Here is a 57,470-nt window from a genome sequence, read left to right on the forward strand (position 1 = left end):
CTTGATCTTGATTTTGATCTGGGGCGCCCCATTAACCACGATGGCCGAACGCAGGCATTGCGCAGTGGGCATCCCGGCATGGATGCCGGGATAGCCGCGCTGGGCCATGGATGGCCCTTCGCGGCGGGCCCACGGAGCAATGCCGGAGTGAGGGCACACCGAGCCTAGGCGAGGTGCCAAGTGGTGGGGCAAAAGCGTTTTGGTTACTTTTGCGCTCTTCAAAAGTGACCCGCCGTAAGGGCGGAACCATAAGCCGCCGTGACCTAAATAACGGATATACACACCGAATCAGGAATTCCCAGCGACCGGCTCAGAAGCACCCAACCCCGGCCCGGCCGAATAACGAATCACACTAAGAACCGCCAACGTAGCAACCACCAACCCAGGCGAGGTCGCCAGCAATACAGCAGTGGTCCCACCCCCGGCCGCCAGGATCTGCCCAGCGGCCAGAGGCCCGGCCACCGACCCCAGGCGCCCGATGGCCACCGCAGCACCCACCCCCGTCGCACGCACCGCCGTAGGATAGGAGGGCGGTGCCAACGCATAGAGCACCAACTGCGCAGCCATGACAAACAACCCGGCGGCGAACCCGGCAATGGCCATGGGCACGATACCAACGGACAACCCGACCCCGCCCAGGGCGCTCAGCAGCCCGGCATAGACGTACAGCACCACCTTGATGCCATTGCAGCGGTCCAGCAACAGGCCACCGAGCAACGAGCCAAGCGCTCCGCCGATGTTGAACAGCATCTGCACCAGGCCGGCCTGGGGTTTGCTGAACCCCTGTTCCAGCAGCAACGACGGCAGCCAGTTGAGCAACATGTACATCACCGTCAGGGTGAAGAAATAACTCAGCCACAGCGCCAAGGTGGTACGGCCGCGACCTTCACCAAACAATGCCTGGGCGGTGGAGCCGCGCGATGAGCCGTCATCCCGGGCCCGGCGAAAGGCGCTGGACTCGGGGAGCCACAGGAGCATCAGCGGGACCACCAGCAAGGGTGCCAACCCACCGATGAAAAACGTCATCTGCCAGTGCTCGCCAAACAACATCGCGACCACTGCCGCCAACGCACCACCCAACGGCACGCCGGCATACATCACGCTGATGGCCGTGCCCCGGCGCTGCTCGCCCACGGCTTCGGCGCACAGGGCAATGAGGTTGGGCAGGGCGGCGCCCAAGCCCAGGCCAGTCATGAAACGCACCAGCAAAAGGCTTGAGAAGTGTTCGACATAAGCGGTGCTGAGGGAAAACACGCCAAACAGCAAGACGGCGATGACGAGGATTTTCTTGCGACCGATGCGATCAGCGATCCAGCCACCGAAGAACGCACCTGGCAACAGCCCGATGATCCCGGCGCTGAATACCCAACCCATCATTTTCGGGTCCAGGGCAAACGTCTGTCGCAGCCCTGCGGCTGCGGTACCGGCTGACTGAAGGTCGAAACCCTCGATCAACGCGACGATGAAACACAAGGCGATGGTCAGCGTCGCACGACGCGCCGGAAGGTTCATGGCAAATCCTCTTATTGTTTTTGTGAGGGACACCGGCTCGGAGGATAACCGGCCGGTGGATTTAAGATTAACAAAGCTAACTAAAAAATGAACGGCGCCAAGAGGAACACCATAACGGGCGAGATCATTATGAAAATCAGCGGCTTGGAAAGAATCCAAGAGTAAATTGATAAATTAGTTAATGATATTAATGTTCGATTATCGGTCGCTGTTGATTGACGAAGCGCCCGTACCGTTTCCATTCTTGGTGCGCACGGCCCCCATCACCAAGGCTGGGCCGATCAAAACAACAACAATAACTGGATATCGAACATGCCAAACCTTGCTCGGGACACGCTGTCGGCGCGCCCTGTTTCATCCTTCGTCCCCCTGCTGGCCTGTCTCGGGCTGAGCCTCGGTTCTCCCGTGTGGGCGGAAGGATTCATCGACGACAGCCACGGTACGTTGACCTTGCGCAATTACTACATGGACCGCGACTACAAGGACGATGGCGCCAAGACCGCAGCCCGGGAATGGGCTCAGGGTGTGTTCATGAACATGGAGTCGGGGTTCACCCCGGGCGCGGTTGGGTTCGGCCTCGACGTGAGGGGGTTGCTGGGCATCAAGCTCGACTCGTCGCCGGACCGAAGCGGCACCGAACTGTTGCCGGTGTCGAGCAGCGACAAGCGCGCAGCTGATGAGTATTCGCGCCTGGGCGTGACCGGCAAGCTGCGTTTCGCGCAAACCACGGTGAAGACCGGCGATGTGTCGATCTTCCTGCCGTTTGCCTTTGCCAGCCCATCGCGGCTGCTGCCGCAGACCTTTCGCGGGACGACCCTCAGTTCCAAGGACATCGACGGCTTGACGTTGAACACCGGTTATATCGATCGAATCGCCCGGCGCGATTCCACCGACTACCAACCGATGAGCATCGCCTCGCCCAACCGTCGTTTCAACGGTGCGGCGACTTCTTCCCATATGGCGTACGTGGGCGGCGACTACCAGGTCAACAAAGACCTCAGCCTGCGGGCCTACCACGCCGAAGTGGCAGACTTGTACCAGCAGAACACTCTGGCGCTGTTGCATAACCTGCCCTTGGGCGATGGCGTCCTGACCACCGACCTGCGCAGTTTTTTCAGCGACGAAGACGGCGCGGCCAAAGCCGGAAAGGTGGATAACCGCAATGTCTCGGCGCTGGTCGGCTATCGCCTGGGCGGGCATCGCTTGAGTCTGGGCTACATGCACGCCAGTGGCGATACGGCCACGCCTTATGTGTCTGGCACCGAGCTGATGGGCTTGAGTGAAATGACCATGAGCTCGGACTTCCTCAATGCCAAGGAACGCACCTGGCAGGCGATCCATGACTATGATTTCGCCGCCGTGGGCGTGCCGGGCCTGCGGAGTCGGCTGCGGTATGTGCGTGGCGATCACATCGAACTGGCGGCCCTCAATGCCGAGGATCGCAAGGAGCGCGAGTTCCAGATGGAGCTGGGGTACGTGATCCAGAGCGGTCCGCTGAAAAACGTCGGGCTGCTGGCACGCAAATCGATCTATCGCAACGACTTCCCGGGTACGGCGGCGTTTCGCGACGAGAACCAGACCCGGTTCCTGGTGACGTACAGCGTGCCGATCTGGTGATGCCTTGACGAGGATGCCGTGCTTTTGTGGCGAGGGAGCTTGCTCCGCTGGGCTGCGAAGCAGCCCTAAGCTATTGATTGCGGTGCTTCAGACAAACCTGGTCGACTGTCTTGGGGTCGCTGCGCAACCCAGCGGGAGCAAGCTCCCTCGCCACAGGGGAGCGGTGTCCTTTATTGGTAAACCTTCTTCAACAACCGCAACAATTCCTCACGTTCAGCCCCCGAAAGGGTCGCCGTGGAGTCAAGGTCGCTCTGTGCGGCGATTTGCTTGAGTTCCTTGAGCAGGGTTTCGCCGGTCTTGCTCAGGAAAATCCCGTAGGAGCGCTTGTCCGGCTTGCACCGCACGCGCACGGCCAGGGCCCGGCTTTCCAACTTGTTCAGCAGCGGCACCACTTGTGGTGGCTCGATCGCCAGGGCCTTGGCCAGGTCGGCCTGCATCAGGCCGGGATTCTGGTCGATGATCGCCAGGGCCGAGAACTGGGCAGGGCGCAGGTCGTGGACGGCGAGCCGGCCAATCAGGTTCTGGAACAGTTTCAACTGGGCGCGGCGCAGGGCGTAACCGATCAGGTCGTCCAGCGCAGAGTCCAGCGGCGCTTGCGCGTCGGTACCGGCGGCCAGGGGCTCGGCGGGTTCGGCAAGCTTGGAAGACTTGGCCATCGAAGTGAACTTCCTCAAGGTAAGTGATTAACAAGGCTATCCAGTTTGCCGGGGTTGCGGCGCCCTGGCTATGGGCTTGCGCATATTCGAGATTTGTAACCTTCGGTCAAGGCCCGGAAAAATACAGATAAATCGATTAATAGTTAATTGACATAACTAATTTTCCAGTTTAGTTTTTGATCATCTTCAGCCAAGAACAAGAGAGCACGCATCATGAGCAACTACGAAGGTCGCTGGAAAACGGTCAAGGTCGATATCGAGGAGGGCATCGCCTGGGTCACCCTCAATCGTCCGGAAAAGCGCAACGCCATGAGCCCGACCCTCAACCGCGAGATGATCGACGTGCTCGAGACGCTGGAGCAGGATCCGGCCGCTGGTGTATTGGTGTTGACCGGCGCCGGTGATGCCTGGACCGCCGGCATGGACCTCAAGGAGTATTTCCGCGAAGTGGATGCCGGGCCGGAAATCCTTCAGGAAAAAATCCGTCGTGAGGCGTCGCAATGGCAATGGAAGCTGCTGCGCATGTACGCCAAGCCAACCATCGCCATGGTCAACGGCTGGTGCTTTGGTGGCGGTTTCAGTCCGCTGGTGGCGTGCGACCTGGCGATCTGCGCCGACGAAGCGACCTTCGGTCTCTCGGAAATCAACTGGGGCATCCCGCCGGGCAACCTCGTCAGCAAGGCCATGGCCGATACCGTGGGCCATCGCCAATCGCTGTACTACATCATGACCGGCAAGACGTTCGGTGGGCAGAAAGCCGCCGAAATGGGCCTGGTCAATGAAAGCGTGCCCCTGGCGCAGCTGCGTGAAGTCACGGTGGAGCTGGCGCGCAACCTGCTAGAGAAGAACCCAGTGGTGCTGCGAGCCGCCAAGCATGGTTTCAAGCGCTGCCGCGAACTGACCTGGGAGCAGAACGAGGATTACCTGTACGCCAAGCTCGACCAGTCGCGCCTGCTCGACACCGAAGGTGGCCGCGAGCAGGGCATGAAGCAGTTCCTGGACGACAAGAGCATCAAGCCCGGCTTGCAAACCTATAAGCGCTGAATGGACCGGCGAATGGCGGGCCGCATCCCGCTGTTCGCTGCGTCGCCCTGGCGCTACTGTTACACCGCTGCGATGCATTCCCGATAAAGACAATAAAGAGGAATCACCATGCTGGACGTGCCCCTGTTGATTGGCGGCCAGTCGTGCCCGGCCCGTGACGGCCGGACCTTCGAACGCTGCAACCCGGTGACGGGTGAGGTGGTGTCTCGCGTGGCCGCCGCCACCCTTGAAGATGCCGACGCCGCGGTAGCCGCGGCCCAAGCGGCGTTCCCCGCCTGGGCCGCGTTGGCGCCCAACGAACGCCGCACGCGGTTGTTGCGAGCGGCCGAGCAGTTGCAGGCCCGCAGCAGTGAATTCGTCGCTGCTGCCGGCGAGACCGGCGCCATGGCCAATTGGTACGGTTTCAACGTGCACCTGGCGGCGAACATGCTGCGCGAAGCCGCTTCCATGACGACCCAGATCAATGGCGAAATCATTCCTTCGGACGTGCCTGGCAGTTTCGCCATGGCCCTGCGTCAGCCTTGCGGCGTGGTGCTGGGCATCGCGCCCTGGAACGCCCCGGTCATTCTCGCCACCCGCGCCATTGCCATGCCGCTGGCCTGCGGTAACACCGTAGTACTCAAGGCTTCGGAAATAAGCCCGGCGGTGCACCGGCTGATCGGCCAGGTGTTACAGGACGCCGGCCTGGGTGACGGCGTGGTCAATGTGATCTGTAACGCCCCCGCGGATGCGCCGGCCATTGTCGAGCGGTTGATCGCCAACCCGGCAGTGCGCCGGGTCAATTTCACCGGTTCGACCCACGTCGGGCGCATCGTCGGTGAACTGTCGGCGCGCCACCTCAAGCCGGCCTTGCTGGAACTGGGCGGCAAGGCGCCGCTGCTGGTGCTGGACGACGCCGACCTGGACGCCGCAGTGCAAGCGGCGGCCTTTGGCGCGTACTTCAACCAGGGCCAGATCTGCATGTCCACCGAGCGACTGATCGTCGATGCCCGTGTGGCGGATGAGTTCGTCGCCCGCTTGACCGCCAAGATCGCCACCCTGCGCGCTGGCGATCCGGCGGCCGCTGAGTCGGTGCTCGGCTCGTTGGTCGATGTCAGTGCCGGTCAACGCATCAAGGGGCTGATCGACGATGCCCTGGCCAAAGGCGCAACGCTGGTAACGGGTGGGCAGTTGGAAGGCAGCATCCTGCAGCCGACTTTGCTCGACGGCGTCACTGCGCAGATGCGCCTGTACCGCGAAGAGTCCTTCGGCCCGGTGGCAGTGCTGCTGCGCGGTGATGGCGATGAAGCGCTGCTGCGCCTGGCCAACGATTCCGAGTTCGGCCTGTCGGCCGCGATTTTCAGCCGCGATACCAGCCGCGCGCTGGCCTTGGCCCAACGTGTCGAGTCGGGCATTTGCCACATCAATGGGCCGACCGTGCACGATGAGGCGCAGATGCCCTTCGGCGGGGTCAAGTCCAGTGGTTACGGCAGCTTTGGCGGCAAGGCGTCCATCGAGCATTTCACCCAGTTGCGTTGGGTGACCTTGCAGAACGGTCCCCGGCATTACCCGATCTGAAACCCGTCGCATCGCGGGCGATCGAGCCTAGAACGCCGTTGCCCCGATGCAGGCCAGAATAATAATGACAAGGCCGCAGCCCCGTGCTGCCGCGCTCCGCTCGCATCGCGACCCGAGTGTGCCTTGGTGGAGGAAATGTACGTGAGTTCCGAGTCCAGATCGTCCTCCCGACCCGAGGCCGGGCGGTATCGCCAGGTGTCGATTGGTCATCCTGCCGTCGAAGTCCGGGAGGAGCGTGGCATCTTGCACATGCGCTCCCTGGAACCGCTGGCCCCGCTGCCGGCGCGATTGCTCGAGCGCTTGGTGCACTGGGCCGAGGTGCGCCCAGAACAGACGTTTATCGCGGCCCGTGAAGCCGGCGGTGACTGGCGTCGCGTCAGCTATGCGCAAATGCTCGACAGTGTCCGGGCCATCGCCCAAAGCCTGCTCGGCTATGGTTTGTCGGCCGAAAAACCCTTGGCGCTGCTCTCCGGCAACGACATCGAGCACCTGCAAATGGCCCTCGGCGCGATGTACGCCGGTATTCCCTATTGCCCGGTATCGCCGGCCTATTCATTGCTGTCCCAGGATTTCGCCAAGCTGCGCCACGTCTGCGATCTGTTGCAGCCGGGGCTGGTGTTCGTCAGCGAAGCCGCCCCGTTCGAACGAGCGATCAATGCCGTGTTGCCGGCGCACGTTCCCCTGATCACCGTGCGTGGTGAAATGGCGGGCCGGTCGAGGACAAGCTTCGCCAGCCTGCTGGCCCAACCTGGCGGCGTCGAGGCCGAGCAGGCGTTCGCCGCCACCGGCCCGGACAGCATCGCCAAGTTCCTGTTTACCTCAGGCTCCACCAAGCTGCCCAAGGCGGTGATCACCACCCAGCGTATGCTGTGCGCCAATCAGCAGATGCTGCTGCAGACCTTTCCAGTGTTCGGCGAGGTGCCGCCGGTGCTGGTGGACTGGCTACCGTGGAACCACACGTTCGGTGGCAGCCACAACGTCGGCATCGTGCTGTACAACGGCGGCACGTTCTACCTGGACGACGGCAAACCCACCGCCCAGGGCTTCGCCGAAACCTTGCGCAACCTTAAGGAAATTTCGCCGACCGCCTACCTGACCGTGCCCAAGGGCTGGGAAGAATTGGTCAGCGCCCTGGAGCGGGACGGTGAGTTACGCGAGCGTTTCTTCAAGCGCATCAGCCTGTTCTTCTTCGCGGCGGCGGGCCTGTCGCAAAGTACTTGGGACAGGCTGGACAAGGTCGCCGAGCAGCACTGTGGCGAACGTATCCGCATGATGGCGGGCCTGGGCATGACTGAAGCGTCGCCGTCCTGCACCTTCACCACTGGGCCATTGTCCATGGCCGGCTACATCGGCCTTCCGGCACCCGGCTGCGAAGTACGGTTGGTGCCGGTGGACGGCAAGTTCGAAGGGCGTTTTCGCGGGCCGCACATCATGCCCGGCTACTGGCGCTCGCCGCAGCAAACGGCCGAGGTGTTCGATGAGGACGGTTTCTATTGCTCGGGGGATGCGATCAAACTGGCCGATGCCAGCCATCCGCAACTGGGGCTGATGTTCGATGGGCGGATTGCCGAAGATTTCAAATTGTCTTCCGGTGTCTTCGTCAGCGTCGGGCCGTTGCGCAACCGGGCGGTGCTGGAGGGCACGCCCTATGTCCAGGACCTGGTGATCACCGCCCCGGATCGCGAGTGCCTGGGGGCGCTGGTGTTCCCACGGCTTGCGGAATGCCGACGCTTGTCAGGCCTGGGTGCGGACGCCAGCGAGGCCCAGGTCCTCGCCAGCCCGCCGGTGCGCCAGTGGTTCGCCGACTGGCTGCAACGCCTGAACCGCGAAGCCAGCGGCAACGCCAGTCGTGTGGAGTGGATAGCGTTGCTCGATGAGCCGGCCTCCATCGACCGCGGTGAAATCACCGACAAGGGCTCGATCAACCAGCGGGCGGTGTTGCAGTGGCGGGCGGGGAAGGTGGAGGCGCTGTATCGCGGGGTGGATGTGTCGATCCTGCGGGCGGGACCTGTGGCTTAAAGCAAGAATTGTAGACCCACAACAAATCCCCTGTGGGAGCGAGCTTGCTCGCGATAGCGGTGGTTCAGCAGCAGAGATGTTGCCTGACACACCGTCATCGCGAGCAAGCTCGCTCCCACATGAGGTCCGGGGACTGGTTTGTGATGTTTAACGCCGTCCTAGCAACAAACCCACCACCAGCCCGAACCCCGCGGAAATCGCCACGGTTTGCCAGGGGTGGCCGCCAATATAAACCTCAGTAGCATCGACCATGGGGCGGGTACGTTCCCTGGCGCTGGTGACCGAGTCGAGCGCCTGTTGCAGTTTCTGGGATACCTGGCCTCGCAGGTTTTCGGCCTCTTCGCCCACCAACGAGGCACTGCTCTTGAGCAATTTTTCCGATTCTTCAATCAGCGCCGTCAATTCGCTGAAGGCTTGATCCTTGATTTGCTCTCCGTTCGCTTGCACGGTGCCTTTACGGGCCATGGAAGTACTCCTTGTGTGGATGATGGCATTGAACAATGGAGTGCTGCGCTTGTACAAAAGTTGCAACGTTCGGCTTGGCAGCGCAGCCCCATCACAAATCGTGGTTAAGACGTTTCCCTTCAAGGTGTAAGATGGCGCCTATTTACGCAACAGGTAATTCCCATGAGCTTCAATCTGGCTGACAAGCCCTTGGCCGAGCGCGCCGCGCTGGAAGACGAAAAATCCCGACTTTTTGAACTGTGGCAAAACAACCTGGGCAAGGCCAAGGGCGATGCCGCCCGCTTGTTCGGCGAACGCTCCAAACGCAAGGGCAAGTGGGCCGAGTGGGTACGTGCCGAACTGGACGGCATGTCGCCGCCGGAGTACGCCAACATGGTGCGCAGCGAAGTCAATCGACTGATGGCTGCCAACAAGTAAGCCTTAGGCGAATGTTGCCGCAATGGCCTCGCGAACCTTGAGCATGGTCGGTTCCATTTGCGTGTGGGTTCGCCAGCCCAGTTCGATGGGGTAGCGGGGCAAGGCCAGGGGGCAGGGCAGCAAGGCCAGGCCGCTGAGGTCGGCGATGGCTCGGGCGGCGTGAGCCGGGATGGTTGCCACGGCCTGGCTGCCCTTGAGCAGGAACGGCAATGCGGCAAAGTGGGTGGTCGAGGCGCACACTCGTCGACTCAGGCCAAGCCCGGCCAGCCCTTCGTCGGTGATGCCGATGAAACCACCCGAAGACACCAGCAGATGCTCACGGGCCACGAACGCCTCCAGACTGAGGGATTGTTGGCCCTGCGCCAGGCTCGCCGGGTCCAGGAGGCAGGCGTAATCGCCTTCGCCCAACACCTGGCGGCTGAGCAACCGCTGGGCGAAACCGCCCGCCGTGATCGCCAGGTCAAGGTCGCGCTCCATCAGGGCCCGACCGACGATCTGACTGTGGGTCTGGCGGAAAATCAAGCGCAGGCCCGGCGCCCGTCGGGCCACTTCGTCAATCAGGCGCCGCCCATGGGCGATCTCGAAATCGTCCGACAGGCCGACGATGACCGAGCGGCCTTCGTAATGGCTGGCATCCGGGTCGACCATTGCCAGGCTCTGGCGACATTTATCCAGTGCTTCGCTGATCACCGGCTTCAGTTGGTTGGCCCGCAGCGTCGGCGCCAGGCCCCGGCCGGTGCGCACGAATAATTGATCGTCATACAGACCGCGAAGCCTGCGCAGCGCTGCGCTGATGGCCGACTGGGTCACGCCCAGGCGCACGGCTGCGCGGCTGGCGCTGGATTCGTCATGCAGGGCTTCGAAGGTCTTGAGCAGATTGAGGTCTATGTCGGCGATATTCATAAGGCTCATATCATTTAGCAACATTCCGGGCTTTATTCATGATCGGCCGCTGCTTGAGAATCAGCAACACCTGATGATCAAGGAGTTGAAAAACCATGCCCAAATCCATTGTGGCTGCCCTGCAGATCGGCTCGTTGCCTGGCGGCAAGAGCGAGACCCTGGCACAGATCCTTTCCTATGAAGAGGCCATTCGCCAGGCCGGCGCGCGCCTGGTGGTGATGCCTGAAGCGCTGCTGGGCGGCTATCCCAAGGGCGAGGGGTTTGGGACGCAACTAGGCTACCGGCTGCCGGAGGGGCGCGAGGCGTTTGCCCGCTATTTTGCCAATGCCATTGACGTGCCCGGCGTGGAAACCGAAGCGCTGGCCGGGCTGTCGGCGCGTACGGGAGCGAGCCTGGTGCTGGGCGTCATCGAGCGTGTCGGCAGCACCCTGTACTGCACCGCGCTGTATTTCGAACCCAATGCGGGCCTGGTGGCCCGGCACCGCAAGTTGATGCCCACCGGCACCGAGCGGCTGATCTGGGGCAAGGGCGATGGTTCGACCTTGCCCGTGATCGACAGCCAGGTCGGCCGAGTCGGCGCGGCGGTGTGCTGGGAAAACATGATGCCGCTGCTGCGCACCGCGATGTACGCCAAGGGCGTGGAAGTCTGGTGTGCGCCGACGGTGGATGAGCGGGAGATGTGGCAGGTGACCATGCGTCATATCGCTCACGAAGGTCGTTGCTTCGTGGTCAGTGCCTGCCAGGTCCAGGCTTCGCCGCAGGCCCTGGGTATCGACGTTGCGAACTGGCCGGCCGAGCGGCCGTTGATTGCCGGTGGCAGTGTGATTGTCGGGCCCATGGGCGACGTGCTGGCCGGGCCGCTGAAAGGCACGGCGGGGTTACTCACCGCCGAAATCGATACCGATGAATTGGTGCGGGCGCGCTACGACTATGACGTGGTCGGGCATTACGCCAGGCCGGATGTGTTTGAGCTGGTGGTGGACGAGCGCGCCAAGCCCGGCGTGCGCTTCACTGCCTGATCACCAGTTGGCGGTGGAGCCCGGCAAGTCGAGGGTTCCGCGGTCAACGAAGCGCAGGGTGCCGAATACGCCGCCGGCGAGCTTGCCCTTGAGCACATAGGGCAGGTTGTCCAGGCTTTGGGTCTGGCTCAGGCCCAGGGTCTGGCGCAACACCGAAAATGCCGAAATACTCACCGGGACGCTGATAATTGCCTCGGAAAAGCGCGGGATCGAACCTGCCTGGTCACTGACCCCCGTCGCCAGCGTACGGTTGTTGACCTCCAGGTCCAGCGCCACGCCGTTGTAGTCGATAGCGGTTTCGTTGGGGTTCTGCACGCGCAGTTTCACGGCGAAACGCACCTCCAGGCCCTGGTTGGGCAAGGGTTCGATGCCGACCACGTTGATGTTCAGCGGGTCACGGTGCGGGAAGAGGGCGCAGGCGCTCAGGTTGAGCAGGATCAGGAAAACGGAAAGGCCGAGGATTCTGCGCATGGATAAACTCTCAAAGAATGAAAAAACGAACCCTTGTGGCGAGGGGATTTATCCCCGTTGGACTGCGCAGCAGTCCCAAAAGTCTGAATCCAACCAGTCGAGTCGGGCTAGATCATCCATTTTGGGGCCGCTTCGCGCCCCAGCGGGGATAAATCCCCTCGCCACAAAGCCAGTATGTTGCTGGGGTGACCGTGAACCAAGGCTCCTGACAGTTTCTGACACCAGCCTCTGCTAATCTGCGTCATCTTTTTTTTCCGGACAGTCCATCGTGTCGCGTACCTCTCGGTTGCTCACTTTGCTGCAAGTCTTGCGGGGCAAGCGTTGCCCGGTCACCGCTGCGACATTGGCCGGCGAACTGAACGTTTCCGAGCGCACCTTGTACCGCGACATCGCCGAACTCACCGCCCTCGGCGCGCCGATCCAGGGCGAGGCGGGCATTGGTTATGTCTTGCGCAGCGGGCTGTTCCTGCCGCCCCTGATGTTCACCGCCGATGAAATCGAGGCGATTGTGCTGGGCTTGCGCTACGTTGATCAGCGTGCCGACGAGGTGCTGGGCAAGGCCGCCGCCGACGCCCTGGCGAAGGTCGCCGCAGTGCTGGCCCCCGATGTGCGAGACGCCTTGCGCAACCCCACGGTATTGCCCGGCCCGCCGGGTTATGGCTATCCGCAGAACACCGTGGAACTGAATGTCTACCGTCAGGCCATTCGCGCCCAGGCCAAGCTGCACATCGATTACGCCGACGTGAACAAGACCCCGAGCCAACGCTTGATCTGGCCGCTGGCCCTGGGCTTTTTCAATGAGGCGCGGGTGGTGGTGGCCTGGTGCGAATTACGCGGCGCCTATCGGACTTTTCGCACTGACCGGATTGCCTCTGCCACGGAGCAGGGCGAGCGCTATCCGGGCCGACGCAGCGACTTGCTGCGTGACTGGTTTGCACTGATGAAGCTGGACGAAACCGGGCGTTTCACTCCTGACAAAAACTGACACAGGGCTGTTCTAGCATGGTGCCAGATCGATAAAACAAGGAGCCGTACCATGTCCAATCCCGTCTCTTCCCTGGCCCCGGCCATCGCCGGCTACATCGCGGCCGCCAATGCCCGTGACAGTTCGGCGGTGACGCGTTTCTTCGCCGAGGATGCCAACGTGTTCGATGAAGGCCAGCACCGTGTCGGCGCCCAGGCCATCGCCCAATGGATGGAAGACACCGCCCAGCGCTTCCAGCCGCGGGTGGAGGTCCTCAATGTGCAGCAGCGCACCGGTAAGGTATTGGTGCACAATCTGATTTCCGGGACCTTCCCCGGCAGTCCGCTGGAGTTGCGTTATACCTTCCGGCTTGATGAGCAGGGCAAGATCAGTCGGTTGGATATCTCGATTTAGCATTCTGCACTTTGGGTGGTGGACACAATTGTGGCGAGGGGATTTATCCCCGCTCGGTTGCGCAGCAACCGCAAAAAAAAGGGGTCGCTGCGCGACCCAGCGGGGATAAATCCCCGCGCCCCAGGGTTCTGTGCAGGGTTCCCCTGATCGCCCGCCATGGCATACTCCCCACCTTCGTTTTCCGGACCCGGGCCGTATGACTTTCGACTCCCCCTTGAGCGCCTGGCAGCATGCCATCGAACACCACGGCTTCGTCCAGGACGAGGCCCAGGAATTGGCCATCATGACGCTGGAGCAATGCCACACGGCGTTGCACGAAGGTCGCAAGTCGATCAAGGGCGTTTATCTCTGGGGCCCGGTGGGGCGTGGCAAGACCTGGTTGATGGATCGCTTTTATGAAAGCCTCAAGGTGCCGGCCCGTCGGCAGCACTTCCATCATTTCATGGCGTGGGTGCATCAGCGTTCATTCCAGCTCACCGGCACGCCGGATCCTTTGCAAGCCCTGGCCCGGGAGTTGAGCGCTGAAGTGCGGGTGCTGTGTTTCGACGAACTGTTCGTCAATGACATTGGCGATGCAATCATCCTCGGGCGCCTGTTCCAGGTGATGTTCGAGTTGGGCATGGTGATGGTCAGCACCTCCAACCTGCCGCCGGAAGAACTCTATGCCAACGGCCACAACCGTGAGCGTTTCCTGCCGACCATCACCGCGATCAATCGATACATGCAGGTCGTACCGGTGAACGGCTGGCAAGACCATCGCCAGCACCCAGGCCAATTACAGCAGCGTTATTGGCTGCGCGATCCCGGGCAACCTGATCCGCTGGGTGACGTCTTCAACCAGTTGACCGCCGGGCAAGCGTCGAGCAGCGCACCGATCGAGGTCGGCCATCGCCTGCTTGAACCGGTCCAGGCCAGCGACACCGTGCTCTGGAGCCGTTACACCGACCTGTGCGAGCAACCGTTCTCGGCGTTGGACTTCATGGCGCTGTGCGACCGCTTCAGCGTCATCCTGCTCAGTGACGTGCCGTGCCTGAGCGCCGAACAGCGTGAAGGGCGCATCGCCCGTGGTACCGAAGACGGTGTTGAACGGGTCGTGGCCGGTGATCGGGAACTGCCGCAGTTGTCGATCCATGACGACGGCGTACGGCGCTTCATCGCCCTGGTGGACGAATGTTATGACCGCAAGGTGCCACTGTGCCTTTCGGCCCGGGTACCGATGGATGAGCTGTACACCGAGGGCTATCTGCAATTCCCGTTTCGCCGTACGCTCAGCCGCCTCCAGGAAATGCAAATGCAACGTTTTGGTCAGCAAGCCTGACCCGTGTCTCGCTGACGGTATCGAGCCACGGTACTTCAGAGGTGTGAAATGAAAAGTTTATCGAGGAGGCTCGGCGATGAGGCTGAGGTATCTGCCAAGTCGGAAAGCTTTCATTCGGAGTTTCCTTTAGGTTGAGTTAATTTTGGCCGAGCTGTATAGACCGAAAAAATCGGCAGTAGGGAAGGGCGCGGACGTTTGACATCACCCCTTTAAAGCCTTTATTTTTCAGCCGCAGATACCAATTGGCCAGCCTTAATTAATAATAATTGTCATTTTCGTGGCCGATTCAGGAGCAGTATCGTTTGCGCCCCATTTGGGTGCAGAAACAGCACACGCATGGCTGCATTGATGAGCAGCTATGACTGCCTGGCATTAGGACATCAGGATGCAACATTCAGAGGGAACGGAAATTGCTGGCTTTAGGAGAGTTTAGTGGGATTTTACAGTCGAGTTCTGAAAAGCAATGGTTTGAGGAGTTAACCGGTTACGCGAACAGCTTGGGCTATACGGGGATTTTGTTTGGCTTGAAAAAAACAGCCGCCGCCCCCTTGGCGTCAGCCGTCATACACTCCAACTATGATGAGGCTTGGAGAAGAAAGTATGATGGGTCGGGTTTCGCTTTCATTGACCCAGTAGTGGAACATAGTTTTACGAAGGTATTCCCCATTATCTGGCTTGAAAGTATCTACGAGACACGTCAACAGAAAAATTTCTTTGAAGAGGCTTGTGTCCATGGACTTCGGAGTGGCATTACCCTTCCATTGCATGGCCCTGGCGGGGAAATGGGTACATTCAGCTTAAGTCTGGATAATATTCAGAACACACCCCAGACGATCCGCCATATCTCGGATACGCTTCCGCAGCTTATGTTAATCAAGGAGCTGGCCCTTGGCAGCTATTTGCCTTACTTTCACACATCGAATCCACTGACCCAAACAACTTCGGAACTTTACCCTTTATCAAAAAAGGCGATAGAAATTCTAAAGTGGTGCGCCATAGGGAAAACCTCGTGGGAGATCGCTCGCATTTGTGTTTGTACAGAGGCAAATATTAACTTCCACTTGAACAAGGCGCGTCAGATTCTCGGTGTTAATAGTCGCAAGGCAGCGGTCGTTAAGGCTTATTCTCTAGGTATCATCGATATTTAGCCCGGCTCTTTTAACAGCAATTCTGACCCCATTACGACACGGGCAATATATCGCTAAAGCGCAGCAATCGACACTATCATTTTTGATAGCTGATCGATGAAATGATTTGAATTATTCTCCTCGGACATTTCGGCGAGGGGAAACAAATGCATTACTCATTGGGTTATAAAAACGAATTTGACAAGCAAGCCATTATTTCCATGTACAAGCTGCGTGCTGATGTATTTAAAATACGTAAAGGTTGGGCCATCGAAACTATAGATGGCATGGACATTGATGGTTACGACGCATTAGATCCTATTTACATGCTCATCAAGAGAACGTCTGAAGACAATGAGGTGCAAGGTTGCTGGCGTATTTTACCCACGACGGGGCCGTACATGCTCAAGCACACCTTCAGCGAGTTGCTAAATGGGGAAGAGGCGCCCTGTGCGGAAAACATCTGGGAACTTAGCCGATTTGCCATTAATGCAGAAAACAACCGAGTGATGAGTTTTTCAGATATCACCGCCGAAGCGATAAAAACCATCATTGCCTTTGGTTTCGAGCAACAACTGGAAAGCTATGTAACCGTGACGACCGTCGGCGTAGAGCGAATGCTCATTCGTTCGGGCATTCATATCCAGCGACTCGGTCCGGCAATGCAAATCGGCATAGAACGTGCCGTTGCCCTGAAAATTCACCTATCGGAACAAACCAGAAAGGCCATATTGTAATAATACGACCTACCTGCCAAATAGAGAGCCTGCATGACGCTTGCACGCTCTCTCCTCAGCCTGGGTAGCTGAACGGCACAGCACCATTGCTTAAAAGCGTTGCATTAAAACGACTCAAATCGAAACGGTTACCGTACTTCGCGCACGCATCGGAATGAAGCTTGCGGATCGTCGCTAGCCCTACTTGATAGCCCGCTGCTTGAGCGGGAACCGCTAGATAACGATCGATTTCGGCGGCAGCGTCGTCCATGTCGAGCCCGGCCGTTTTCTCCAAAAAGGTTATACCTTGGTTGCGCGTCCATCCCTTGGCGTGCAGTCCGGTGTCCGCGACGACACGCGCGGCCCGTAACTGCTCGGTTCTGATGTGCGAATTTTCGCCACTGGCCGCATCTGTATACAACTGGAGCGTTGATGCGAGCCCTTCGGCATAAGTCGCCCAGCCCTCGATAAAGGTGTTGAATAGACTTAATTGGAGTAGCACCGGCAGTGCCGGGTTCTGCCTCGCGACGCAGAACTGCAAGTGGTGTCCAGGTATCGTCTCGTGAAAAGCCACCACTTCCAGAAAACTGATAGGCATTTGTCGAACCTTCGCCGCATTGACCCAGAAAATGGCCGGCGTTTTTTTTCCCGCTGGGGTGTACTTCGCAAACGGTGCCGAAGCCTCTAGCGCCGGTGGTATTGCTTTGAATGACAGATCTTCAAGATTCACGCCCTTGACGCAATCATCTGCCTGCGCGCGTGCCCGTTCGTTGAGTTCTTCCAGATAGCTCAATAGGGCCTGTGTAAAATCAAACGATTCCAGGCTTCGCCCAGCGCGGCGCAGCAAGTAGCTTTCCGTCGTTTCAGCGTCCAAAAAATTAGCTGAAGACCGTGCCAAGCGGTGATTGATTGCTTCTATCTGTTCCAGCCCGAATTGGTGAAGCAACGTACCATCGAGGCTATTGGCCTGATACCGCAAGGCATTTTGGTAGTACTGGCTTCCACCGGGAAGATCAAGGACCGAATACACAGGTGCATGGTCCGAAGAAAGAAAGCGCTCCACCGTATCGATAGCCACTGAATACGCCGGGTAAATGGATGATTTCAGGACGGATTCAGCATGGTTCAAAAAAGACAGCCGGCTATCAACTGTTATTGCTTCACAAAGCTTAAGTTTATGTTCGAACGAGGCGTACAAAGGGTGCAAGTTGAAGGGGGTGGAAATATAACATTTCAATGTGGCGATGGCTCTGGCCAAAATGGTGTCAGGCGCGTACCAGCCTTGTTTCCGATCATGCTCGAATTTGTCTACTACACTCGCAATCATGTGCCTCAGCGACGTTAATCGCTGTACGTAAAAAACCGCATCTGCTTCGCACGTCACCGCAAAACTGTTGGCCAATGCTTCAGGTATATCAATGAGGGGGCCATTGATTTGATTAATGATGAAGGGGATATGACCTGCCCAAGTATCGATGTATCCAACCGGCGCATCTGTGTACCCGGCGAAAATATCGAGTTGCGAGGACAGTGCTTGCAAACGGATTTTCCAATCGGCTTCTATTCCTGGTTCGATCTGCTTCCGTATAGCGCTGGCCATGCTGCGCATCTCGGACCGCAACGCCGTCTCGCAAGCGACAGAGTAGTCTTCGATCTTCGAGGCTGACGCCGCGCGCTCACTTGCCTCGTAAAGATCGTAAAATAAAGCTGTGCTCGGCCGATATTCAAGATATCGATCCAACGATCGCTGGCCTATTTCGTGCAGTAAACTTCCTTGTACAAAAGCGTTCATCCCGATACCTGTGGCCGTTATTTTATCGTGGGTTCACATTGAATCTCAAAATTCACGGAGTTAGCCAAAAAGCACTCGTGATGCGCTTCGTCATGCAGTTTGATCGCCAGTTCCTTGTCGGAAGTCGGCGTCACCTCAACCTGTGGACGCAGTATCACCTTGGTGAAGTGGCCTTTACGCGTAGGATGTTCATCCACCATGTAGCCTACCGCGTTATCAACATAGCTGGTCACAACGATGTTGTTGACGGCGCATAAATGCAAATACCACAGTTTATGACACGCCGAAATTGACGCGACCAGCAGGTCCTCAGGATTCCACTTCGCAGGATCTCCCTGGAACGCAGGGTCAGACGATCCTTGCAAAACAGGTTTTCCCTGGGATATGGCAGTAAAATCGCGACCATAAGCTTTATAGGCAGAGGTGCCCGTTCCGCGATTGCCGGTCCAGGAAATTTCAACTTCGTAATGATGTTCACTCATGTGTGGCGCTCTCGTCGGTCAAAATTTTGAATTGGCTGAAGGCCGTTTGAAAAAACGCCTCTTCGTCGGAGTTTTTAAATTTAGAAATAAAATAAGCCGGGCGATCATAGTAGCCAGTCGCCGGATTGATGTCATCCCCCTCTTTGACCCCGATTTTATGCTCCAACAGTGTTTCGATAAACGCATCACTTAATGGCGAGACCGAGGCGATCCGCCCTGCCGAAACCGTAGAGAATTTAACGGCCGTCACTTGAGCGTGCGTGCGATTGATGTAAGGCCGCGTGCCAAAACACAAAAAGTCGGCGTACTCAAGAAATACCTTATTGCCCGACGAGTACTCAATAAGCTTGGTGATGAAATCCCCCCCAAAGCGGCTATGGAGCTCAATGATTTCCAAACAGCCATCGATAATCTTGAATTCGACGTGGAACGGGCAGATGGACATCCCAAGCGACTGGAAAATTTCTTTCAAAGCAGGATGCAACCAAGGCAACAAGCGATGGTTGCTGTCAAAACGATGGCCGGTTTCGACAAAGTATGGCTGCTCCGTTGTTTCCTTTTCGGTTACGCCATAAATATGAAGCTCGTTGTCAAGCAGCAGCCCCTCGACACTAAATTCCGCCCCTGGCAAAAAGCTTTCAACGATCAGTTCACAGCCGTTTGCGTACGCATTGTTCTGCAGCCGCTTAGAGTAATCGGCTACGTCCACGATCTCCTTTATCAGCTGCACGCCGATGCTGCCCGTCAAGCTCACTGGTTTGACGATCACAGGAAGATCGAATCGAGCAAGCACATTCGGTAATTGACTAATGGAGCTTTTTTCAAATTGAACCTTCGTCAAACCTGACTCGGCCAAGGCAACGCGCATCGCGTGTTTATCGACCGAATTTTTCTCCACCTTGGCCCCATGCCCGCGCATGGAAAGTTGATCCCTGACTTGGGACGCAGGCATTAACCCGAGCTCGGCCAATGAAATCAAATTATCCAACCGCAGATCAACCGATAGCGCTTGGATACAATCGACCGCATACGAGTCGCACGCGACGAAATGGAGATTGGAGGGCAGCACGAATTCTTTCACGGTCGAAATGCGGGCATCGGTATCGATAAGAAAAACGTGCCCATTGAAATGTGAAAGCTGTGTCGTGATTTGCTTCAAAATGTCCAAGTTATAAGGTAGCTGAAGGATACCGAGCCGTGTCATCTGCGCCTGCCTTTTTAGTGAACGCTAATAGCGAAATCGAAAATATGAAAGCCAAAATTCCTACGCCGAACGCCAGGCCCCAACCTGAATTGATCCCATAGACTGCAGCCAGCCCCGTGGTGGTACTGATCGACAGGATTTTCCCAAGCGTCAGTACTACAGGGATCAACGAAAACAGTTTCGCTCGGTACCGCACAGGGGCGTTTTTGGAAATGAACACACTCATATACGTAGCGCCCAGTATCTCACCGATACTCCACAGCACGACCAGTGCCAATACCGGATACAGACTGCCGAAAAAATAATGAATGCCGAATCCAAAACCGTAAAACAGCGCCGCTATTCCCATATTCATAATGGGGTCGATGGCCGACGTGACCTTGACCACATATTTGGTCAGCAGCAATACAATGGCAGCGTTGACTATACCGATGGTGCCGAACAGCACCGAACTTGAATCCTTATTTAAACTGTCCAGCCAGACCGGCAATTGGTATTCGCGCTGAGCATCGAGGAACGCCAAACCAAAAAACAGGATGAAACTGCAAACAATTATCGCGGGCAGGGTGCCGGCCTCTACCGACATGGAGGTGGCACTGTCCGACATCGACGAGCGTGTAACCGGTTTGAGCAGCAACGCAGTACACAAAAAACTCAAAGCACTTAGGACTGTAAAAAAATACAACGGATACTGGGCTCCACGTGCCAAGAGGAAGCCGCCGACAATAAAAACAACTGCAATCCCGATATTGTTCGCCAAGTACAGATTGCCGAACGAACTTTCGCGATTTGACGCGTCGACGCTATTGGACAGATAGTTACTCAATACCGGATTCGCTGCCCCAGCCATGACGGCAAAGGCTGAAATAGCGGTAAATGTAACCGGCGCCGGAAGTCCGAGTGAGCCAATAATCATGGCCAACAGGGAGCAAAAAGAGAATAACAGCAACAACGAGCGCGATTGAAACTTGTCTCCCAAGTACCCGCCTGCCAGATTGCCGACCAAGTAGCTCACAGATAATATGGTCACCATCGTTGCCAATGCACTGGCGTCGAAGTCATAACGTTTGCTGACGAAGAGTGCTGAAAACGGAATTACGAAATTGCTAGCGGTAAACAACAATTTGACAATACATATTCGCATGGCGTTGGTCATGGTTTTTCCTCAAGCGGAGCCGGCCAGTCCGCCACCATCGACGACCAGCCCTTCTCCGGTAATAAACGATGAGTCATCGGACGCCAGAAACAAAACGGCGTTGGCTATTTCACTAGGCAGGCCGGCTCGACCTAAGGGGCGGGAGACAGCGGCATCGACCAGCGAATTTTTTTCGAGTCCCAGTTGCTCAGCTTCGTTGAACAACATGGGCGTGAGCGTATCGCCAGGGCAAATGCAATTGACGCGGATATTATCGGCCCCATGATCAATCGCCATCGCTTTGGTCAGGAGTACCACGCCGCCTTTCGATGCACAGTAGCTTGCCGCCTTGGCGCCACCAACCAAGCCCCATCCGGACGCGGTGTTGACGATATTGCCCCCGCCTTGACGTTGCATGTGAGGAATCGAAAACTTTGACATGAGGAAGATTGATCTCAGGTTGACATTGATTACCTGATCCCATTCTTCAACCGTCGTATCCACCACCGACGCACGCCGGGTAATGCCTGCGTTATTAAACAACACATCGATGCGGCCATATTTCTGGATAATATCCTCGATCAAGCCCCGGCACTGTTCGGCGTCTGCAACATCCACGGCATAGGCTGATGATTCTGTTCCGGCGTCAATAAGCGCTTGCAAAAGACTTTCATCAATAACTTTATCAACCAACACGACATGTGCGCGTTCGGCCACAAAGGCTCGTGCGGTGGCGGCTCCGATACCGCCATTGCCGCCGGTAATCACTACTACCTGGTCATCAAATCGCGAACGCATGCTCGATCTCTTCTTCTGCATATAAAATGTCGGCAGTATTTCCGAAGGCGAACGACTCCCGATGATCGAACGCCATATTGATGACTCGTCGGCGCGAGGAGTTATCAGAGATAGGAGTGACTCGATGCAGGTTTTCCCCAGCATTCAATATGTAACAATCGCCGGCTTCCAGATGCACGCTTTTGATGAGGTCATGACGCCTGGCAAAATTTAATCCCAAGTCCACTTGCTTGTATGGATCGATGGCCAGGTGAGCGCACAGTTCTTTCCATTTTGATACATATTCAACACACCCACCGCTGCCGGCGGCGGGTGCATCCAGAACGATGATCAGCGCATAGGTTGGATCGTCCAGATGCCATCCGTGCGTCTGCCCCCGGCCGTCAAGATAATTCGCGACAATGCATTCTTCCTGATGCTTGACGGTATAAAGTTTATTTTGCGTCAGCAGCGACAGGACCGTCTGCAACTGGTGGTGCACATATAAACTCGGGATAAAAATCGTGTTTTTCAGGATTTTTTTGCCGCCAGCCACCGATAACACTCGTGGCGTTTCATATCCTGCCATGACGAAGTCACGCTTCGTACTCAAGTCATGCAACTTGAATGTTTCGTCGTTCAGAAGACTGAAGACGTCTTTGGATAAAAAATTCCGTAAGGTTAAATAACCATCTTGTTTGAACTGAATACTGAGCTTTTGCAGATAATTTTTATCGAGGTACGTTGGCTCCACCACGTCGGCGAGCACTAGTGATTCCATCATTGATCAATCCCTGTTCGCATAATAGATTCAAGCTAACTCAAGATGCGCGCTTGCTTCTTGATGATGGGACGCAGCGTCATGTTTTTTCATGTCTGCCAGGATGCCGTCCCACAAGGCAATACGCGCACTGATTGCTTGTTGCGCTGCCTGCAACGCAGCAGCTTCGGCATGCTCGTCGATGATCAGGTCCGACAAAATCTTCATCGCTGCCGGCCCGTGCTCGTCGCCGTCCAGATCAATATGCCGTTGCAGATAATGAACAAATCGTGGTGCCGATTCTTTTTTCAGGCCCCATTGATCAAGTAGCGCCTGGAACATTTGTGGAATGGCATCCTCTCGACCGTAAAAGAAGCTGCTCGCGGCTTCTTCGGCACGACCATCGAGTGCGGTGGCTATCGTTTGGCGAACGAATTTAATGACGTAGCTCGGGACGTCGGCTAATTCGAGGGCCCGCTCCAGATCCGTTCCGCTGCGGTAATGTTGCTCAAATAGGTCGAATTTGTGTCTCGAACAGCCCATGTCGGCCATGGCCGCCAAATACATATCAAAGTGGCTGACAGGTAGACCGTCGTCTCCCAGGTCACTTTCCTCACCCAAGATGATTTCGTTGATAAAACGCGCCTTTTTGGCATCCGCCGGCGTGAACCACGGCAAACGGGTGCAAGTAAGCTCAATTTGCAAGCGTTTCGCCAGGCTCATGAAGTCCCAAACAGCGAATACGTGGGATTCCATGAAGATTTTCAGATGAGCTGGCGTTTTGATGTAGTTGTAGATTTCGTGGTTTTCGAGTGTTGTTTGCAGCTGATTCAGTTGTTGTTTGAACATGTACACGTCCTTTTCAATTAGTTTCGACAGCGATCGGCTGATCGGTAGGCGCGGTATTTTGTTGAGCAGCTTTGGCTTCGATTTCGCTATCACCTTTGCCGGTGAAGTCACGGTACATACGCTTCAGCACCTTAGGTGTCGGAATTAAAAGAGCGGTATCATTTCGATATTGCTGCCAGGATTCGCCAATCATTGCCAGACCTCGCAGGTCTTGGTGATAAGTACCTAGGTAGAGATAGATGGTCGCGCCGATTGCCAGGAACAACGTGTCCAGGGTCATTACAGGGTGAGTCCAGAACAGCAGGATTAAACACGTGTGATGCGGAAACCGAATGTATTTTTTTATACCCTGTTGGCGAACACGATAATACGCTGGCATTTGTTCATTTTTAAGCCTTGCCGCAACTTGGCGTACACCCAACCATTGCCAGAAAGAAGTTGTGTATTTAAAGCAGAAAAAGAAGAAGAACAGCGACGCTGCCAGCGAAATGGTCATGAGGTGGAACGGAATGCTACCTGGCGTCAGGTAGAAGATGTACACGCCCGACGGCGCCCAAAAATGGAAAGCCAGCAATAGTGTAATGACGGACATGATGCTGTAGCTTATGTTCCAGCTCCATGCGGGTAATATGGCGTTGTACCCGCGCACCAAAACCTTTGTCGTCAACACGGTATGCTGCAATCCGTAGGCGAGCATTATTAGAAGATCCACCATCCACCAAGTCATTAGTTCTATCCTTAATTAATCGTGTAGCGAGTCAGTTTGGGTTTTGCGGCGAATTGCATAAATGGGTCATTCGCCACATTCAAGCGCACCGTTATTTTATAATTCGGAAATTCTTTTGCTAATGTTAAGCGCACGTCGTCGATTATTTGATCGCTGCCCAGTGCAATCAGGTCGATGTTAATGCTTTGCTCAGTTCTAGAGCAGGTTGCCACGTAGTTGAAAACAGGTTGTTCTAAACTGTAAATTACCTCTTCCAATCGGGCGGAACAGGGGTAGCCTTCTTGCAGGTTCACAATGCGGCCCAACGGTTTGAACTTGAACGGGTGATTTTTTCTGACCGTTACTTCAAATACATCGTTGGTGTTATAGCGCTTTATGGGTAGCAACCCACCTTTAAGCCAAGTTACATGCAGCTCCCCCTTGACCATATACTCTTCGGGGTTCGCTATCGTGACCTCACCGTCGACGATTTCAAAGATAAAATCTTCGTGGAAGGGGAGGTATTGTCCGTTACCGATTCCATACATCAAGCTGGCTGTTTCGCTGCCACCGTATACGAAAGCGACGACCTTGCAATCCGAACCCAGAATTTTCTTAAAATTTGCTTCGCAGGCCTCTGTGATCAGTTCCCCGGTCAATAACACCTTGTTAAGCTTTAACTCCACGGCCTCATCAAGCTTTTTGATCTCGTATAATATTTTCAAAGCCAGGGATGGCGTGGTCATGAGGGTGGTGATTTCGTACCTCACCAAAACATCACGGATACGCCGATAATCACAGATTCCCTCGATCGGAAAGACTTTGACGTAACCGACTTCGAGTTTTTTCAAGGCAAATGTAGTGGCCTCGATAAACGGGCTCAACATGCCGGGATGAATGATTGCAACTCTGTCCTGCTTTTTTTTTAGCAGTCTGGAGTACGCATACATCTGGTTCTGCGTATTCCACCTGAGCTCGATATTGCCGCGTGGTGTTTGAAGTGGTTTGCCTGTTGTTCCCGAGGTTTCGCTGAACAACACCGCGTTCTCTAGAAACGAGTCGCGATGCTCGTCGGCATAATCAATCAGGTCACTTTTATTCTGAATGGGAATATCTTGAAGCATATTCTCCAGATCAACTTCATCGAAATGATTCTGAGGATGATTTTTCCCTTCCTCGGTCGTTGATGCTAAAAATTCAGCGGCTTTCCTTCGGTTTGCCGTGATGACTAAATGCATAACATCCCTTACTTGATTGTCCGTGATCCTAGGCCAGAAGATGTCACTCCATAGTTTTAATCGCAACTATCAAAACTATTAGTTTTTTCTGCTGCCTGCCCTGTAGGATCTCGTTCGAGGGGGCATGGCCGGACGTTACACAAGAGAGGGCGTAGTGGCGTCAAGACGACGAAGGCGGGATAGTTTAAGAGTGCTTTGAAATAGCCGGATGTTTCGGGGTTTGCCTGATGCTGCTTGAAGGGAATTGCCGTGGCCCGGTAGCTGTGCCACGTTCGGCCTGTTCGGCCGGGCCCAGGGTCATACGGTGCTTTTGCTCGAGCCTCGGTGAAGGCTGATGGCGGGGGATCAAAAGCTGGTGCAGTAGACCCCAGCATTTATTCAGAGGCAGCTATCGCGAGCTGCCTGTTTGCATATAAATGCGCGCTCAAGATCAAAATCAGGCCGGCGATAGCTGCCTGGATTTTGATCTTGGGCGCTCCGTTGAGCCGCTGGCTGAGCCTCGCGGGTTTCGGGTTACTTCTGTACAACTTCCGCAGTCGGCGCCTTGGGCTGCATCAGGCTGAAGTCGATCAGGGCCTTGCGTGGGGTTTGATAGGGATCGCCGATCAACAGCGGGCGAGCCTTGAAGTCCGCGCTGACCAGGCTCTTGCTGTGGTCCAGCTCATCAAAACTCAAGCCAGCCAAGTCTGCCCAGGTGTGAATCAGCTGCGAGCTGCTGTACGGCCGTGACAGGTCGCCGGCAAAGTTCCAGTCATGGCTTTCGCGCCACTTGGGCGAGGCCCAGGCCATGAAGGGGATGGTGTACATCGGCGCGGTCGGCTTGCCTTCGTTGCGGCCCAAGGTGCCGTGGCCCGAAGAGTCGAACACGTCTTCACCATGGTCCGACAGGTACAGCAGGAAGCCGTTGGGGTCGGTCTTGGCGTAGTCCTTGATCAGGCTGGACACGACGAAATCGTTGTACAGCACCGCGTTATCGTAGCTGTTGTAGGTCGGGACCTGATCATCACGCAAGCCCGCCGGTACGCCCTGGCGGTCGGTGAACTTGTTGAAGGTCGGCGGATACCGGTACTGATAGCTCATGTGAGTGCCGAGCAGATGCACCACGATCAGCTTGCGCGGGGCGCTGTCGGCCAGGGCTTTGTTGAACGGCTCGATCACGTCGCCATCGTACTGCGCGGCATTCTGGTTGCGGTTGTTGTTCAGGTACACCTGCTCGTCGGCCTGTTGGGAAAAGGTCGTGAGCATGGTGTTGCGCTTGGTCATGGTCTGCTGGTTGGTGATCCAGAAGGTCTTGTAGCCGGCCTGCTTCATCATGCTCACCAGCGACGGGGTGCTCAGGTACAGGTCCGGATTCTGTTCGTCGGCGAATGTCAGCACCTGCTGCAGCGCTTCAATGGTGTAGGGGCGCGGGGTGATGACGTTATCGAACACCGCCAGCTGGTCCTTGAGCTTGTCCAGCTCAGGCGTGGTTTCCCGAGGGTAACCGTAGAGGCTCATGCGCTGGCGGTTGGTGGACTCACCGATCACCAGCACCAGGGTGGCAGGCTGGTCGGCCGTGGCATCCTTGAGGTTGCGCAGTGGCGCGATCTTGCTGGCGCTGTGGAGCATGCCTTGCATGTTCTCCAGCTGTTCACCGTAGCGACGATAGGCCACCAGCATCTGCCACGGCACCGCCGGCTCGATGCGATCTTCGAATTTTTCCAGGCCGCCGGCAAAGCTGCCGGTACGCTGGGTCTGCTTGATCAGCGGATAACCGACCACCGCCAAGACGATGGCGAATGCTGCGACCATGGCCTGGCCCCGGGGCAGGTACACCGGGCGCAGGCGGGTCCAGAGCCAATAGCCGACGGCGGTGTGGGCCAGGAACGCCGCCACCATCCACCAGGCAAAATATTGGGTCAGGTACTCGCCGGCTTCAGACACGTTCGATTCGAACATGATGAAGATGACGCTCTGGGAAAATTCTTGCTGATAAATGAAGAAGTAGCCCAGGCTGGCCATGGAACAGGCCCACAACACCACGCCGATCAACGCGGCGAGCACGCGCGTGCGGGCGGGGAAGAGCAGCAGGGGCGCCAACCACACCGCACTCATCACGAAGGCTTGGCGAAAGCCGGTGAAGCCGGAGGTGTCGCTCACCAGAATGAGCAGTTGGGTGATGCCAGAGAAGTACCAGAAGAACAGAAACAGCCAGCCAAGCCCGGCCCAGTCGAAACCTTTCGCAGTCGTTTTGCTGCGTTTGAACAAACTCATCAAGCGCTCCAGCCTTTGTCGACGAAGCTGTCGGCACCGGATTGGTGACCGCAGGCATACGCCGAGCAACCCTAAAGGCGGGGAGTATTGCGAGCCGATTGTGAAAAGTTCGTGAGTTTTTCGAATACAAATCGGTAACGGGGTGCGAATGCCACCTGGAGCGAAGGATTCAGCTGTGGGAGCAAGGCCTTGTTCCGAGGATGGAATGCTCGCCACAAGGCTGCCTGGCAGGACTCACACGGAAGTGACACTGTTTGATCAGCGTCACTTCCTCGGCTGTGCTTCTGGGACGGTTACCGAGCCAGGGACTGGCTCTGGTAGGGCAGTTGTGCGTGCTGCAACTGCATGCGCAATTGCGTCACTTCATCGAGCAGCAGATCGCGTTCTTCCTTGAGCAGGCGCAATTCATCGCGACGAATGGTCACATAAAGGGTTTGGGGAGGACGTGCGGTAACGACAGGGTCCATTGCTCACCTCGCAAATGGCGTACATCAACTAGAGAGATGTCGCCAGTTTTTTTGGTCGACACCTCTTTATCGGCGCCGATTCTGAATACTTTTGCTCGTGAATGGAACTTTTTTATTTTTCATGGTCATCGTGTCTTCGGCCGGTTTTTGAACGTTATCCCTTGTGATCGGGCGATTTACCCGGAAACTATGCAGCAATGCTCTGGACTAACCTCCACAAGTCACTTTGAGCTAAACCTTTGACACACCTTTATTTGTAGTAGGGAGCATCAGCACATGCAACTCGGGATCATTGGACTGGGCCGCATGGGCGGCAATATTGCGCGGCGCCTGATGCTCAATGGGCACACCACTGTCGTCTATGACCGCAATGCCGCTTTCGTCGAAAACCTGCATCAGGAAGGCGCCACGGGCGTGACGGATCTGCCGGCATTGGTCGCCGGGCTGGAGAAACCCAGGGCGGTCTGGGTCATGCTGCCGGCCGGCGCACCCACCGAAGACACCATCAACGTCCTCAGTGAACTGCTGGAACCGGGTGATGTGATCATTGACGGCGGTAACACGTACTACAAGGACGACATCCGTCGCGCCCAGGCCCTGTCGGAAAAAGGCCTGAGCTACATCGACGTCGGCACCTCCGGCGGGGTTTGGGGCCTGGAGCGCGGCTACTGCATGATGATTGGCGGCGATGCCGACGTGGTGAAGCGCCTGGACCCATTGTTCGACAGCCTGGCTCCTGGCATGGGCGACATCCCGCGCACCCGTGACCGCAAATCCGACGATGACCGCGCCGAACGTGGCTACATCCACGCGGGCCCAGCCGGTTCGGGGCATTTCGTGAAGATGATCCACAACGGCATCGAATACGGAATGATGCAGGCCTTCGCCGAGGGCTTTGACATCCTCAAGACCAAATCCAGCGAAAGCCTGCCACCGGAACAGCGCTTCGACCTGAACGTGGCCGATATCGCCGAAGTCTGGCGTCGCGGCAGCGTGGTGTCGTCCTGGTTGCTGGACCTGACCGCCGACGCGTTGGCCAGCGATCCGAAACTGGACGGTTTTTCCGGCGAAGTCGCCGACAGCGGTGAAGGGCGCTGGACCATCGAGGCCGCCATTGAGCAAGCAGTGCCGGTTCCGGTCCTGTCCAGTTCGTTGTTTGCCCGTTTCCGCTCGCGCCAGCAAAGCACGTACGGTGACAAAATGCTCTCGGCCATGCGCTTCGGCTTCGGCGGCCACGTGGAGACGCCGAAAAAATGACCTCGATCGGCAGCAGATCCAAGGCAGAACCCGCGCCGCCGACCACGTTGTTTCTGTTCGGCGCCCATGGCGATCTGGTCAAGCGTCTGCTGATGCCGGCGCTTTACCACCTCAGTCGCGACGGTCTGCTGGGCGATGGGCTGCGCATCATCGGGGTTGACCACAACGCCATCAGCGATGTGGATTTTGCCAAGAAACTCGAGGACTTCATTCGTAACGAAGCGGCGAACAAGGGCGGCGATGCCGGCCGGGCGCTCGATCCGGTGCTGTGGGCCAGGCTGGCCCAGGGCATCAGCTACGTCCAGGGTGATTTCCTCGATGAGAGCACCTACCAGGCGTTGGCGGCGAAAATCGCTGCCAGCGGCACCGGCAACGCGGTTTTCTACCTGGCGACCGCGCCGCGCTTTTTCAGTGAAGTGGTCAGCCGCCTCGGTGCGGCCGGGCTGCTTCAGGAGCAGGAGGGGGCCTTCCGGCGGGTGGTGATCGAAAAACCGTTCGGCTCCGACCTGCACACCGCCGAAGCGCTGAACGCCTGCCTGCTCAAGGTCATGAGCGAGAAGCAGATCTATCGCATCGACCATTATCTGGGCAAGGAAACGGTGCAGAACATTCTGGTCAGCCGTTTCTCCAACAGCCTGTTCGAGGCGTTCTGGAACAACCATTACATCGACCACGTACAAATCACTGCCGCCGAAACCGTCGGCGTGGAAACCCGTGGCAGTTTTTATGAGCACACCGGCGCCCTGCGGGACATGGTGCCCAATCATCTTTTCCAATTGCTGGCGATGGTGGCCATGGAGCCGCCAGCGGCGTTTGGCGCCGACGCCGTGCGCGGGGAAAAAGCCAAGGTCGTCGGGGCGATCCGGCCCTGGTCGGTAGAGCAGGCCCGGGCCAACTCGGTCCGTGGCCAGTACACGGCCGGTGAAGTCGGTGGCAAGGCGGTAAACGGTTATCGCCAGGAGGCCAACGTAGCGCCTGACAGCAGCACCGAGACCTACGTTGCCCTCAAGGTCATGATCGACAACTGGCGTTGGGTCGGCGTGCCGTTTTACCTGCGCACTGGCAAACGCATGAGCGTGCGGGACACGGAAATCGTCATCTGCTTCAAGCCAGCACCTTACGCGCAGTTTCGCGACACCGACGTCGACGAACTGCAACCTACGCACTTGAGAATCCAGATTCAGCCCAATGAAGGCATGTGGTTCGACCTGCTGGCCAAGCGGCCCGGGCCGGCACTCGACATGGCCAATATCGAGTTGGGTTTCGCCTACAAGGATTTCTTCGTAATGCAGCCGTCCACAGGTTACGAAACCCTGATCTACGATTGCCTGACTGGCGACCAGACGCTGTTCCAGCGTGCCGACAACATCGAAAATGGCTGGCGCGCCGTGCAGCCGTTCCTCGATGCCTGGCGGCAGGACGCAGCGGTCCAGCCCTACAAGGCGGGCGAAGATGGCCCGGCCGCCGCCCATGACTTGCTTGCCCGCGACAGTCGCGTCTGGCACGACCTCGGATGAGTGATTTGATGAAGCATCCCATCCGTTTCCTGCTCAGCGACATGGACGGCACATTGCTGTTGCCCGACCACAGCCTGAACCAGCGCACCATTGAAGCGGTTCGCTCATTGCGTGAGGCCGGTGTGTTGTTCAGCCTCGCCACCGGGCGACCGCCGCGGGCCATGTTGCAGCAGATCGAGGCCCTGGGTGTCGACCTGCCCACGGCGGCGTTCAATGGCGGCACGCTGGTTCATCCCGATGGCAGCTTTCTGGCCGTCCACTACCTGCCACCCGAGGCGGCGCTGGCCACACTGGCCCTGTACGCCGACCAGCCCGGCATCGAAGTCTGGGTATTTGCCGATGGCGACTGGCTGGTGCGCGACGCCAACGGTCCGATGGTGCCGGTGGAGACGCGTGGCCTGGGTTACCCACCGGTAGAAGTCGAGAGTTTCGAGCCGTACCTGGAGCGGATCGACAAGATCGTCGCCACCAGCGCCAACACGGATCTGCTGGTGGAACTGGAAGCGCGGTTGCATCCGCTGCTCAAGGGCCAGGCCCAGGTGTCACGTTCGCAACCGATCTACCTGGATGTGACGGCCATGAAGGCGAACAAAGGAGAAGCGTTGTCGACCCTGGCAGCCTTCCTCGATGTGCCGCTGGAGCAGACGGCGGCGATGGGGGACGGTGGCAACGACCCGGCGATGTTCCACCGCGCGGGATTATCGATTGCGATGGGGCAGGCGGAAGAGGCGATCCGGCGCCAAGCGGATGTCGTGACCGCCGCCGTTCTCGACGACGGTGCGGCGCTGGCGATCGAACGTTACATCTTGCCGCGATAGCGACCAGAGCCCCTGTGGGAGCGAGCTTGCTCGCGATAGCGGTCCTTCAGTCAACATCAATGTCGGCTGACAGTGCACCATCGCGAGCAAGCTCGCTCCCACATTGGGTTTGGTTACAACCAGTAAGTCACCGCATACCAGCCCAGGCCACCCATCACCACGGTGTAGGGCAAGGCCATCCAGACCATCCGGCCATAGGACAGGCGAATCAGCGGGGCGATCGCCGAGGTCAGCAGGAATAGGAATGCAGCCTGGCCGTTGGGTGTGGCGACGCTCGGCAGGTTGGTGCCGGTATTGATGGCCACCGCCAGGGTCTCCAAGTGCTCACGACTCATGTGGCCGGAGACGAAGGCCTGCTTCACCTCGGTAATGTAGATGGTCGCCACGAATACGTTGTCGCTGATGGCCGACAGCAGGCCATTGGCAATGAACAGCATGCCGGGTTGTTGATCGGCGGGCAGGCCCAGCACCCACTGGATCAGCGGTGTGAACAGATGCTGGTCGTGAATGACCGCCACCACTGCAAAGAACACCACCAGCAGGGCGGTGAACGGCATGGCATCCTTGAACGCATTGCCAAGCCTGTGCTCGTCGGTGATGCCGGTGAAGGCAGTAATCAACACGATGACCATCAGGCCGATCAGGCCGACTTCGGCAATGTGCAGGGCCAGGCCCACGATCAGGATCAGCGCGGCGATACCCTGGACGATCAACGCCGCTCGTTGCCGTGCGGTGCGTTCGCGGTTGTCCTCCTCAGCATAGTCGGCCAGGATGGTGCGTACGCTTTCTGGCAACAGCGTGCCGTAGCCAAACCAGCGCAGCTTTTCCAGCGCCAGGCAGGTCAGCAGCCCGGCTACCAGTACAGGCAACGAAACCGGTGCGACCTTCAAAAAGAACTCTACAAAGTGCCAGTCCAACTCATGGCCAATCAGCAGGTTCTGCGGTTCGCCAACCAGGGTGCATACACCGCCCAGCGCCGTGCCTACGGCGCCATGCATGAGCAGGCTGCGTAGAAACGCCCGAAACTGATTGAGGTCTTCATGATGGCTCGACGGCAGATCGTGGTCTTCATCGACATTGCTGTCCTGGCGCGGATCGTTGCCTGAAGCCACACGGTGGTACACCGCATAGAAGCCGACCGCGGCGCTGATGATCACCGCGGTGACGGTCAATGCGTCAAGGAACGCCGACAGGAACGCCGAGAGAAAGCAGAACATCAGGGCCAGCAGCGCCTTGGAGCGTACGCCCAGCAGCAGGCGCGAGAACAGGAACAGCAACAGATCCTTCATGAAGTAGATGCCTGCCACCATGAACATCAGCAGCAGGATCACCGGGAAGTTGTGCAGCAGCTCATCGTACAGCGCCTTGGGCGTGGTCATGCCCAGCGCAAGAGCCTCGACCATCAACAGCCCGCCGGGCATCAGCGGGTAGCATTTAAGAGCCATGGCGAGGGTGAAGATGAACTCCACCACCAGCATCCAGCCGGCAACGACCGGGCCCAGGGTCCATAGCACCACGGCATTGAGGATCAGGAAGCTGATGATGCACGCCTTGTACCAGCGCGGTGAGTGCCCAAGAAAGTTGTGCGCGAACGCTTGAGCCATTGAACCGGACATCGGCTGCTCCTTTTAATTAGAAGCGCGCAACTTGCCGTAAGAAATGAGGAATATCAAGCGTAAGAATAAATACCGTTCACCCGTGACAATTCGACTCAGCCCCAATACCGCGCAACCACCGCTCGATAGTGCCCCTGAAGCGAATAACCGCCCACCAGAATTCGTCCATCAGCCTGCATGGCCAGGGTGGTGGCGGTGTCCAGGCTGTAGCCGAGTCGCGTGCGAACCCAGCCTTTGCCCTGGCCGAAATCCGGGTCGAGGCTGGCATCTGGCAGATGGCGGGCAAGTACGAAATCGGCCTCGATACCGCCGATGGTGGCGCCGGCGGTCACCAGTTTTCCATCCGCTTGAAGCTGGGCGGCGGTCCACTGACTGGCATTGCGTCCGATCGCCATGAGCTGGCACTGGCCTTGGTTGCAATGCCGGTCCGGCTTGCCGTCAGGGCGCACTTTCAGGGACAGGCTATGCATCGGATCACGACTGCTGCCGAACACCTGCAGATCACCGCTCGCATCCTGAACGATTTGGCTGACCATCACGCTGTGTCCCTGCGCCAGGATGGACAGGAAGCCGTTTTCGCCGAAGCTGTCGTCGAGTTTGCCGCTGCTGTCGTAACGGGCAATCAAGCCATGCTGGGGCAAGTCGATGGCGCCGCCGACGACAATATGGCCGTCAGCCTGGAGCATCAGGCAACCGAGCCAGGTATTTTTCAACAAGCGTCGGACCATCACGAAACCGCGACCGTTGAACGAGCAATCCAACGCCCCGTCGGGCAAGAGCCGGATCAGTACGCCGACATGGTCGGAAAATTGATAGTGGTGGTTGGCGAGCACAAGGATCCGGCCGTCGGCCTGTACTTGCATGTCGCAAGCTTCGAGCCCCGGCACGCCGGGCGGTAGCCAGGGGTCGCGCAGGCCTTGGGAGAGATTGCCGCAAAGCCTGATGATGTGCCGGCCGGCGTTGCCGAAGCTTTGAACGGCGCGGCCTTGCTGGTCGAACAGCGCCAGGGCGGGAAGGGTGTGGTCGTTGTTTTCGTAGTGCAAGCCGGACAGCAGGATATGCCCATCGGGCAACACGATCACTTTGCCCGCCGTCGCTTCGAAACCGTGTTCAAACGCGCCGACCACGTAGCCAAGGGTGCCGAAGCTCGGGTCAACCATGCCATCATGGTTGAGTCGCGTCAGCCCGAACCGACTGCCGTGGGCCGTCTCGATCCTGGCTGCCACCAGGATTTGCCCGGCGTGATCGAGGGTCAACCCGGTGGTCAGGCTCGAGGTACTGTCTTCGAAATGAACCCAGGCTTTGCCGTTGGTGGCAAAGCCTGGGTCGAGTTGCCCGGCGTGGGACATGGCCTTGGGGGAAACAAACGCGAACTGATCGAGCATGCCTGCCTCTCCTTGCGTGTCGAGCAGCCCGAAAGGGCGACGACTGCATGAGGCCCACATTCAATCCCTGAATGTGACAATGCACAACTGTCATGTTCTATCGACACAGCGGCGATTCGTGCCATAACGATGGCTTTACAACCCAGAGCCAAGCCTGCAATCGATAACAGGCTTTACCGATGGTTATTCAGGCATCGACCAGGATTGCAATGTGTAGCCTTCCTGGCTGAGTTCGGCACGGGCCTGCTTCAACAGGTTGGCCAATTGGACCGGGTCGGTATAGGCGCTGCTTGGAATTTGGGTGCGGCCAATATGGGTATTGGTGCGGTCGATGACGGTCAGGCTAAGTTCACCGTTACCGTCTTGTGGGGCCCAGGCCACGCATTGGAAAGGACGGAATGCGCGGTCGGCAATCAAAAGAGCTTCGTTGATACGGAGCGGGGCGTTCATGGCGTTTTCTCTTAAGTGTGCCCAAACAAATGATGTGCCGTCGGTTGGGCGTACCGTGCGGCTGGTTACTTGTACTGATGTCCCGAACCCGCAGGCGGGTCACACATTATTTGAATAAATTTCGATTTTCTTTCAGACCAGGCTTTTTGGCTTTTGTTTGAAAACACCCTGAAACAAATAGGCCTGTGATAACTAACGAAACGCCTGCTTATAACCAGTTTGAAGTGATCTCGATAATCAATTGATACAAGGGCGCGTCAACTTCTTGCTACTGTTACATGAAGGCTTTCCAAACATCTGTTTCTAATCATATTTCCTTATTTTGACGCCAAGGATCAGTCATGATCGAAGCCAGTACGTCCCGTCGTCTGCTCGTGGTTGATCCCTGCGATGATTGTCATCGCCTGTTGCCAGCTCTGCGCACTATTGGCTGGGAGGTGGACAGTTGCACCCTCGAACACGCCGGCGATCGGACGTGTGACGTCGGCCTTTTGCGCCTGCAGCCTTTTCACCTGGAGCGCCCGGAAGCGGTCAAGGAGTTGATCAGTCGCAGCGGCACCGAATGGATTGCCGTGCTCAATCAGGAAGTGTTGCGCCTGCAAAACGTTGGTGATTTTGTCTGCGAATGGTTTTTCGACTTCCATACCTTGCCGTTCGACGTGTCCAGGGTCCAGGTGACACTGGGCCGGGCGTTTGGCATGGCGCGCCTGCGGGGACAGGGCTCGATCCACATCGATCAGCCTGAACATGAACTGCTGGGCGACAGCAAGCCAATTCGCGAACTGCGCAAATTATTGAGCAAGTTGGCGCCCGCCGAGTCGCCGGTATTGATTCGTGGCGAAAGCGGCACCGGTAAGGAACTGGTGGCGCGCACCCTGCATTATCAGTCTCAGCGACGTAATAAGCCGTTCATCGCCATCAACTGCGGCGCCATCCCGGAGCACTTGATCCAGTCTGAGTTGTTCGGGCATGAGAAGGGCGCGTTCACCGGGGCTCACCAACGCAAGATCGGACGGCTCGAGGCAGCCCACGGCGGTACGTTGTTTCTCGATGAAATCGGCGACTTGCCGCTGGAGCTACAAGCCAACCTGCTGCGTTTCCTGCAGGAAAAACACATTGAGCGGGTCGGTGGCAGCCAGCCGATTGCGGTCGATGTGCGGGTCTTGGCGGCCACCCACGTGGACCTTGAGGCGGCCATTGAGCAAAAGCGTTTTCGCGAAGATCTCTACTACCGCCTGAACGTGCTGCAAGTAGTGATGGCGCCGCTGCGCGAGCGTCATGGTGACCTGGCGATGTTGGCCAGCCACTTTTCCCATTTCTACAGCCAGGAAACCGGCCGCCGTCCCCGTAGCTTCAGTGAGGATGCCTTGGTGGCGATGGGCATGCATGATTGGCCCGGCAATGTGCGGGAACTGGCCAACCGCGTCCGTCGCGGTCTGGTGTTGGCCGAAGGACGACAAATCGAAGCCCGCGACCTCGGCTTGGCCAGCCACCAGGGCGTCGCGGCGCCGATGGGTACGCTGGAAGACTACAAGACCCGCGCCGAGCGCCAGGCCTTGAGCGATGTGCTCAACCGTCACAGCGACAACCTGAGCGTGGCCGCCAGGGTGCTGGGCGTGTCCCGGCCGACGTTCTATCGCCTGCTGCACAAGCATCAGATCCGCTGACTAAAACCTGCGCACATCCCCTGTGGGAGCGAGCTTGCTCGCGATAGCGGTCTTTCATTCAGTATCAATGCTGACTGAAAGGGCCTCATCGCGAGCAAGCTCGCCCCCACAGTGGTTTTGCATTTCCCTTGGGATATGTGCCCATCACATATCCCTGAGGGCATCAGAAGTAGTACGGGAATTTCAGGCTAAAGGTGAAATCCGGCGCATCGTCGGTCAGCCCGATGGACAGGTTGGGCACGATGGTCAGGTTGTCGGACGCGGCGACGGTCATGCCGATGTTGAAGTAGCCGGCGTTGGCGTCGCTGGAGACCACCGATTCCCAGTCGCCGCCGTCCTGTTTGAGCTTGCTTTTCTTTTGGATCAGGTCAGAAACCGAGAACGACATGCTCATCTTCTCGTTCAAGGCAAAGGCGATGCCGGCGCCGAGCTGGAAGCTGTCGCCGATCCGCACCTTGCCAGGGATCTTCTGGTTGACCGTGGAACTGATGTCGTCGAACGACTCCTCCAGGTTATGGGTGTAGGAGAGGGTGCCGAACAGCACCGCCGGGTCGAAGGTCTTGACCAGCGAAAGCCCTGGCGTGATCGACCATACGCCGTTGCCGGTGGGCAGGTCGTCAGGCACGAACAGGTTGGTGTTGGCCTGGGATTGGCGCAGCTTGATGCCGAATGGGTCCTTGCCGGTGGGGGCCTTGACCCGCAGGGTGACCACCGCGTCCGGGGAATTGATCGACTCATCCATGAACTTGTAGGCGATGCCGAAGTTGACGTCGCCGATGGTCGGGTCGCGGGTCACGGTTTCTTCGCTGGTGACGCCGGCTGCGCCGTTGTTTGCGCCGCCTGACTGATAGGTGGATTCGCGGTAGACCACCGGGACGTTGAGGTCGAACTGCCAGCGGTTGTCGAAGTTATAACGGCCGGTGAGGTCCAGCGTCCAGGTGTCGGCCTTGATCCGATCGAGGTTGATGTTGCCCAGGAAAATCGAATCCAGGGCCAGGAAGCCGTTGAGAATCAGTTGTCGCGTGTCGTAGCGCGAATAGGTCACGCCGGTCTCGAAGCTGAATTTGCCGCCGCCGAAGAAGCCGCTGGCCTCGTCATAGAGGTTGGAGACGCTCTGGGCCGGCTGGGAATCATCGGCCAGCGATTGCCCGTAGCCACTGCCGCCAGCCGTTGTCGCGCCGCCGCCGGCCACGGTCTGGTTGCCTTTCATGTCGGCCGGGGATTTGGCCAGGCGTTTGGGCGGCGGATTGGCGGGTTGGTCTTCCACCTGGCGAACCCGCTGTTCAAGCACCGCCAGGGCTTTTTGCTGGACCTCGTATCGTTGCTTGAGCTCAAGAAGTTCCTGTTTCAGGGCCTCGATGTCCGCATCCGGTGCCGCTTGCAACACGGTTACCGGGAACAAAGTGCTTAAACACATCACAGCGCGTAACGATACGGATCGATACATGAAATATGCCGTCCCTAATGCCCAATGGTCGCAGATCAGCGTAGTTCAATAACCGAGGTTACGAAGGCCTCGTAGCTGCGTCAGGTTGCAGTCCAGTGCCCCGGCACTGGGGCCGTTACTGTTCAGCACCACGTTGAGTTGCGTCATGTTGTTGACCAGGTTGCTGTTGCCCAGCAGACGGGTGTTTTGCAGCAAGCCGCCCTGGGCCACTTGTTGCAGGGTGCTGCCCTGGTTGTGGCTGGCCTGGATCGCCATTTGCACGCCGCTGCCGGTGGCGGTGACCGCGACGCTGCCAGCGGCGTTGCTGCCGCTGATGGTCTGGCCCTTGGTCAGCAATTGGCCTTGGGAAGGCACGAGCGCCTGTGCCTGGCCGCTCTCTTTTACGTTGATGTTGACGTTGTTGTAGGCCGTGTTGCCGTCGCCAGCGGCGCGTACGCTCTGAGTCACCCCCTGGCTCGTGCCAAGGCCGGCGCCACCGGTAATGTTGCCGCTGCCCTGTTCCGGGGCGCTGCCGTTACCGGTCTGCTTGATGGTCGAGACATAGAATTCGGGCTTAACGGTGGCAGCCTGGATCTGCATGGTGCTGGTGGCGCCGATCAGGTCGCCGCTGGCGTTGCGCCAAGTACTGCTCATGACGATGCCGAAGCTGATGACTCGGCCGGGCATGACATAACGACCGCGCAGCTCGGCAAGCTCCTGGTCCTTGACTTCGATGGGTTTGAATCCGGCATGGGCATAGCCCGAGACGGTCGCGAGCAGGCAGGCCAGCGACAGCCAGTGTGAGGTTTTCATGTGCTGCTCCCGGAGCATCCTGCTCCAATACTTATGTTGGCAGTTAAGTCGGCGATTAAAAGAAGTCGCTCTGTATGAAGCCGAAATCCATCAGTTCCGCATCCCTGACCGGGTTGAAGCCGTCCAGCTTGTTACGGGCTGTCAGGGGTTGGGGAGGGCTGCGTAGCGCATTGGTCTTGTCATAGCCTGGGCCGACGATCGCAAAGACGATGCCGTTCCAGCCTTTGATGAATTCATCATGGGCGTAGCGCTTGTGGCCCAGCACCGGGTCGCCGATGTAGACCCATTGCTTGTCGGCCCGCTGCAACACCACGAAGTGCTTGTAGCCGCGTATTTCCATCAGGACCACCACCGGAATCGTCACCGCTTCGAGTTTCTCTGGCGGTATCCGGTAGCCTCGGGCGCGCATGCCGATGGTTTCCACGTAGCGCTTCATATCCAGCATGGAAAACCCTTGGGTGCGAACCAGATTCTGGTCGGCATTGACCAACATGCCTTTGATGACGTGCTCTTCATCGACATCCAGCCAATAAGCCTGGCGCAGCACCGTGGCCAGCGCGGCGGCGCCGCAACTGAAATCGGTTTTCTGCTCGACGATGTCGCTGAACTTGCGTTCGCGTACGCTTTGCACCGGTTTGTAGACCAGCATGCCGCCAGGCAGGGCGGCGACCGGCATCTGCGCTGCTTCGGCCGCGCAGGCCAGGCAGAGCAGCAGGGAAACGGCAGTGACACGCATGATCAATACGCCTAGTGGACATCCAGGGAAAAAAGCCCCTTTTCCCAGCAGCACCCTTCATCTAAAGCATTGAAATGAGTCCGTGGCGAGGGAGCTTGCTCCCGCTGGGCTGCGGAGCGGCCCCAAGTTTTTGCGGTTGCTGCGCAACCGAGCGGGAGCAAGCTCCCTCGCCACAAGATTCATCCAAACCCTAGGGGAACAGTATTACTGTTGCCGGGGCTTCGTTTCACCCGCGTTTACATGCAAGCCTTGCAGCCGGCCGCGATGGACAGCGAGTTGCTCTGCTGGTTGCCCACGCCTGCCGACACGTTGGCGCCGCCGTTACCGGAGAAGCCGTTCATGGAGTTGGTCATGGTGGCGTTGTTGATCACAGGGTTTTTCCAACCGTCGCGGGTCAGCACCTGCTGGGTGTTGCTGCCGGCCAGTTCGAAGGTTCCCACGGCGGCGAACTTGAACTTGTCGTCATCGTGACCGTGACCGCCGCCATAGCCGCCGCCTTTGTTGTCCCAGCCGCCGTGACCGTTGTCTTCGGCAGTACCGGTACCTTTGGCCTTGAACGTGCCGGAGGCGCTGTAGGTGCTGGTGAGAGTGTCGGTCTTGTAGGTCCGCACGCCTTTGTTGTCGACCACAAGGCCGGTGGAGGACTGGTCAGCCGCGGCAGAGGCCTGTGCGACGCGGCCCCCGGATACGGCGATGGCCAGGTTGTTTTTCTGTTGGTTGAAGTTCCCGGCGGTCACGTTGATGCCGATGTTGCCGGAGCCATTGTTGCCCGCACTGGTGAGCGAGGCGTTGTTTTGCGTCGAGTTGTTCTTGACGTAGTTGTTGTTATTGACCTGCGTGGCGCTGGAAGCAGCGACAGCCGAGCCGAAGATGAAGCTTTCGTCGGCGGTGGCCAGGGCGGCGGCGTTGTCCTGCTGGTTGCCGTCGCCGCCGGCAATGTTGGCGCCCATGTTGCCGTTGCTGCCATTGAGCGAGTCAGCGGCTTCAGCGGTGTTTCGGGTGGCCTGGTTGGTTACTACGTTACCGTCGCTGTTCTGCTCATCCAGCACCGTAGCCCCAGCGCCGGCATTGATGGAGAGCAATTGATCCAGCGTCGGCCCTTGCTGATGGCCATGACCGTGACCATTGCCATGGCCATTATTGTTGTCGTTTCCTCCAGCCTGTGCCGCCATTGTCATGACCGCGGCGAGAGCGAAAACCAATGGTTTGAGTGCCATTGTAGGTTTCATGGTGTTTCTCCTTGCGTGTCGTTGGTTAAGTGTCGGTACTTTCTTATGTAGCCTCCGGGTCAATCAGCAACCCGAATGCTCAGGGTGTTAGCCATACGGTTTCCCACCCCTGCGCTCTGGTTCACCTGGATTACCCCTCGGCTGCCGGTGAAGGCCTGGTCGCTGGTAACGACCTGGCGACTGCCGGTTGGGGCGCCAGTTGCTCCTGAGTTCGGTAGCAACGCCACGTTCTGTTGAGACAGGGCGCTGTCGTCAATGCTCTGCGGATGGGCACTGATGCCCACCCGCATGACATTGGCCATCTGGTTGTTGGCACCGGCGGACTGGTTGACGCCCAGCACACCGTTGCCGTTGGTGAAGGAGTGACCGCCGATACGAGCGGTGGCGTTCATGGAAGGGTCGGCCGGCGTGTCGACGCGTTGCTGCACGCGGGTGCTGGCCTGGGCGTGGCTGCCAATGGCGATGGCCCGGGTGTTGGTTTGCTGGATCTGGTCGCCGGCGGCCTGGTTGACGTTGAAGTTGCCGGTGTAATGGCTGCCGGAATCCTGCAGGTTGGCGTTACTGACCACCGCAACACCCGAATCGGCAAATACGTTGAAAGAGCTGAGCAGGGAAAGCATGAACAGGGCGAGAAGAAACAGCATGGGCTTCATCTCACTGACCTCCTGCCAGCCGACCCAGCGGGGCCAGGCCGGAACTCAGCGAGCGGTTGATGGTGCCGGAGATCGCGCCGCCGCTACCGCCACCGTGACCGGCATTCATGCCCGGCATGCCGTTGGGGTTGGTCACGACGTTCAGGCCTTGCACGCCGGTATTCGTGTTGACGGTGTTGCGGATCGACGAGCCGCTGGCCACGCTGGCGAATTCGCCGTCGCTCAGTTCGGTACTGGCGGTCGCCTGGTTGATTCGTTCGGAGGGGTTGGCATTGACGGTGGTCGGGTAGGGGTCTTTGCCACCGTTGCGGCCAATTGCGATGGGCTGCACGTCACGGTTGAGCACGATGACGCCGTTGCCCTCGGCCTGCGCGGGCAGACTGAGCGTTGCGCCGGCGGCGCAGCCGGTAAACAGGAGGCAAGTCAAACTTTTCTTGAAAGTCCCCACGGCATCGACTCCTTCTTCGGTGGGCTGGCCCTTGTCAGCGTTGCGAAGTGGGAGAGCATGTGTTGTGCCGTGTTTGGAAATGACTTGCAGTTCAAAGGGTTAGTGTTTTTGTGTGTGGCCCGCCGGTCGAATCTGTTTCATCCGTGAGACAACCCTGCAGTGGCTAATGGCCGTGCGCTATCGTTTGGCTATGGATCTAGGCTGTGGGAGGAGAGTGTTTCAAAAAACTAACAGTGAGGATGACAATTGTGTGAAGGGGCGCTGGGGCAGGGTTTGAGGCGGGGCAGGTGTTTCAAGAATGAAGCACATCCCTCGCGATACGTCAGATTTCGAGCAGTCGGGTCACGGCTGCGAACACCTGGTCCCGACGTTGGATCCAATCGCCTTCAATCACTTGGAAATGCCGTTGATGCCGAATCAGCCAACGCTCGATCGCTTCGAAGAAATGCATGCGTTCTGCCAGTTCGGGTTGGCAACGCAAGCCGTCGCCGGTCCATTCGACCTGTTCGGGGCTCAGCAGCAGGTGCAGGTCATAATGGCGGTCCAGCAGGGCCGGTTCGAGCCAGTCCGGGCAGTCGCCGAACAGGGTCTGGCTCCAGAGGATGTTACTCAGCAGGTGAGTGTCGAGGATCAACAGCGCAGGCCGGCGGGCCCGTGCCTTATCTTCCCAAGCCAGTTGGCCGGCGGCGATGTCGGTGATGTCGGCCAGGCAGGTATCGCGTTGGGTCTGCTCCATGAAATGGCGGACATACTCATCCACCCGCACGCCACCAAAGTGTTCCTGCAACTGCGCCGCCAGCCAACTCTTGCCGCTGGATTCCGGGCCGGTCAGCACCACCACCTTCATGCGCGCAGGGCCGGGTCGGCGCGCCATTGCCGCCAGCCTTGCACGGCCAGCAGGGTGAACAGGGCGTAGAGCGCGGCGGTCAGGTGCAGGCCCTTGTAGATGAACAGCCCGACGAAAATCACGTCCAGGGCAATCCACAGCGGCCAGCATTGCACGCGTTTTTGCGCCATCCACCACTGGGCCACGAGGCTGAAACCAGTGAGCGCGGCATCGAGCCAGGGCTGGGCGGCATCGGTCCAGTGGGCCATGGCGGCGCCCAACAGCAGGCTGCCTGCCGCACCCATGGCCAGGCCGAGCAGCACTGACGAGCCGCCGAGGTGGCTGACCTGGCGTCCACCATGATTGTGCCCGGCACGGGTCCATTGCCACCAACCGTAGAGTTGCAGCGCCGCGTAGACAACCTGCAGCAGCATGTCGGAGTACAACTTCACCTCGAAAAAAATCCAGCTGTACAGCAACACCATGACCAGGCCGATCGGCCAGCACCAGGGGTTCTGCTTGACGGTCAACCAGACAGCGATCACGCCGAGGGCTGCGGCAAACAGTTCAAGCCCGGACATGGCGGTTCCTTGGGGAAATAGAAGAGGGCGGCGATTGTAAACGCTATGGCGTGGACAGCTCCAATACCAATGTTGAATGTGCCGCAGCTATCGCGAGCAAGCTCGCTCCCACAAGGGGATTGCGGTGAACACCAATTCGGAGACCCACACAGAACCAATGTGTGCGAGCTTGCTCGCGATGGCGGAGGGTCAGCTTGCATCAGTGCTGAATGTGCTACCGCTATCGCGAGCAAGCTCGTTCACACAGGGTGGTCTACCGATCTTTAGACCCGGAACTGCGTAAGCAACCCGTTCAACTGTTCACTCAACGCCTTGAGGCGGGTGCTCGCTTGGCTGGATTGCTCGGCGGCCATGGCGGTGCTGTGGGACAGGCCGGCGGCCTGGGTGACGTTCTGGTTGATGTCTTCCACCACATGGGCTTGTTGCAACGTGGCGCTGGCGATGGAGGCGTTCAGGCTGTTGAGGTTGCGCAGGGCCTGGCCGATGGCGTTGAGGCTGGCACCGGCCAGGCCGGCCTGTTCGATGGTCAGTTGCGAAGCACGGCTGCTGTCGCTGATGACTTTCACGGCGGCTTCGGAATGGCTTTGCAGGCGCTCGATCATCGCCTGGATCTCTGCAGTGGACTTCTGCGTACGCTGGGCCAGCAGCCGCACTTCATCGGCGACCACCGCAAAGCCCCGGCCTTGTTCGCCGGCGCGGGCGGCTTCGATCGCAGCGTTGAGGGCCAGCAGGTTGGTCTGCTCGGCAATGGAGCGAATCACCTCCAGCACGCTGCCAATCTGGGTGCTTTCACTCGCCAGGGTGCGGATCACTTCCACCGCCTGGTCGATGGTCTGGGACAGGCGGTCGATTTGCTGCAAGCTGCCATCGATGTTGACTTGGCCTTGCTGGGCCTGGGATTCGGCGTCGCGCATCTCACTGGCCGCGTGCTCGGCGTTCTTGGCCACGTCCTGCACGCCATAGGTCACTTCATTGATCGCAGTCGCCACCAGCTCCATTTGTTGCGACTGTTGCTGGCTGCGCTCCTGCGCCTGCGCCGCATCGTTGCCCAATTCGCTGGAAGATTGCCCCAGCGCACTGGCCGAAGCTTGCAGTTGGGTCACCACGTGCCGCAACTTGGCGGTAAAGGCATTGAAATGCCGCGCCAGTTGCGTGACTTCGTCCTGGCCGTGGGTGTCGAGGGTGCGGGTCAGGTCACTCTCGCCGCTGGCGATGTTGGCCATGGCGTTGACCGTTTCCTGCAGTGGACCGACGATGCTGCGCACAATCAGGGTCAATAGCAGCCCCATGAGCAGGGTGATGATCAGGCCGACCGCCGAGGCCTTGATCACCTGGGATTGGAATTCCGCCTGGACGTCATCCACGTACACGCCTGAGCCGATGATCCAGCCCCAAGGTTCGAACAGTTGGACGTAGGAGGTCTTGCCCACCGGGGCCTCGGCGCCCGGTTTCGGCCAGAGATAGTTGATCATGCCGGCGCCCTTGGACTTGGCGATGGCAACCATCTCGTTAAACAGCGCATAGCCGTTCGGGTCGCGGATGGCCGAGAGGTTCTGGCCTTCAAGCTTCGGGTTGGCCGGGTGCATGACCATGACCGGCGTCAGGTCGTTGATCCAGAAATAATCACTCTGGTTATAGCGCAGGCCACGCACGGCGCTGAGGGCCTGCTTTTGCGCGGCGTCGCGGGTCAGGGTGCCAGCGGTTTCCAGGCCATGATAATAGGTCAGTACGCCACTGGCGGTCTGTACCACGTGCTGGGTTTTCTGCACCTTGGCTTGGTAGAGGTCGTTGTGGATCTGATTAAGCATCAAGGCGCCGAGCGTGAACAACATCACGATGGCCACGACCAGGATGAGCCACAAGCGTCGGCTGATCGACACACTGCGCAAGCTATTCATACGCTGTCACTCCGGTTTTTTATTCTTGTCATATCGACGGCCGGCACTGTAGCGCCCGGCCGCTATCCCTAATTGATTTGAGTCACAACGCGGCAGCGTTATCAGGGCTTGTCTGATAGGATTTCGGCCCCGCAGCGCAAAACCTGAGCCGGTTCTCATTTTTCATTGGTTTTTTTTGAAAGGTCGCGGTTATCGTGCACCCGCCGCGGGGTACCTGCATGACACTTGAATATTGATAAGACCTGCATGAACAGCGTCTTTTTTGGGGGATGAATGGATTTGTGGACCGCCTTTTCGGCACTGATTCTTGGCGTAGTGGAAGGCTTGACGGAATTTCTGCCGATTTCCAGCACAGGACACCAGATCATTGTTGCCGACTTGCTTGAGTTTGGTGGCGAACGTGCGATGGCGTTCAACATTATCATCCAGCTCGGCGCGATCCTGGCGGTGGTCTGGGAGTTCCGCCGCAAGATCTTCGACGTGGTGCTGGGCCTGCCGACGCAACCCAGCGATCGCCGCTTTACCGCCAACCTGCTGATTGCCTTCCTGCCCGCCGTGGTCCTGGGCGTGCTGTTTGCCGACTGGATCCACCACTACCTGTTCAACCCGATTACGGTGGCCGCCGCGCTGGTGGTGGGCGGTCTGGTGATGCTCTGGGCCGAGAAGCGCCAGCACCAAGTGCACGCTGAAACCGTGGACGAGATCTCCTGGAAAGACGCACTGAAGATCGGCCTGGCCCAATGCATTGCGATGATCCCTGGCACCTCCCGTTCCGGCGCGACGATCATCGGCGGCCTGCTGTTCGGCCTGTCGCGTAAAACCGCTACCGAGTTTTCGTTCTTCCTGGCGATGCCGACCATGGTCGGTGCGGCCGTCTACTCGGGCTATAAATACCGGGAGTTGTTCGTCCCGGCGGATTTCCCGGTGTTCGCCATTGGCTTCGTCACGGCGTTCATTTTCGCCATGATTGCGGTCAAGGGCCTGCTGCGATTCATCGCCAGCCACAGTTACGCCGTGTTCGCCTGGTATCGAATCGCCTTCGGCCTGTTGATCCTGGCAACCTGGCAGTTCGGCTGGGTGGACTGGACCGCTGCCAAGCCATGAACGAACCAGGCAACCGCAAGCGCGCCGGGCGCAATGCTGAAGGCGGCGTGCAGCACCTGCGGCTCAAACTGATGATGTTTGCGCTGCTCTGTGCCTTGCCGGTGTTTGGTTCGCTGCTGTTCGGGCTGCGGGCGGTGTCGTGGGTGCCGATGGTGGCTTATGGCATCGTCAGCGTGGTGGCGTTCCTGCTGTACTGGAGCGACAAGCGCAAGGCACGCGCCGACTCCTGGCGCACCCCGGAGAACGTGCTGCATGCGGTGGAGCTGGCCGGCGGTTGGCCCGGCGCCTTGCTGGCCCAGCAGCTGTTGCGCCACAAGACACGCAAAGTGTCGTTTCAGGTCGTGTTCTGGATCATCGTGTTGTTGCACCAGGTGTTCTGGATCGACCAGTTGTTCCTGGGCCGCTTCCTGTTTTGAATGGCTAGAGCAACAAGCCCGCCTGCGTGCGCTTGGGCAATTTGCTGACCACCAATTGGTGTGAGCGTTGCAGCAGGCCGCGCAGCTCTTCGGCACCTAGCGGGTAGGGCACCTGCATGATGACCCACTGGGCCCGCGCCAAGTAAGGCGCGGGGTGAATGCCCGGCCGATCGCAATGGCCCAGGAACAAATCCTTGTCGACCTTGAACGCCAGCGAGTCGCCCCGCAGGCCCTGCAAGGCGAACATCTTGTTCCCGGCAATGGAAAACACCCGCACGCCGCCCCATTTGTAGTCCTCCCTGGCGCCGGGCAAGCCCAGGCAAAACTGCGCGACATCCTCTTCGCTCAACCTCATATCGTTCTCTCTCCACAGCCCTCGAAGGCTTCCACCAAATGATCGATCCATGCACGCACCGCTGGCAGCATGCCGCGTCGATGCGGGTAGACCGCCTGGAGCCAGCCATCGGGCGACGACCATCCAGGCAAGAGTTCCACCAGTGTGCCGTCCAGCAATTCCTGCTCGCAATACATGCTCGGCAATAAAGTGAAGCCCAGGCCGGCGAGGGTGCACGCCCGGCGCACAATGAAGTCGTCAATGCCCAGGCGCGCTTCCAGGCTCAGTTCCACACGCTGCCCATCGGCGCTGATGAGGCGCAGGTGCACCTGGCGATCGGCTTCCAAAGCCCCCAGCACCGACAACTGCTTGAGGTCATCCGGGGTTTCGATCCGCCGCCCTTCGACAAAGGCCGGGCTGGCGACCATCATCAGCCGCGCCTGGCGCAGACGCCGGGTCATCAGCAAGGGATCTTCGTCCCCCAGGTCGCGCACGCGCAACGCCACATCAATGCCTTCACTGATCAGGTCGACCCGTCGGTTAAGCAGGGTCATCTCCAGTTGCACCAAAGGGTACTTCACCAGGAAGGTTTCGATTATCACCGGCAGGAACTGGTGGGCCAGGCCCACCGGACTCGATACCCGCAGTCGGCCGCGGGGTTCGCTGGACATGCTCGCCACCGCTTCGTCGGCCATCTCGGCCTCCAGCAACATGGCTTGGCAATGGCGCAGATAACGTTCGCCGACCGCGGTCAATTTCAATTGGCGGGTGGTGCGCTGGAGTAACCGGGCGTCGAGGCGTTCTTCCAGCTCGGCGATACGCCGCGACAGTCGTGACTTGGGAATGCCCAGCAACCGCCCGGCTGCCGCGAAACCGCCGGCTTCGACAACTTTGGCGAAGTAGTACAAGTCATTGAGGTCTTGCATGTTGAGCTCGATTGTCCTGTCAGTGGGACAAACTATCGCATTTATGCTGACTTATCGATCATTGGCTTCGTCGATAGGATGGTCACCAATTGATCGCCCGGTTGCGGTCCTCACTTGGAGAGCACTGACATGAAACTGCTGCACATCGATTCGAGCATCCTCGGCGACAACTCCGCTTCCCGCCAATTGAGCCGTGAAGTGGTTCAAGCCTGGAAAGCCGCCGAGCCAGGCATCACGGTGACCTACCGCGACCTGGCCGCTGACGCCATCAGCCATTTTTCCGCCCAGACCTTGGTCGCTGCCGGCACCAGCGCCGAATTGCGTGACGCGGCGCTCAAGCATGAAGCCGAGCTCAGTGCGTCGGCGATCGCCGAATTCCTGGCCGCTGATGCGGTGGTCATCGCCGCGCCGATGTATAACTTCAGCATTCCGACTCAACTCAAGGCCTGGATCGACCGCATCGCTGTGGCCGGCCAGACGTTCCGCTACACCGAAGCCGGTCCCGAAGGCCTGTGTGGCGGCAAGAAACTGGTGATCGTTTCCACCGCAGGCGGTTTGCATGCCGGCCAACCGAGCAGCGTGGGTCACGAGGAATATCTGAAGCAAATGTTCGGTTTCCTCGGCATCACTGATATCGAATTCGTCCGCGCCGAAGGCCTGGCCTACGGTGACGATATGCGCACCAAAGCCATGGGCGAAGCCACGTTGCAGATCAGCCAGCAGTTCGCCGCTGCGTAAGGCTTGCTTAAGGGCTCCAAAGCTATTGGGGCAACCTTCGTAAAACCCTGTATTCTCGTCGTCATTGGATGGCCGGGATGCAGGGTTTTGCTGCATTCGGCGCCGGGTTTTGTGGCGCAGGTTATGCACGGCCAAGACGGCGAGCGACGGGGCCTTCCCGTGCGCTGGTGAAGGTGGAAGATTCGATGACGCGTTTTGGTGCAGCGCTGCTGCTTTGCTTGTTTGCCAGTCTCGGTTCAGTGCAGGCCGCACCGGGACCGCATCCGCATTGGAGCGCCGGTTTCCATGAGCTGAGCTTTCTCGATCCGCTGGATCAGCAGCCGATGCACGCCATCGCCTTCTATCCGTCCACCGACCGGGAACAGTCCAGCCTGCTGGGTGGCTACCAGATCGATGCCGCGCCAGACGCCCAGATCGCCATCGGCCGCTTTCCGCTGCTGATGCTGTCCCATGGCAATACCGGTACGCCGCTGGCCCTGCATGACTTGGCCACCGCGCTGGCCCGCAAGGGGTTTGTCGTGGTAGCAGTGATTCACCCTGGCGACAACGCCCAGGATCACAGCCGGCTTGGCACGCTGAGCAACCTGTACGGACGGCCGATCCAGATTTCCGAAGCCATCACCGCCACGCTCAATGACCCGATGCTCTCGCCGTTCGTCAACGCCGGGCAGGTCGGGGTGATCGGCTATTCGGCCGGCGGCGAAACCGCGCTGATCCTGTCCGGTGCGACGCCGGACCTCAATCGTCTGCGTCGCTATTGCGTGGAGCGGCCGGATGACCGGGACGCCTGCAATACCCAGGGCGAACTGATCGCTGATCGCGATGACCTGCAACCGGTGGCCGACCCCAGGGTCAGGGCATTGTTGTTGATGGCGCCGTTGAGCCTGAAGTTCGGCCGTCATACCTTGGCCGATGTCCATGTGCCGGTGCTGCTGTACAGCGGCGATGGCGATAAACTCGTGGCCTTCGACAAGAATGCCGCTGCGCTGGCACGCAAGCTGCCCACGGCACCGGACTTCAAGACTCTGGCCGGTGCGGGGCATTTTGTTTTCCTGGCACCGTGCACCGACGAGCAGATCGCCGCGATGCCGGCGCTCTGCACGGATGCTGACGGTGTCGACCGCAAGGACATCCACCGTACCATGATCTCCGAGGCCAGCCGCTTCTTCGGCGAGGCCTTGGGTAAGCCGACCCGGGCGGGGATGAGGACGGCTGATCAATAGAGAGGCATGGTTTTGGTGTGTATATCCGTTTCTGCGGTAATGGCGGCTTAGGGTTCCGCCCTGACGGCGGGTCACTTTTGAAAAGCGCAAAAGTAACCAAAACGCTCATGCCCCACCACTCGGCACCTCGCCTAGGCTCGGTGTGCCCTCACTCCGGCATTGCTCCGTGGGCCGCCGCGAAGGGCCATCCATGGTCCAGCGCGGCTACCTCGGCATCCATGCCGAGGTGCCCACTGCGCAATGCCTACGTTCGGCCAGCGTGGTTAACGGGGCGCCGAGATCAACGTCCACCGCGAGGCGGCCTAACAGCCGACCTGGTTCTGGGTGATCGCGTTTCTCCTGTGGGAGCGGACCTGCTCGCGAAAGCGATGTATCAGTTTGCTGTGATGTTGGATGTGCCGACTCATCGCGAGCAAGCTCGCTCCACAGGTTTTGCGGTGTACATGGATTTTGTGTCTGCCGAAGATCCAATGTGGGAGCGAGCTTGCTCGCGATAGCGGAGGCTCAGCCACATAGATGCTGGCATGTATCCCGCTCTTGCTCTTGCTCTTGCTCTTGCTCTTGCTCTTGCTTTGGATCTTGATCTTGATCTCGACGCCCCGTTAAGCCACGCTGGCCGAACGCAGGCATTGCTCCGTGGGCTACCTCGGCATGGATGCCGAGGTAGCCGCGCTGGGCCATGGATGGCCCTTCGCGGCGGGCCCGCGGAGCAATGCCGGAGTGAGGGCATGCCGAGCCTAGGCGAGGCACCGAGTGGTGGGGCAAAGCGTTTTTGGTTACTTTTGGCGCTCTTCCAAAAGTGACCCGCTGTAAGAGCGGAACCCTAAGCCGCCGTTACCTAAATAACGGATATACACACAAGAATAAGTAAATACCGGACCTTCAGTATTACGATCAATAAGGTGCGCCTATGGCTCGGCGCCGCAGCAGCAGAGTCAGGCCCAGCCCAGTGACGGACAACAACGCGGCAAAGAAGAAAATCGACGAATAGCCCAGGTTCAACGCCACCGCCCCCATCAGCGGACCGGCAATCGCCAGCGCCAGGTCAAAGAACACCGCATAGGCGCTCAAACCCGCACCCCGGCTGGTGTTCGGCACTTGCTTGATCGCCTCCACCCCCAGCGCCGGGTATACCAGCGACAGCCCGAAACCGGCCAGCCCGGCACCGACCAGGGCGAACGCGGTGGACGGCGCCAGCCACAGCAATATCAGTCCGACGGTCTCGATGCTCATGCAGGCAATGGCCGAGTTGAAGCCCCCGAAACGGGCGATGCTGGAAATGAACAGCAATCGCGCCAGGATGAAGCAAATACCGAAGACCGTCAGGCACCAGGCCGCGCCGGTCCAGCCGCGACTGATATAGAACAGTGTGATGAACGTGGTGAGCGTCCCGTAGCCGATCGACGCCAGGCTCAGGCTCGCCCCGAACGGCGCAATGCGCCCAAACACCGCCCAGAAAGGCAAGCGCTCGCCACGAATGACCGGCACCGACGGCTTGTTGCGAATCATCAACAGCGCCGCCCCGGCCAGCAACGACAAAGCCACGCCCAGGCTGGCGAACCCCAGCTCACCGACCATCACCACGCCCAGCGGGGCGCCGATGGCGATGGCCCCGTACGAGGCGATGCCGTTCCAGGAAATCGAGCGGGCCGTGTGCTCCACGCCCACCTGGCCCATGCACCAACTGATGGTGCCCACGCCAATCAGCCCTTGAGCCACGCCAAGCAGCAAGCGCCCAGCGATCAGAATCAACAGGCTGGGCAGCGCAAAGCTTTGCAGCAGGATCGAGAGCAGCGTCAGCAAGCCGCTGAGCACAATTCCCGACAGCCCGTAGACGATTGCTCGCTTGGTGCCAATGCTGTCCGACAGCCGCCCGGCCATGGGGCGGCTGAGCAGGGTGGCGAGGTACTGCGACCCGATGGTCAACCCGGCCACCACCGCGCTGAAGCCCAGTTGCTCGTGGACATACCCCGGCAGTACGGCGATGGGCAGGCCGATGCAGAGAAAGGCGATGAAGGTATAGAAAACGATGGAGACGATCTGCAGGGTGATCGACAGGGAGCTGGAGGCAGGTGAGGGCGTGGGCATAGGGCTCGTTCGCGGGCAGCGGTAAGAGAGCCTCATCATGGCGTGAGGTGAGGATAAAAGAAAGCAGGCTAACTAAATGTACCTGGGAAGCCGGATATGCGGTTTCAATTGAGGTTGTATGCACCGGCCCCTTCGCGAGCAAGCCCGCTCCCACAAGGGATTGGGTTCACCAGGGAGAAACAGGTCGGCTATAAGGCCGCCTTTGCGAGCAAGCTTTGCTCCCACAGAGCTGATGGGTGTGCGACCGCAAGAGCCAGGTCGGCTGTAAGGCCGTCTCGCGAGCAAGCTTTGCTCCCACAGAGCTGACGGGTGTACGACCGCAAGAGCCAGGTCGGCTGTTAGGCCGCCTCGCGGTGGACGTTGATCTCGGCGCCCCGTTAACCACGCTGGCCGAACGCAGGCATTGTGGAGTGGGCAACCCGGCATGGATGCCGGGTTAGCCGCGCTGGGCCATGGATGGCCCTTCGCGGCGGGCCCACGGAGCAATGCAGGAGTGAGGGCATGCCGAGCCTAAGCGAGGCACCGAGTGGTGGGGCAAAAGCGTTTTGGTTACTTTTGACTGGGCCGGCTTCCGGGCTTCTCAAAAGTGACCCGCCGTAAGGGCGGAACCCTAAGCAGCCGTTACCACAGCAATGGATATGTACTCAGTCAGGCCGCCATCGCGAGCAAGCCCGCTCCCACAGGTTTTTACCTTGGAATACAAAAAGCCCCGTCACAGTGGACAGGGCTTTTTACTTGCCGCTTGAAGCTTACAACTAGGGGCTGCCCTTAGAACACCACGCCCTGGCTACGCAGGTAGTCGTCATAGGTGCCGCTGAAGTCAACCACGCCATCGGCGCTCAGCTCGATGATGCGGGTGGCCAGGGACGATACGAACTCCCGGTCATGGCTGACGAAGATCAGCGTGCCCGGGTAGTTTTCCAGCGCCAGGTTCAGCGCTTCGATCGATTCCATGTCCAAGTGGTTGGTCGGTTCGTCCATCACCAGCACGTTCGGTTTTTGCAGGATCAGCTTACCGAACAGCATGCGGCCTTGCTCACCACCGGAAATGACCTTGACCGACTTGAGGATCTCGTCGTTGGAAAACAGCATGCGGCCCAAGGTGCCACGAACCAGTTGTTCGCCGCCTTGGGTCCACTGGCCCATCCAGTCGAACAGGTTGACGTCGTCCTCGAAGTCGTGGGCATGGTCCTGGGCGTAGTAGCCCAGTTCCGCGGCGTCGGTCCATTTCACGGTACCGGCGTCGGGTTCCAGTTCATTGACCAGGGTACGCAGCAAGGTGGTCTTGCCGATACCGTTCGGGCCAATGATCGCCACGCGCTCGCCGGCTTCGACGGTGAAGCTGAAGTCCTTGAACAGCGGCTTGCCGTCAAACCCTTTGGCCATGCGCTCGACAATGACCGCCTGGCGGTGCAGTTTCTTGGTCTGCTCGAAGCGAATGAACGGGCTGACGCGGCTCGATGGCTTGACCTCGGCCAGTTGGATCTTGTCGATCTGCTTGGCGCGAGAGGTGGCCTGCTTGGCTTTCGAGGCGTTGGCCGAGAAGCGGCTGACGAACGACTGCAGCTCGGAAATCTGCGCTTTCTTCTTGGCGTTGTCCGACAGCAGTTGCTCGCGGGATTGGGTCGCCACGGTCATGTACTCGTCGTAGTTGCCCGGGAACAGACGCAGCTCGCCATAGTCCAGGTCCGCCATGTGGGTGCAGACACTGTTCAGGAAGTGACGGTCGTGGGAGATGATGATCATCAGGCTCGAACGCTGGGTCAGCACGTTTTCCAGCCAGCGGATGGTGTTGATGTCCAGGTGGTTGGTCGGTTCGTCGAGCAGCAGCACTTCCGGGTCGGAGAACAGCGCCTGGGCCAGCAACACGCGCAGCTTCCAGCCTGGCGACACTTCGCTCATCGGGCCGAAATGCTGTTCGATGCCAATACCCAGGCCCAGCAGCAGTTCACCGGCACGGGATTCGGCGGTGTAGCCGTCCATCTCGGCAAATTCGGTTTCCAGCTCGGCCACGGCCATGCCGTCTTCTTCGGTCATTTCCGGCAGCGAATAGATGCGATCGCGCTCGGCCTTGACCTTCCACAGCTCTTCGTGACCCATGATCACGGTATCGATCACGGTGAATTCTTCGTAGGCGAACTGGTCCTGGCGCAGTTTACCCAGGCGTACGTTCGGCTCGAGCATGACCTGGCCGCCGGACGGCTCGAGGTCACCGCCGAGGATTTTCATGAAGGTCGACTTGCCGCAACCGTTAGCGCCAATCAGACCGTAGCGGTTGCCCGCGCCGAATTTGACAGAGACGTTTTCAAACAGTGGCTTGGCGCCGAACTGCATCGTGATGTTAGCTGTAGAGATCAAAGGTTTATCCTGCGGAACATTCAGAGTAGCTAAGGGTGCGGCAGTACCTGTTCAGTACCTGTTTGCGCACGTTGCGATCGCGCAAAGGCGTCGCGGTCGCAAGCGCAAGGGTCCATCCGGCATAAGAGGACAGCAGCATACGGAGCGCCTGGCCCGGTAGACGTGCGCCGAAGCCGCGTTTGCGGTATCGGCCAAAGGGGGCGCGTAATAGTGGCGGCGATTGTACTGGTCTGGCCGCATAAACGATAGGGTATTGCCCGGGCAAGACAGTTTTTCACAATTGAAGGATAACTTTTGGTTACAGACTGTGGCTAGAATGCCACCACATCCTATGCTATCGCCCTTGCCGCTTGGCTGGCCGGGGAAGCAGCCTGTTCACTCCAGCATTGTGACGGTTTTTCGTGAAGCTCATCATTGTCGCGATCTACATCTTCTCCATTGGCTACGTTCACCTGCGCGGTCGCGTGCGACATACGTTCGGACGCCAGCTGAGCGATCATTCGTCGTTTCTCGCGCCAATCAATTGCCTGCTTTACCTGTGCTCGAAACTGCCCAACAGGCCGTTCCTGAGCCCGGCGCAGTTCCCGGACCTGAGCCCGTTGCAGACCCACTGGCAAGAGATCCGGGCCGAAGGCCAAAGCCTGTTGCACGCGGGGCAGATCAAGCGTTCCGATCAATACAACGATGTGGGCTTCAACTCGTTCTTCAAGACCGGTTGGAAGCGTTTCTACCTGAAGTGGTACGGCGATAGCCATCCTTCGGCCATGAAGTTGTGCCCCCGCACCACCGAGCTGGTGCAGAGCATCGGCTCGGTCAAGGCGGCGATGTTCGCCGAGTTGCCGCCGGGCTCGAAGCTGGTCCGGCACCGCGACCCCTACGCCGGCTCCTATCGGTATCACCTGGGCCTGGAAACACCCAACGATGCCGGTTGCTACATCAATGTCGATGGCGAGCCTTATCATTGGCGCGATGGCGAAGCGGTGATCTTCGACGAAACGTTCATTCATTACGCCCAGAACACCACTGACCATAATCGCATCATCCTGTTCTGCGACGTGGAACGGCCCATGAAGTTTCGTTGGGCTAGCGCGTTCAACCGCTGGTTCAGCCGCACCGTGATGGCAGCGGCCGGTGCGCCCAACGACGCTGGCGACAGGACAGGGGCCTTGAACCGGGCGTTCTCCAGGCTCTACAAAATCCGGTTGCAGGGCAAGGCCCTGAAAAAACGCAACCGCACGTTGTATTACCTGCAGAAGTGGGCTTTTTTTGGTGGTTTGCTGGCGATCTTTGTCTGGATTTGAACGCTGGATATACCCTCATCCCTCAGGTTTTTGCGCATCCAGTTGCTCCCACATCCTGGCCGTGATCCGCTGGCGGTGGTTGTAGCCCTCCCAAGGATCGGCGCCCAAGCCTTTGGCCCGTTCCAGGGCGGTATAAATGTCCCATTGCTGGGCGTTGCGCAGGGTCTGCAGTTCGGTTCGAGCAATCGGCACCGAGACCGGCAGGCCTGGCCTGGCGCGCACCGAGTAGGCGGCCACCGTGCTGGCCCCGCGGGCATTGCGCAGGTAGTCGACGAATATTTTCCCTACGCGGTTCTTCGGTCCCATGGTGGCCGTGAGGCGCTCTGGCATTTGCCGGGTCAGGAACTTTGAGATGGCCTTGGCGAACGCCTTGGTGGTGTCCCAGCCCTCACTTCTCGCCAAGGGCACGATCACGTGCATGCCTTTGCCACCGCTTGTCTTGAGAAAAGCCTGCAAACCCAACTCGTCGAGCACCGCCAAGGTCATGTGGGTCGCCTCGATCATGGCGCTCCAGGGCAGCGAAGGGTCCGGGTCCAGGTCCAGGACAAACTGGTCGGGCGCCTCAATCCGGTCGTGGGTCGCGGTCCAGGTGTGCAGTTCCACCGAGCCCATCTGCGCCGCACTGACCAGGGCGTGGATGTCGTCGATTTCCATCAGCGCTGCATGGCCTGGGTCCAGTCGCGGATCCAGCTGTTTGATATGGGGAATCTCCAGGTGATCAGCGTGTTTTTGGAAGAACTGCTCTTCGCCGATACCGTCCGGTGCCCGCAGCAGCGCGACCGGTCGCTGCTTGAGGTGCGGCAGGATCCACGGGGCGATGTCCAGGTAATACTGCGCCAGCTCAGCCTTTTGCACACCGCTGACACTGTCGATGACCCGTTCGGGGTGGGTGATCGTCACGCCGTCGACTTTGGCCGCGCGGGCTTTGCTGCGGCGCTTGGGGTCTGGCGTCGCGGGCTTTATTGGCAGGGGCTGCTCGCGAACCACCTTGTGGGCCGGCACAGTGCCTGACACGTCCAGGAAAATTGCCTGGCGCACCTGATTGTCGCGGGTCCATTCAGTGAACTCGACCTCGCAGGTCAGGTCGGGCTCGACCCATTGCACGCCGCGTCCCTGCACGCCATTGAGTGGCGACGCCAGTGGCGAAGTCTCGCGCTGCTGCGCGCACAGTTGCCCGTGTAATTGTTTGATTTGCGCCTGGCTGAACCCTGTGCCGACCCGACCGGCGTACACCAGCCCAGACGGCCCGTTGACGGCCAGCAACAGGGCGCCGAAACCGCTGCGCTTGCCTTGGGGGCGGGTGAACCCGACGATGACGAAGGCTTGGCGCAACCGACACTTGAGTTTTACCCAATCGGCGCTTCGCCGGGACATATAGGGGCTTCCCAGGCGCTTGCCGACCACGCTGTCGAGTGACAGCGCGATCGCGCTTTCGAACATGTCGTGCTGGCTGGCGGAAAACGACTCGGAAAATCGCAGGCGCTTGCTGGTGTTGTTGCCGAGGGCCTTTTTCAGCGCTGCACGGCGTTCCTCCACCGGTGACTGGCGCAGGTCGACACCGTTGAGGAACGGCGCATCGAACAGGAAATACACCATGTCGACGGTGCGGCTGATATCGAAGGCCTGGCGCAGGGCCGCGAAATCAGAATGGCCGGTTTCATCAAGCAGCACCAGTTCGCCGTCAAGCCAACTGTCCCCCAGGTTCAAGCCGGCCAGCGCGTCGGCATGCAGCTTCAACCGCTCGGTCCAGTCCTGGTGATTGCGATTGAATAAGCGGACT

General features: G+C 58.7%; 54 protein-coding genes (1 of these 54 running past the window's edge). 20 read left to right on the plus strand and 34 right to left on the minus strand.

The annotated features are described in order from the left end of the window. Positions 1-180: nucleoid-structuring protein H-NS (locus LQ215_RS01095; protein ID WP_230147163.1), on the minus strand; the 180-nt coding region annotated here is incomplete at its 3' end. 108 nt (positions 181-288) lie between these two features. After that, positions 289-1,512 carry a 3-(3-hydroxy-phenyl)propionate transporter MhpT gene (gene mhpT, locus LQ215_RS01100; protein ID WP_230147021.1) on the minus strand — a complete coding sequence of 408 codons (1,224 nt, stop codon included), beginning with the start codon at positions 1,510-1,512 and terminating at the stop codon, positions 289-291. 312 nt (positions 1,513-1,824) lie between these two features. On the opposite strand from mhpT, the gene LQ215_RS01105 reads away from it, so the two are divergent. After that, complete coding sequence (locus LQ215_RS01105; protein ID WP_230147022.1) at positions 1,825-3,129, plus strand: OprD family porin; 1,305 nt, start codon at positions 1,825-1,827, stop codon at positions 3,127-3,129. 170 nt (positions 3,130-3,299) lie between these two features. Here LQ215_RS01105 and LQ215_RS01110 read toward each other — a convergent pair whose 3' ends face one another. Continuing rightward, a complete protein-coding gene (locus LQ215_RS01110; RefSeq protein ID WP_212796053.1) occupies positions 3,300-3,785 on the minus strand; it encodes a MarR family winged helix-turn-helix transcriptional regulator in 486 nt (161 codons plus the stop codon). A gap of 213 nt (positions 3,786-3,998) precedes the next feature. Between LQ215_RS01110 and LQ215_RS01115 the strand changes: the two genes are divergently transcribed. The 3 genes from LQ215_RS01115 to LQ215_RS01125 all read left to right on the plus strand — a co-directional run bounded on the left by LQ215_RS01115 (position 3,999) and on the right by LQ215_RS01125 (position 8,405). Further along, positions 3,999-4,829, plus strand: a complete 831-nt coding sequence (locus LQ215_RS01115) for a p-hydroxycinnamoyl CoA hydratase/lyase (protein ID WP_003202420.1) — start codon at positions 3,999-4,001, stop codon at positions 4,827-4,829. A gap of 108 nt (positions 4,830-4,937) precedes the next feature. After that, a complete protein-coding gene (locus LQ215_RS01120; protein WP_230147023.1) occupies positions 4,938-6,386 on the plus strand; it encodes an aldehyde dehydrogenase in 1,449 nt (482 codons plus the stop codon). Positions 6,387-6,527: 141 nt separating this feature from the next. Further along, on the plus strand, positions 6,528-8,405 hold the full coding sequence (locus tag LQ215_RS01125; RefSeq protein WP_230147024.1) for a feruloyl-CoA synthase: 1,878 nt from the start codon (positions 6,528-6,530) through the stop codon (positions 8,403-8,405). Between the two features lie 147 nt (positions 8,406-8,552). On the opposite strand, the gene LQ215_RS01130 is transcribed toward LQ215_RS01125, so the two are convergent. After that, complete coding sequence (locus tag LQ215_RS01130) at positions 8,553-8,870, minus strand: DUF883 family protein (RefSeq protein ID WP_230147025.1); 318 nt, start codon at positions 8,868-8,870, stop codon at positions 8,553-8,555. 162 nt (positions 8,871-9,032) lie between these two features. Between LQ215_RS01130 and LQ215_RS01135 the strand changes: the two genes are divergently transcribed. Continuing rightward, a complete protein-coding gene (locus tag LQ215_RS01135; RefSeq protein ID WP_003181187.1) occupies positions 9,033-9,287 on the plus strand; it encodes a hypothetical protein in 255 nt (84 codons plus the stop codon). Positions 9,288-9,290: 3 nt separating this feature from the next. On the opposite strand, the gene LQ215_RS01140 is transcribed toward LQ215_RS01135, so the two are convergent. Continuing rightward, on the minus strand, positions 9,291-10,199 hold the full coding sequence (locus LQ215_RS01140; protein WP_230147026.1) for a LysR substrate-binding domain-containing protein: 909 nt from the start codon (positions 10,197-10,199) through the stop codon (positions 9,291-9,293). 86 nt (positions 10,200-10,285) lie between these two features. Between LQ215_RS01140 and LQ215_RS01145 the strand changes: the two genes are divergently transcribed. Then, on the plus strand, positions 10,286-11,209 hold the full coding sequence (locus tag LQ215_RS01145; protein WP_230147027.1) for a carbon-nitrogen hydrolase family protein: 924 nt from the start codon (positions 10,286-10,288) through the stop codon (positions 11,207-11,209). Here LQ215_RS01145 and LQ215_RS01150 read toward each other — a convergent pair whose 3' ends face one another. Beyond that, complete coding sequence (locus LQ215_RS01150; RefSeq protein WP_230147028.1) at positions 11,210-11,680, minus strand: LEA type 2 family protein; 471 nt, start codon at positions 11,678-11,680, stop codon at positions 11,210-11,212. A 268-nt stretch (positions 11,681-11,948) separates the two neighbouring features. Here LQ215_RS01150 and LQ215_RS01155 point away from each other — a divergent pair, with 268 nt between their 5' ends. The 5 genes from LQ215_RS01155 to LQ215_RS01175 all read left to right on the plus strand — a co-directional run bounded on the left by LQ215_RS01155 (position 11,949) and on the right by LQ215_RS01175 (position 16,240). Further along, positions 11,949-12,665: a helix-turn-helix transcriptional regulator gene (locus LQ215_RS01155; protein ID WP_003202404.1), complete on the plus strand. Its 717-nt coding sequence runs from the start codon at positions 11,949-11,951 to the stop codon at positions 12,663-12,665. A 51-nt stretch (positions 12,666-12,716) separates the two neighbouring features. Continuing rightward, positions 12,717-13,058 (plus strand): nuclear transport factor 2 family protein, encoded by a 342-nt coding sequence (locus LQ215_RS01160; RefSeq protein WP_092397918.1) that lies wholly within the window; start codon positions 12,717-12,719, stop codon positions 13,056-13,058. A 196-nt stretch (positions 13,059-13,254) separates the two neighbouring features. After that, positions 13,255-14,376, plus strand: coding sequence for a cell division protein ZapE (zapE, locus tag LQ215_RS01165; RefSeq protein ID WP_230147029.1), 1,122 nt, complete (start codon positions 13,255-13,257; stop codon positions 14,374-14,376). 410 nt (positions 14,377-14,786) lie between these two features. Further along, positions 14,787-15,524, plus strand: coding sequence for a helix-turn-helix transcriptional regulator (locus LQ215_RS01170; RefSeq protein ID WP_230147030.1), 738 nt, complete (start codon positions 14,787-14,789; stop codon positions 15,522-15,524). A 146-nt stretch (positions 15,525-15,670) separates the two neighbouring features. Continuing rightward, entirely contained in the window at positions 15,671-16,240 is a 570-nt protein-coding gene (locus LQ215_RS01175) for an acyl-homoserine-lactone synthase (RefSeq protein ID WP_230147031.1), read from the plus strand. Between the two features lie 55 nt (positions 16,241-16,295). Here the strand turns inward: LQ215_RS01175 and LQ215_RS01180 are convergent, their stop codons facing one another. The 11 genes from LQ215_RS01180 to LQ215_RS01230 all read right to left on the minus strand — a co-directional run bounded on the left by LQ215_RS01180 (position 16,296) and on the right by LQ215_RS01230 (position 27,882). Further along, a complete protein-coding gene (locus LQ215_RS01180; protein WP_230147032.1) occupies positions 16,296-18,011 on the minus strand; it encodes a DUF885 domain-containing protein in 1,716 nt (571 codons plus the stop codon). A 17-nt stretch (positions 18,012-18,028) separates the two neighbouring features. Then, positions 18,029-18,493 (minus strand): OsmC family protein, encoded by a 465-nt coding sequence (locus LQ215_RS01185; protein WP_230147033.1) that lies wholly within the window; start codon positions 18,491-18,493, stop codon positions 18,029-18,031. Continuing rightward, positions 18,486-19,697, minus strand: a complete 1,212-nt coding sequence (locus LQ215_RS01190; protein ID WP_230147034.1) for an ATP-grasp domain-containing protein — start codon at positions 19,695-19,697, stop codon at positions 18,486-18,488. Before LQ215_RS01190 ends, LQ215_RS01185 begins: the two co-directional genes overlap by 8 nt. Further along, positions 19,663-20,853 (minus strand): MFS transporter, encoded by a 1,191-nt coding sequence (locus tag LQ215_RS01195; protein ID WP_230147035.1) that lies wholly within the window; start codon positions 20,851-20,853, stop codon positions 19,663-19,665. Before LQ215_RS01195 ends, LQ215_RS01190 begins: the two co-directional genes overlap by 35 nt. A 9-nt stretch (positions 20,854-20,862) precedes the next feature. After that, the gene (locus LQ215_RS01200) at positions 20,863-21,630 is read right to left on the minus strand and encodes an SDR family NAD(P)-dependent oxidoreductase (RefSeq protein ID WP_230147036.1); all 768 of its coding nucleotides are present in this window, start codon (positions 21,628-21,630) and stop codon (positions 20,863-20,865) included. Next, the gene (locus LQ215_RS01205; protein WP_230147037.1) at positions 21,614-22,393 is read right to left on the minus strand and encodes a HalD/BesD family halogenase; all 780 of its coding nucleotides are present in this window, start codon (positions 22,391-22,393) and stop codon (positions 21,614-21,616) included. Before LQ215_RS01205 ends, LQ215_RS01200 begins: the two co-directional genes overlap by 17 nt. 27 nt (positions 22,394-22,420) lie before the next feature. Continuing rightward, positions 22,421-23,218: a DUF3050 domain-containing protein gene (locus LQ215_RS01210; protein ID WP_230147038.1), complete on the minus strand. Its 798-nt coding sequence runs from the start codon at positions 23,216-23,218 to the stop codon at positions 22,421-22,423. 13 nt (positions 23,219-23,231) lie between these two features. Then, a complete protein-coding gene (locus LQ215_RS01215) occupies positions 23,232-23,945 on the minus strand; it encodes a hypothetical protein (protein WP_230147039.1) in 714 nt (237 codons plus the stop codon). 11 nt (positions 23,946-23,956) lie between these two features. Further along, entirely contained in the window at positions 23,957-25,162 is a 1,206-nt protein-coding gene (locus tag LQ215_RS01220) for a hypothetical protein (RefSeq protein WP_230147040.1), read from the minus strand. 513 nt (positions 25,163-25,675) lie between these two features. Next, complete coding sequence (locus tag LQ215_RS01225; protein ID WP_230147041.1) at positions 25,676-27,415, minus strand: phosphoethanolamine transferase CptA; 1,740 nt, start codon at positions 27,413-27,415, stop codon at positions 25,676-25,678. A gap of 293 nt (positions 27,416-27,708) precedes the next feature. Next, complete coding sequence (locus LQ215_RS01230) at positions 27,709-27,882, minus strand: DUF6026 family protein (protein WP_165826028.1); 174 nt, start codon at positions 27,880-27,882, stop codon at positions 27,709-27,711. A 252-nt stretch (positions 27,883-28,134) separates the two neighbouring features. Here LQ215_RS01230 and gnd point away from each other — a divergent pair, with 252 nt between their 5' ends. From gnd to LQ215_RS01245, 3 genes are read left to right on the plus strand one after another with little or no spacing between them, the layout of a single operon-like run. Continuing rightward, positions 28,135-29,139 (plus strand): phosphogluconate dehydrogenase (NAD(+)-dependent, decarboxylating), encoded by a 1,005-nt coding sequence (gnd, locus tag LQ215_RS01235; RefSeq protein WP_290369067.1) that lies wholly within the window; start codon positions 28,135-28,137, stop codon positions 29,137-29,139. Then, the gene (zwf, locus tag LQ215_RS01240; RefSeq protein ID WP_230147043.1) at positions 29,136-30,656 is read left to right on the plus strand and encodes a glucose-6-phosphate dehydrogenase; all 1,521 of its coding nucleotides are present in this window, start codon (positions 29,136-29,138) and stop codon (positions 30,654-30,656) included. The genes gnd and zwf overlap by 4 nt, the downstream gene beginning before the upstream one ends. Next, positions 30,653-31,474, plus strand: coding sequence for an HAD family hydrolase (locus LQ215_RS01245; protein ID WP_230147044.1), 822 nt, complete (start codon positions 30,653-30,655; stop codon positions 31,472-31,474). The genes zwf and LQ215_RS01245 overlap by 4 nt, the downstream gene beginning before the upstream one ends. A gap of 113 nt (positions 31,475-31,587) precedes the next feature. On the opposite strand, the gene nhaB is transcribed toward LQ215_RS01245, so the two are convergent. The 3 genes from nhaB to LQ215_RS01260 all read right to left on the minus strand — a co-directional run bounded on the left by nhaB (position 31,588) and on the right by LQ215_RS01260 (position 34,925). After that, the gene (gene nhaB / locus LQ215_RS01250; RefSeq protein ID WP_230147045.1) at positions 31,588-33,090 is read right to left on the minus strand and encodes a sodium/proton antiporter NhaB; all 1,503 of its coding nucleotides are present in this window, start codon (positions 33,088-33,090) and stop codon (positions 31,588-31,590) included. Positions 33,091-33,185: 95 nt separating this feature from the next. Beyond that, the gene (locus tag LQ215_RS01255) at positions 33,186-34,475 is read right to left on the minus strand and encodes a hypothetical protein (protein WP_230147046.1); all 1,290 of its coding nucleotides are present in this window, start codon (positions 34,473-34,475) and stop codon (positions 33,186-33,188) included. 183 nt (positions 34,476-34,658) lie between these two features. After that, positions 34,659-34,925: a hypothetical protein gene (locus tag LQ215_RS01260; RefSeq protein ID WP_230147047.1), complete on the minus strand. Its 267-nt coding sequence runs from the start codon at positions 34,923-34,925 to the stop codon at positions 34,659-34,661. A 341-nt stretch (positions 34,926-35,266) separates the two neighbouring features. Between LQ215_RS01260 and LQ215_RS01265 the strand changes: the two genes are divergently transcribed. Beyond that, positions 35,267-36,592: a sigma-54 dependent transcriptional regulator gene (locus tag LQ215_RS01265; protein WP_230147048.1), complete on the plus strand. Its 1,326-nt coding sequence runs from the start codon at positions 35,267-35,269 to the stop codon at positions 36,590-36,592. 163 nt (positions 36,593-36,755) lie between these two features. Here the strand turns inward: LQ215_RS01265 and LQ215_RS01270 are convergent, their stop codons facing one another. From LQ215_RS01270 to LQ215_RS01310, 9 genes are all read right to left on the minus strand, one after another. Next, positions 36,756-38,039 (minus strand): hypothetical protein, encoded by a 1,284-nt coding sequence (locus tag LQ215_RS01270; protein ID WP_230147049.1) that lies wholly within the window; start codon positions 38,037-38,039, stop codon positions 36,756-36,758. A 45-nt stretch (positions 38,040-38,084) separates the two neighbouring features. Continuing rightward, on the minus strand, positions 38,085-38,831 hold the full coding sequence (locus LQ215_RS01275) for a hypothetical protein (RefSeq protein WP_230147050.1): 747 nt from the start codon (positions 38,829-38,831) through the stop codon (positions 38,085-38,087). 55 nt (positions 38,832-38,886) lie between these two features. Beyond that, positions 38,887-39,567, minus strand: coding sequence for a C39 family peptidase (locus LQ215_RS01280; protein ID WP_223473222.1), 681 nt, complete (start codon positions 39,565-39,567; stop codon positions 38,887-38,889). 236 nt (positions 39,568-39,803) lie between these two features. Continuing rightward, positions 39,804-40,796: a heme utilization protein gene (locus tag LQ215_RS01285; RefSeq protein WP_230147051.1), complete on the minus strand. Its 993-nt coding sequence runs from the start codon at positions 40,794-40,796 to the stop codon at positions 39,804-39,806. A 59-nt stretch (positions 40,797-40,855) separates the two neighbouring features. After that, positions 40,856-41,449: an adhesin gene (locus LQ215_RS01290; RefSeq protein WP_230147052.1), complete on the minus strand. Its 594-nt coding sequence runs from the start codon at positions 41,447-41,449 to the stop codon at positions 40,856-40,858. 1 nt (position 41,450) lies between these two features. Beyond that, a complete protein-coding gene (locus LQ215_RS01295; protein WP_230147053.1) occupies positions 41,451-41,897 on the minus strand; it encodes a hypothetical protein in 447 nt (148 codons plus the stop codon). A gap of 322 nt (positions 41,898-42,219) precedes the next feature. After that, positions 42,220-42,744 carry an AAA family ATPase gene (locus tag LQ215_RS01300; protein WP_230147158.1) on the minus strand — a complete coding sequence of 175 codons (525 nt, stop codon included), beginning with the start codon at positions 42,742-42,744 and terminating at the stop codon, positions 42,220-42,222. Further along, a complete protein-coding gene (gene pnuC, locus LQ215_RS01305) occupies positions 42,741-43,304 on the minus strand; it encodes a nicotinamide riboside transporter PnuC (RefSeq protein WP_230147054.1) in 564 nt (187 codons plus the stop codon). Before pnuC ends, LQ215_RS01300 begins: the two co-directional genes overlap by 4 nt. 263 nt (positions 43,305-43,567) lie before the next feature. Beyond that, a complete protein-coding gene (locus LQ215_RS01310; protein ID WP_230147055.1) occupies positions 43,568-45,202 on the minus strand; it encodes a methyl-accepting chemotaxis protein in 1,635 nt (544 codons plus the stop codon). Between the two features lie 273 nt (positions 45,203-45,475). Between LQ215_RS01310 and LQ215_RS01315 the strand changes: the two genes are divergently transcribed. Next, positions 45,476-46,306, plus strand: coding sequence for an undecaprenyl-diphosphate phosphatase (locus LQ215_RS01315; RefSeq protein ID WP_230147056.1), 831 nt, complete (start codon positions 45,476-45,478; stop codon positions 46,304-46,306). Next, complete coding sequence (locus LQ215_RS01320) at positions 46,303-46,722, plus strand: DUF1294 domain-containing protein (RefSeq protein WP_230147057.1); 420 nt, start codon at positions 46,303-46,305, stop codon at positions 46,720-46,722. The genes LQ215_RS01315 and LQ215_RS01320 overlap by 4 nt, the downstream gene beginning before the upstream one ends. A gap of 4 nt (positions 46,723-46,726) precedes the next feature. Here the strand turns inward: LQ215_RS01320 and LQ215_RS01325 are convergent, their stop codons facing one another. Continuing rightward, positions 46,727-47,077: an MmcQ/YjbR family DNA-binding protein gene (locus tag LQ215_RS01325; RefSeq protein ID WP_063320896.1), complete on the minus strand. Its 351-nt coding sequence runs from the start codon at positions 47,075-47,077 to the stop codon at positions 46,727-46,729. Beyond that, positions 47,074-47,982, minus strand: coding sequence for a LysR substrate-binding domain-containing protein (locus LQ215_RS01330; protein WP_230147058.1), 909 nt, complete (start codon positions 47,980-47,982; stop codon positions 47,074-47,076). The genes LQ215_RS01325 and LQ215_RS01330 overlap by 4 nt, the downstream gene beginning before the upstream one ends. 129 nt (positions 47,983-48,111) lie before the next feature. Between LQ215_RS01330 and LQ215_RS01335 the strand changes: the two genes are divergently transcribed. Together LQ215_RS01335 and LQ215_RS01340 are read left to right on the plus strand one after the other, a co-directional pair. After that, entirely contained in the window at positions 48,112-48,720 is a 609-nt protein-coding gene (locus LQ215_RS01335) for an FMN-dependent NADH-azoreductase (RefSeq protein ID WP_230147059.1), read from the plus strand. A gap of 185 nt (positions 48,721-48,905) precedes the next feature. After that, positions 48,906-49,943, plus strand: coding sequence for an alpha/beta hydrolase family protein (locus LQ215_RS01340; protein WP_230147060.1), 1,038 nt, complete (start codon positions 48,906-48,908; stop codon positions 49,941-49,943). Positions 49,944-50,837: 894 nt separating this feature from the next. On the opposite strand, the gene LQ215_RS01345 is transcribed toward LQ215_RS01340, so the two are convergent. After that, on the minus strand, positions 50,838-52,031 hold the full coding sequence (locus LQ215_RS01345) for an MFS transporter (protein ID WP_230147061.1): 1,194 nt from the start codon (positions 52,029-52,031) through the stop codon (positions 50,838-50,840). Positions 52,032-52,799: 768 nt separating this feature from the next. Continuing rightward, positions 52,800-54,389, minus strand: coding sequence for an ABC-F family ATPase (locus tag LQ215_RS01350; RefSeq protein ID WP_003181279.1), 1,590 nt, complete (start codon positions 54,387-54,389; stop codon positions 52,800-52,802). 401 nt (positions 54,390-54,790) lie between these two features. On the opposite strand from LQ215_RS01350, the gene lpxO reads away from it, so the two are divergent. After that, entirely contained in the window at positions 54,791-55,690 is a 900-nt protein-coding gene (gene lpxO, locus LQ215_RS01355; protein ID WP_230147062.1) for a lipid A hydroxylase LpxO, read from the plus strand. A gap of 15 nt (positions 55,691-55,705) precedes the next feature. Here the strand turns inward: lpxO and ligD are convergent, their stop codons facing one another. Further along, a protein-coding gene (gene ligD / locus LQ215_RS01360) for a DNA ligase D (RefSeq protein WP_230147063.1) crosses the window boundary here: on the minus strand, positions 55,706-57,470 show its 3' portion. 203 nt of this gene lie beyond the right edge of the window; only the last 1,765 of its 1,968 coding nucleotides appear in the window; its start codon lies off the right edge, out of view; the stop codon is at positions 55,706-55,708.

It is taken from the genome of Pseudomonas brassicacearum (assembly GCF_918698105.1).
GTDB classification, from domain to species: domain Bacteria; phylum Pseudomonadota; class Gammaproteobacteria; order Pseudomonadales; family Pseudomonadaceae; genus Aquipseudomonas; species Aquipseudomonas brassicacearum_F.

Coding starts and splice junctions, on each gene's coding strand:
- LQ215_RS01345 (WP_230147061.1), bottom strand. CDS start 52,031: ATGCCCACGCCCTCACCTGCCTCCAGCTCCCTGTCGATCACCCTGCAG.
- LQ215_RS01200 (WP_230147036.1), bottom strand. CDS start 21,630: ATGCGTTCGCGATTTGATGACCAGGTAGTAGTGATTACCGGCGGCAAT.
- pnuC (WP_230147054.1), bottom strand. CDS start 43,304: ATGTCCGGGCTTGAACTGTTTGCCGCAGCCCTCGGCGTGATCGCTGTC.
- LQ215_RS01215 (WP_230147039.1), bottom strand. CDS start 23,945: ATGACTTGGTGGATGGTGGATCTTCTAATAATGCTCGCCTACGGATTG.
- LQ215_RS01145 (WP_230147027.1), top strand. CDS start 10,286: ATGCCCAAATCCATTGTGGCTGCCCTGCAGATCGGCTCGTTGCCTGGC.
- LQ215_RS01130 (WP_230147025.1), bottom strand. CDS start 8,870: ATGGCCCGTAAAGGCACCGTGCAAGCGAACGGAGAGCAAATCAAGGAT.
- LQ215_RS01340 (WP_230147060.1), top strand. CDS start 48,906: ATGACGCGTTTTGGTGCAGCGCTGCTGCTTTGCTTGTTTGCCAGTCTC.
- LQ215_RS01315 (WP_230147056.1), top strand. CDS start 45,476: ATGGATTTGTGGACCGCCTTTTCGGCACTGATTCTTGGCGTAGTGGAA.
- LQ215_RS01210 (WP_230147038.1), bottom strand. CDS start 23,218: ATGTTCAAACAACAACTGAATCAGCTGCAAACAACACTCGAAAACCAC.
- LQ215_RS01330 (WP_230147058.1), bottom strand. CDS start 47,982: ATGCAAGACCTCAATGACTTGTACTACTTCGCCAAAGTTGTCGAAGCC.
- LQ215_RS01205 (WP_230147037.1), bottom strand. CDS start 22,393: ATGATGGAATCACTAGTGCTCGCCGACGTGGTGGAGCCAACGTACCTC.
- LQ215_RS01195 (WP_230147035.1), bottom strand. CDS start 20,853: ATGACCAACGCCATGCGAATATGTATTGTCAAATTGTTGTTTACCGCT.
- LQ215_RS01335 (WP_230147059.1), top strand. CDS start 48,112: ATGAAACTGCTGCACATCGATTCGAGCATCCTCGGCGACAACTCCGCT.
- LQ215_RS01230 (WP_165826028.1), bottom strand. CDS start 27,882: ATGGACCCTGTCGTTACCGCACGTCCTCCCCAAACCCTTTATGTGACC.
- LQ215_RS01185 (WP_230147033.1), bottom strand. CDS start 18,493: ATGAGTGAACATCATTACGAAGTTGAAATTTCCTGGACCGGCAATCGC.
- LQ215_RS01110 (WP_212796053.1), bottom strand. CDS start 3,785: ATGGCCAAGTCTTCCAAGCTTGCCGAACCCGCCGAGCCCCTGGCCGCC.
- LQ215_RS01310 (WP_230147055.1), bottom strand. CDS start 45,202: ATGAATAGCTTGCGCAGTGTGTCGATCAGCCGACGCTTGTGGCTCATC.
- LQ215_RS01225 (WP_230147041.1), bottom strand. CDS start 27,415: ATGAGTTTGTTCAAACGCAGCAAAACGACTGCGAAAGGTTTCGACTGG.
- LQ215_RS01105 (WP_230147022.1), top strand. CDS start 1,825: ATGCCAAACCTTGCTCGGGACACGCTGTCGGCGCGCCCTGTTTCATCC.
- LQ215_RS01290 (WP_230147052.1), bottom strand. CDS start 41,449: ATGAAGCCCATGCTGTTTCTTCTCGCCCTGTTCATGCTTTCCCTGCTC.
- LQ215_RS01180 (WP_230147032.1), bottom strand. CDS start 18,011: ATGAACGCTTTTGTACAAGGAAGTTTACTGCACGAAATAGGCCAGCGA.
- LQ215_RS01300 (WP_230147158.1), bottom strand. CDS start 42,744: ATGAAGGTGGTGGTGCTGACCGGCCCGGAATCCAGCGGCAAGAGTTGG.
- mhpT (WP_230147021.1), bottom strand. CDS start 1,512: ATGAACCTTCCGGCGCGTCGTGCGACGCTGACCATCGCCTTGTGTTTC.
- nhaB (WP_230147045.1), bottom strand. CDS start 33,090: ATGTCCGGTTCAATGGCTCAAGCGTTCGCGCACAACTTTCTTGGGCAC.
- LQ215_RS01220 (WP_230147040.1), bottom strand. CDS start 25,162: ATGCATTTAGTCATCACGGCAAACCGAAGGAAAGCCGCTGAATTTTTA.
- LQ215_RS01120 (WP_230147023.1), top strand. CDS start 4,938: ATGCTGGACGTGCCCCTGTTGATTGGCGGCCAGTCGTGCCCGGCCCGT.
- LQ215_RS01270 (WP_230147049.1), bottom strand. CDS start 38,039: ATGTATCGATCCGTATCGTTACGCGCTGTGATGTGTTTAAGCACTTTG.
- zapE (WP_230147029.1), top strand. CDS start 13,255: ATGACTTTCGACTCCCCCTTGAGCGCCTGGCAGCATGCCATCGAACAC.
- LQ215_RS01175 (WP_230147031.1), top strand. CDS start 15,671: ATGCATTACTCATTGGGTTATAAAAACGAATTTGACAAGCAAGCCATT.
- LQ215_RS01320 (WP_230147057.1), top strand. CDS start 46,303: ATGAACGAACCAGGCAACCGCAAGCGCGCCGGGCGCAATGCTGAAGGC.
- LQ215_RS01265 (WP_230147048.1), top strand. CDS start 35,267: ATGATCGAAGCCAGTACGTCCCGTCGTCTGCTCGTGGTTGATCCCTGC.
- LQ215_RS01285 (WP_230147051.1), bottom strand. CDS start 40,796: ATGAAACCTACAATGGCACTCAAACCATTGGTTTTCGCTCTCGCCGCG.
- LQ215_RS01140 (WP_230147026.1), bottom strand. CDS start 10,199: ATGAGCCTTATGAATATCGCCGACATAGACCTCAATCTGCTCAAGACC.
- LQ215_RS01160 (WP_092397918.1), top strand. CDS start 12,717: ATGTCCAATCCCGTCTCTTCCCTGGCCCCGGCCATCGCCGGCTACATC.
- LQ215_RS01135 (WP_003181187.1), top strand. CDS start 9,033: ATGAGCTTCAATCTGGCTGACAAGCCCTTGGCCGAGCGCGCCGCGCTG.
- LQ215_RS01115 (WP_003202420.1), top strand. CDS start 3,999: ATGAGCAACTACGAAGGTCGCTGGAAAACGGTCAAGGTCGATATCGAG.
- LQ215_RS01280 (WP_223473222.1), bottom strand. CDS start 39,567: ATGCGTGTCACTGCCGTTTCCCTGCTGCTCTGCCTGGCCTGCGCGGCC.
- LQ215_RS01260 (WP_230147047.1), bottom strand. CDS start 34,925: ATGAACGCCCCGCTCCGTATCAACGAAGCTCTTTTGATTGCCGACCGC.
- LQ215_RS01150 (WP_230147028.1), bottom strand. CDS start 11,680: ATGCGCAGAATCCTCGGCCTTTCCGTTTTCCTGATCCTGCTCAACCTG.
- LQ215_RS01190 (WP_230147034.1), bottom strand. CDS start 19,697: ATGACACGGCTCGGTATCCTTCAGCTACCTTATAACTTGGACATTTTG.
- LQ215_RS01245 (WP_230147044.1), top strand. CDS start 30,653: ATGAGTGATTTGATGAAGCATCCCATCCGTTTCCTGCTCAGCGACATG.
- LQ215_RS01255 (WP_230147046.1), bottom strand. CDS start 34,475: ATGCTCGATCAGTTCGCGTTTGTTTCCCCCAAGGCCATGTCCCACGCC.
- LQ215_RS01275 (WP_230147050.1), bottom strand. CDS start 38,831: ATGAAAACCTCACACTGGCTGTCGCTGGCCTGCCTGCTCGCGACCGTC.
- zwf (WP_230147043.1), top strand. CDS start 29,136: ATGACCTCGATCGGCAGCAGATCCAAGGCAGAACCCGCGCCGCCGACC.
- LQ215_RS01325 (WP_063320896.1), bottom strand. CDS start 47,077: ATGAGGTTGAGCGAAGAGGATGTCGCGCAGTTTTGCCTGGGCTTGCCC.